We start from the raw sequence: 57,671 nt of genomic DNA, 5'->3' as shown, positions 1-57,671 counted from the left end.
GCCGTGGCGTTGAGCAAACACTTGATAGTAGGGGCGAGGCGAAAACAGTGGGTCGGGAGGTGCATTTTTGGGCACAATCACCTCGCGAAAGTCGGGTAGGGCTGTGTTTATATCCCCTTGTTCGTGAGCAAAGTCAGGCGGAAGCGTTGCCCCCGAGGCCAATTGCGATGCCGTTGGCACAAACGAAGGCGTGCGAAGGATGTTGGGTGTGATGTCGAGAAGCGTGCAAATGGTGTGTGTTAGTTCCAGGTTGAAGTCGAAAAGAAATGCATAACGTTGTTGGAAAAAAGGTAGGAAGTCGTCGGCATAATACTCAAAAAACGGACTATCATTGTAGGCCGACACGATGGCTTGCCAGTGGATGTGTCGCCAATTGCCATGGTCGCTAATGCGAATATCTTTCATAGCCATGCGCGAAGCCTGTTCGCCCGTTGGTCTTTCGATGGGTATTGTGAGGGCTTGTGTACCGTTGGCTGTGGCAATGATGCATCGGTTGCGATAAGTTTGTTTCTGAAAATGGTCGTGTTGTTCAATCCAACAGCCGTTGCTGTGAAATAGTTTTGCATACCATTGTATGGGGGCGAGATAGGCCGAAGTGAGCAAAGGGAGCATGGCGCGAGGGTGTTTTTAGTTTTTTTCTAGGCTGCCTAGGGGCTTTGTTTAACCGAGGAGTTCTAGATAATACAAATAAGACTGATGGGCGGTGTGCAAACTTCCCTTCAGTCTTATTGTTTTAGTGTTGGTCATTGCGGTTGATGAGCCAGTAAAGGCGAGCGTTAAGTTCGCTTTATTACTTGATTTTGTCCACGCATGTGAACAAACGTTTCCATCTAATGCCCTTAAATCCTGGGTGATCTACATCGTGCGACCACCAGATGAATATGGGTTTGCCCACCACATGGTCTTCTGGCACAAAGCCCCAGTAACGCGAGTCGGCCGAGTTATGCCTGTTGTCGCCCATCATCCAATAGTAATCCATCTTAAAGGTATAGCTGTTGGCGGGTTTATCGTTGATGTAAATTTGTCCGTTTCGCACCTCCAGCTTGTTGTTTTCGTACACGCGTATGGGGCGTTCGTATAAGGGCAGGTTGGCCAACGAGAGTTTAACGGTGGCCCCTTTCTTAGGAATCCAAATCGGTCCGTAGTTATCTCTAGTCCATCCAGTGTTGGCATTGAGTGGATAGAGGTCGCCCGTGGGTGCGTCGGTGTTAAGTTTTACACTCTCAACCAGGTCTTTTCTAGCGGCCAAAGCTTTTGCAGCCTTTGCAGTAAGGGGCATAACGCCACTGGTGTTAAGGCTTTGAAGGTCTTCTTGTGTTATGCCTAACTCGGTAAGAAGCTCTTCGGGCAACATGTTTTTAAGCTTCACATAGTAAGTATATTGCACGTTGTCGGGTTCTTTATTGGGTTTACCGTCTAGATAGATGATGCGGTTTTTAATCTGTAGTGTTTGTCCAGGCAGACCCACACATCGCTTAACGTAATTCTCTCTTCGGTCGGTTGGACGAGAAATAATGTCGCCATACTCGTTGGGATTTTGCACAATGTAGGCGCGTCCCAAGGCATAGATGTATGCAAAGTAGTCGCGTTGTTGCAAAAGAGTCATGCTATCGAGGTTCACGGGCGGGTTAGCCTGGTCGTAAAGCTGCTTACCATACGAGTAAACCATTTGATAATAGTCGGCAGCGGCCCATCTTTGTTCGTTAACGAGGCTATCTCCCGAGGGATAATTAAACACCACGATATCGTTAAGTTGCACATTTCCCAATCCCTTTACTCGTCGATAATCCCAGTGAGGCACTTCGATATACGACTTAATATTGAGCACAGGCATCGTATGTTGGGTTAGTGGCATGGTAAGTGGCGTTTGCGGAATGCGCGGACCATAGCTAAGCTTGCTAACAAAGAGGTAGTCACCCGTGAGCAAACTCTTTTCTAGCGAGCTAGAAGGAATCACAAAGTTCTGGAAAAAGAATAAGTTGATGAAGTAAACCGCCACTAATGCGAATACGATAGCATCCACCCAGCCCATGATAAAGCGTGTAGGGCCTTCGGCATCTTTCCACCATTGCCAATTTATTTTTTTAGAAATATAAACGTCGTAGATGAAAGGAAGCACGAGCAATCCCCACCAACTGCCCACCCAATAGAGGAAAGCCAGGTAGAGAAGTGTAACGATGACAAACTTAGTCCATTGTACACGAGGGTTTATTCCCTTTTGTTTTTTCTTAATCATTGCAAGTCTTAGTTATATGTTTTGCGCCTTACGCCCTGTGTTTTGTGTTAAGTTGGTGGCCAGTAGTAGGCTATTAGGGTTGTGGCGCATGTTGTTTTCAGAAGTTAAAGAGGTTATCCATAGAGAGCAAGCCGCTATGAGTGGCCGTATATTCGGCTGCTAGCACGGCACCTTCGGCAAATCCACGCCGTGAATGGGCGTTGTGAGAGATGCTAATGCTATCGGCCTCGCTGTTATAAATAATGGTGTGGATGCCAGGAACCTCGCCTTCGCGAAAGCTGTCGATGGCCAATTGGTTTTGATTTGATTGTTGGCTGGCAACGAATTGCTGGTTGGGCAGATGTTGTTCGCCTTTAATCCATGAGTCTTTGCGTTGCAATTGTGCCAAAATATCCTCGGCCAGGGTGATGGCAGTGCCCGAAGGAGCATCCTGTTTGTGCACATGATGTGTCTCTTCTATATGCACATCATATTGCGGGAAGCGGTTCATCAGTTCAGCCAATCGGCGGTTAAGTGCTCTAAAGATGGCCACTCCCACCGAGAAGTTGCTGGCCCAGAAAAGCGTTTTACCCTCTTCTTTGCACAGGTGTTTAATCTCTTCGCCGTGTTGTTCGAGCCATCCAGTAGACCCCGACACCACTTTAACGTTGTGTTTAAAAGCCTTTAGGTAGTTTTGGAAAGCCGCTTGAGGCGAGGTAAACTCGATGGCCACGTCGGCCGAAGCAAAGTTAGGGCTATCAAAGTCGGCTTGATTGTCTTGGTCGATGATGCAAACAATGTTGTGTCCGCGTTGTTTTGCAATCTCTTCAATCATTCTACCCATCTTGCCGTAGCCTATAATGGCGATGTTCATAAGCTGTATTTTAATCTAAAATGATGATGTTCAATGTTGTGGTTGTTAGCGCTACTGGTGCTAAGCAATGCCCATTGCCGTGAGCTACAACCCGATTAACAGCGCAAAGTTAGTGAAAAAAAGGGTAAAAGCCATCTCTTTGCGCTGTTCATTTTTTGATGTTTGGGCATTTATCACGTATAAAGGTGGTAGCATCCGCCAGCCAAAAGTTTGAGCATGCCTTTCATTTCTAGTTGGAAAAGCACCACGGTGAGTCTTGAAATGGGGATGTTGGCCGATAGTGATAGCTGGCTAATGGGTTGGTCGTTGAGGCTTTGCAGTGCCTCTATAACGGTTTGTTCCTCGGCAGAGAGTTCAGGAAAGAGTTGCCTTTCAATGCCTTGGCGTGTGGCTTGAACGCGTTTAAAGTCGGTTTCCCATCCCAAGGCCTGAATAAAGTCGGCTGCCGAGGTTATCAATTGCGCCTTATGGTCGCGAATAAGGTTGTTGCAGCCTTCGCTAAAGGGTGCTCCCACGGCACCAGGAAAGGCGAATACTTCTCTGCTATAGTCGCGTGCAATGGCCGTAGTGATAAGTCCTCCGCCGTGTGCAGCACTTTCAACCAGCACGCAAGCGTCTGACATACCAGCCACTATGCGGTTTCGCCTTACGAAATTAAGTTTGTCGGCATTGGTATTTGTTAAGAACTCGGTGAGCAATCCGCCGTGCTTTATCATCTCGTCTGCCGTTTGTTTATGGCGTGCGGGATAGAGATTGTCCAGCCCGTGAGCCAAAACGGCCACCGTATCTAGGTCGTTTGCCAACGCTTGTCGATGCGCATTGATGTCCACACCGTAAGCCAAACCGCTCACGATGAGCACTTCAGGACTAAGTTTTTTCAGTTCTGTAATAAACTTTCTTATCACATCTTGGCCGTAAGCCGTGCAATGACGTGTGCCAACAACATTGATAACGCGCGCCCTATTCAGGTCGGTGTTACCTTTAAAGAACAGCACGAGTGGGGCATCAGCGCAGTTTTTTAGGCGTTGGGGATAATCATTGTCGGCCAGACACAGCGTTTTGATGTTGTTGCGTGCGTTATATTCCATTTCGGCGTCGGCCACTCGGAGGTGCTGTTCGATGTTGTGCATGGCTTCAAGTAGCCTAGGCGAAGCATCAGGCAGCACTTCTTTAAGGTTGTTGCGGTGGGCAATAACCTCGGTGGCCGAGCCCAATTTGCGGTACAGCTGCGCCAACCCCGCGAGGTTAAAATAGTTCACTCGCGTGAGGGCGATGGCGTTTCGTGTTTCGTTGTGGTTCATGGTGTGTGGCATTATGCTGCAGGGGGGGGTGCTACGGCTTATGTTATTTGTCGTGCGCTTGTTTGATGAAGGGTGCGAACGCCTTATCAATATCTTCGCTTCGGCTCAATTTTCCATTCACGAGGCACACCAATTCGGCTGTTGCCCGAAAAGAAAGCCGTTCATCTCGTTTGCGAAAGATGTCGTGATGAAACACATATCGTATGCCCTCTTTTTCAATCCAGAGTTTCGACACCATCACATCATCGCATTGTAAGGGTGCTTTATATTGCAGAGTCATGCGTGCCACAACGGGGTCTACGCCCTTTTCGTGTAGCGAAGCAAAACTAAGTCCAGTGTGTTTTAAGAAAAGATGCCGTGTATGTTCAGTAAAATGAAGATAATTGGCATTGTTAACAATTCCTTGTATGTCGCATTCGTAGTCGCGAACTTCCATCTCTGTAGTGAATATGTACATATATATAACTATTTAAAAGACTCATCTTTAACCCTTCTCGGCCTTACCCCTGCCCCTCTTCAAGGGGAGAAAGGGGAGTGATATGCTTTATTAGTTATGGGTTGTTGAATTGAAAATATCTCCTCAATACTATCCTTTCTTCAAGTATTCGTACCCAATACGGCATCTCAAGCAATCTTTGCGGTCGCAATATTCGGTTTTAAGTTGAATAAGCGCCTGTGTGTCGCCTGCATTTTTCACCTCCAGTCCGCACGTTTGCCACATTCTCACGATGTGATTGTTTTCTGCGCGAAGCTCTTCGAGCAACTGGAAGGCTCGTTCGCACAATATATCGTTGTGGCGATGACGGCCATAGGCAAAGAGAATAGGCACCACAGTGTTGAGAATTAGCACGTCGCGCGACGCCACCGATAAAGCTTTATCGCTGCTTTTACTGCCTCCACCAAACACGAAATGCGTTTGCCAGTAGGCCGACACCTTTGTGAACAACGCCTTTCGAAGTTGCGCCAATCCCTCGCAAGCCACGATATTGGCCAGCGAAGCTGTACGCGAATGGTAGAGCATAGCCAGCTGCGACAATCGTATGTGTGGAAAATTCTGTGGCCTAAGTCTAAGAAACAACCACATGGCGGGGTCTAAAGGCTGCAAATTGAACTTGTGCGCTAGGTACGAATACTCCTTTTTCAGTTGTTCGAAATATTCGTCTTTCAGCGCCATCTGGTGTTGTCGGGGCGGTAAAGACTCGCTGGTTAGCAATCCCGCCTGTCCCATAAAGAGGGCTTCTATTTGGAAAACGTTGTCGCGATGATGGTCAACGCAGCGCAATGGCACGTTGGCGGCCCATCGTTCAAAGGCATCTCCATTAACGCCGAACCCAAAGTTGCGGGCTAAGGTGATGAAAAATGCATCCTCCCACGAACCATTTGCTAGTTCGGCGCGCCGTATCACGGCCTTTGTTTTGCTCTCCAAACGTTCTGTTTGCAAGGCTGCCAGCCAGCTATGCAAAGTAAGTGGCGCCAGTTGGTGCAGAATGTTGTGGCAGGGCGGGAACTTATCGGCAGCCAGCAACTCGTTATAATGGGTCAAAACGCTATTGGGCACCGCCAATTCCATTTGTGGCGGCATGTCGCCATCCAGTGTTAAGGCGTCCATGTCGGCCTTACCCACCACGTGCAGCACCACATTGTTGTATCGTGCATCAAGATGATGCCCGTGTTCAAACCATTGTGAGGCTTTCTCGTGTATCTCGACATTACCCACCCAGAGTGTATCTCCGAGCTTAATTTTGGCGTTAAAGAAGTCGGGACCAGCGTTCGTGTTATGCAATCCCGTATCAATCACCTCCACATCCACGCCTTCGGTTGTTTTCAAAGGTGCAGTTGCGAATAGCTTATGCTTCCAAACATAGTGCAACAGTTGTTCCATGGGCAGGTCGAAATTAGGGTTATGTGCCACAAAGCTATAAAGAAAATACGAAATTCTGTGTTTTTCTAACCAGAAAAATTCAAGCAAAGGTTTTTCCTTTGTGCATTATTAAAGCCTCGAGTTGTATGTTTTTGTTTATTGGTTAAGTCTTTGTACCTTTGCATTTATGAAAATAGGAAACATATCTTTCGATGCACATCCACTCTTCCTAGCCCCAATGGAAGACGTAACCGATATAGGATTTCGCTTGCTTTGCAAACGTTTTGGCGCAGCAATGGTTTACACCGAGTTTGTTAGTGCCGAGGCATTGGTGCGCTCGGTGAAGTCTACCGTAAGCAAACTAACCATCAGCGACGACGAACGCCCCGTGGGAATACAAATATATGGGCGCGATGTGGAGTCGATGGTTGAGGCTGCACGCATCGTTGAACAATGCCGCCCCGATGTGATTGACATCAATTTTGGTTGTCCTGTGAAAAAAGTGGCAGGCAAAGGGGCTGGTGCGGGCATGTTGAGAAACGTGCCCTTGATGTTGGAAATAACGCGCGAAGTGGTGCGTGCGGTGCGTACACCCGTAACGGTGAAAACACGATTGGGATGGGATTGCGAAGAAATTATTATCCCCACATTGGCCGAACAGCTGCAAGACTGTGGCATAGCGGCCCTTACTATTCATGGCCGAACGCGCTCGCAGATGTACACTGGCGAGGCCGATTGGCGTTATATCGGCGAGGTGAAGGCCAATCCGCGTATCCATATACCCATTATTGGCAACGGCGACATTTGCACGCCACAGCAAGCCAAAGAGGCTTTCGACCGCTATGGCGTTGATGCGGTGATGGTGGGGCGTGCTACTTTCGGTAGGCCTTGGGTGTTTAAGGAGATGAAAGACCATCTTGAAGGCTTGCCCCAAGACTCTTCGCTCACCATCGACAGAAAGATTGACTTGCTGGAAGAGCAACTACGCATCAACATTGAGCGTATTGACGAGTATCGTGGCATACTGCACACACGCCGCCACCTGGCAGCAAGTCCTATATTTAAGGGCATTCCCGATTTCAAACAGACGCGCATCGCCATGCTTCGTGCCGATAAACAAGAAGAACTAATCGCTATCTTGGAGAGCTGTCGCGAACGATTGCGGGGGTTGGAGTAGATAGCTGTTAGAAATATCAAATATACAAAAAACTACAAACATGAACGTAGAGATATAATCTTCGTGGGAAAAGCAGCTCGCCAATGAGTTTGAAAAGCCCTATTTTAAGGCGCTAACAAATTTTGTGCATGCCGAATATAAGCAATACCAATGCTTTCCGCCTGCACCGCTGGTGTTCAATGCCTTTAACCTATGCCCCTTTGATAAGGTGAAGGTGGTGATAATAGGGCAAGACCCCTATCATGGCGAGGGCCAAGCACATGGTCTTAGCTTCTCGGTTAACGACGGAGTGCCCTTCCCCCCATCGTTGCAAAATATCTTTAAGGAGATAAACAACGACCTCGGCTCGCCCATTCCCACCAGTGGGAACCTAACACGATGGGCCGAACAGGGTGTACTTTTGCTCAACTCTATACTCACTGTGCAGGCAAATAAGCCAGCAAGTCATCAGAGAAAAGGTTGGGAAAGGTTTACCAATGTTGTTATTAAGCGGTTGAATGATGAATGCGAAGGACTTGTTTTCATGCTTTGGGGTGTAAAGGCGCGCAAGAAAGGCAGGTGTATCGATTCTAACAAGCATCTCGTTTTGACATCGGCTCATCCCTCGCCGCGGGCAGTTAATTTTGGTTGTAGTTTTGGCAAAAAACACTTTTCGCAAGCTAACGAGTATCTTCGTGAGCGTGGGAAATCGCCCATCAATTGGTCAGTAATAACCCCAAATTGGGCATTAAGCCTTATGTAAACGCCCATTTTTTAATACCTTTGTATGTCAAAAACAATGTTTCTTACAAGCACAGGCAAACAGCGAGGTAGACAATCGGTCTTGTCTGTTTGTTAACTGGTTGACTTGTAGGTTGATAATACAAATCATAACCATGCATATTAAGATAGAATCTTCGTGGGAAAAGCAGCTCGCCAATGAGTTTGAAAAGCCCTATTTTAAGGCGCTAACAAATTTTGTGCATGCCGAATATAAGCAATACCAATGCTTTCCGCCTGCACCGCTGGTGTTCAATGCCTTTAACCTATGCCCCTTTGATAAGGTGAAGGTGGTGATAATAGGGCAAGACCCCTATCATGGCGAGGGCCAAGCACATGGTCTTAGCTTCTCGGTTAACGACGGAGTGCCCTTCCCACCATCGTTGCAAAACATCTTTAAGGAGATAAACAACGACCTTGGCACGCCCATTCCCACCAGTGGAAACCTAACGCGTTGGGCCGAACAAGGTGTGCTTTTGCTTAATGCCACACTCACCGTGCGTGCCCATCAGGCTGCTAGTCATCAACGACAGGGCTGGGAAACCTTCACCGATGCAGCCATTGCGCAACTGAATGCTGGGCGCGAAGGACTTGTCTTTATTCTCTGGGGTGGTTATGCACGCTCTAAGACGGCCCTTATTGATGCCTCCAAGCATTGCATCTTGCAATCGGTGCATCCCTCGCCACTATCGGCCAACCGAGGCGGATGGTTTGGAAATCATCATTTTTCGCAAGCTAATGCTTATCTCTCTGCTCACGGACAAACGCCCATCAACTGGTAAACAATGAACAACAACATACCGCCCATTATGCAAGTGGGCAACGTACTTATCTCTTCCGACCTCATCACCGAACGTTTTTGCTGCGACCTCGAGGCCTGTAAGGGAGCTTGTTGCATCGAAGGCGATGCGGGTGCGCCCGTTACGCTCGACGAAATAGCGGCCATGGAAGACGCAATAGACATCGTTTGGAATGAACTTTCTGCACAAGCACAGAGCGTTATCGACCTACAAGGAGTGGCCTGCACCGACCGCGAAGGCGACCTTGTGACTAGTATTGTGAATGGGAAAGATTGTGTTTTCACCTGTTACGACAAGGGGCTTTGCCTTTGCACCTTCGACCGCGCCCATCGTTCGGGGCGCTCTTCGTTTCGCAAACCCATTTCGTGTGCGCTTTATCCTATTCGCGAAAAACGTTTCGACGACGACCTCGTGGGCCTAAACTATCATCGTTGGGAGGTTTGTAGGCCTGCTGTTAAGAAGGGACGCGAACTAAATCTGCCTCTCTATCGCTTTTTAGAAGGTCCGCTAACCCAACGGTTCGGACCTGAATGGTACGCCGAACTGTGCGAGGTGGCCGAAAGCTTGATGGAGGAGGGAGGAGAAGAGGAGTAAGTAGTAAGGTAGTAAGTAGTAAGTAGTAAGTAGTAGGGAAAAAGCGTTAGAGTTGTAAGTGGTAAGAAAAAAGTATAAAACCATAAACTAATGAACTTATAATCCCCCAACTCTAAAAACTCATAAACTAATAAACTTATAAACTAATAAACTCAGAGAACTAATAAACTCACACAATGTTAAACAAACAACAACTTAGTATGCTCTATGGCATACTGCTTATAGTTCTTTTTTCACTTGTAGCCTTCTTCATTGGAGGCATGCATTGGGCGAAGAGCGTTTCAATTAGTCCGATGATTATCGGTATCGTTATTGGTATGATTTACGCCAACACACTTCGCAGTAATCTGCCACAAACATGGGTGCCAGGTATCACTTTTTGTGCCAAGCGCGTGCTTAGAGTGGGCATAGTGCTCTATGGCTTTCGCCTAACACTACAAGACGTCACTGCAGTGGGATTGCCAGCCATCGCTGTTGATGCCATCGTGGTGTGTGTAACCATTGTGGGCGGACTGCTCATAGGGCGAATTTTAAAGCTCGACCGCAGTATTGCGTTGCTCACTTCGGTGGGTGCGGGCATCTGTGGAGCGGCTGCCGTGCTTGGAACCGAAGGCGCCATCAATGCAAAACCCTATAAAACGGCGGTGGCTGTGTCTACGGTTGTTATCTTCGGCACACTCTCCATGTTTCTCTATCCTGTGCTCTATCGCAATGGTTTACTCCACCTCACGCCCCAGTCGATGGGCATTATGACGGGTAGCACCGTGCACGAAGTGGCCCATGTGGTGGGGGCAGGCAACGCCATGGGTAAAGACGTGTCTAACATTGCCATCATTGTAAAGATGATAAGGGTGATGATGCTTGTGCCCGTGTTGCTCGTTGTGAGCTGGTTTGCTGCTAAGGGAAAGATGGGCGATGCCGAAGCACCAGCCCAACGCAAGGGTATAACCATCCCTTGGTTTGCTGTTTTCTTTTTGCTTGTTATTGGTTTTAATTCGCTTAACCTGCTGTCTCACTCCATTAGGGATGGCATCAACACCTTCGACACTTTTCTGCTTACGATGGCGATGACTGCTCTAGGTGCCGAAACCAGTATCGACAAGTTTAAAAAGGCTGGCGCCAAACCCTTCCTTTTGGCTGCGTTGCTTTACTGTTGGTTGCTGGGTGGTGGCTATCTCATTGCGCGAGCACTCTAATCAATGGCATCAACTGTGTGCTGTTGGCTTTTGACTGCTTGGCATTGGGCGGTAATGGCAGGGTGTTTATGCGCTACAAGAGCGAGAATGGCACTTCGTAGACAGCTTGGCGATAGACTTGTGCATCCTACAGCTAAAAGACAACTCTACAATATATTTACTTTTTGTAAAATAAAACGCTGGAATTTTAACAAAAATCCCAGCGTTTTTTTCGTTCATCTGTGCACTTACCTGCATAAAATGGAGTATTTCGTGGGGTTTATTGCATAACTATTACGTTTGCTAGCCACTTCCTTGTTTTCTTTATGGCATCTTTTGTGGCATTGGTGCATGCCAATCGCGGGTAATACGATGTTTGTTTTAGCCAACTAAAGGTTTGATTTCGGCCATTTTTCACTGTTTTTTCTGCTATTTGTAGCAAAACACTCTGCGTTTAGCACGAGTTAGCCTTGCGTTTAGCACGAGTTAGCAGTGCATTTAGCACGAGTTAGCAGTGCGTTTTGCAGCAAATAGCACACCCAAATGGTGGTTTTTAGCCAATGAGGGGTGGAGAGATGCGATGCTTTTTGAAGATTTTTGGGGTGGCATTGGGTGTAATGTGGATGCAAAAATATAAAAATGAAAGGCGCTTTATGCGTTTTTATACCGCTTGCAAGTGCGCAAAAAATTGGCTAGAAATGGGTGAAATGGTTTTAAAAACGCGATTTTGTGGTATAAAAGTAGTAAAAACAACGAACAATGGCGTTGAGATGTGTGAGGAAAGAATGGGGGTTGCATATCTGTGTAAGTGTCTTTTAGTAAGCCGTTTGCGTGATTTTGTGTTGAGAAATTCTAAACCAACCTGTTTTTTAACATAACAATCAACATCAAAATTCTGCGCTAGAAGGGGTTATAGTTGGAGTGGTATTTTGTAAAGAACCGAGAAAACAAATGCTCCGTGTTGGTAGCTTTTATCTCTTAACGATGAAAAGTAGTTTTCAAAACATGCTGTTAGTCTTTTCGTCGTTTGTAGTTCTCTTGCCCAGCGTATAGCCACGTATAGCTAAGCGCCACTGTTGCATCACCAAAATCCAAGTACACAGCAATAAACCCAAACTAAACGGCGCTACGTGCTGATTTGGGCCAGCGCAAAAAGCAGCTTATGTGCCCCCAATCAGAGGTTAACCATGCACAAGTACCACACCACGAAGATAAAAAAAGAGGGCGGTGCCAAGACAAAAAGTTGTCTGCACCGCCCACAAGCGTAATATTTGTTGAAGCCTCACGGCCAGCTATTAGCCCAGCAAACGCTTAACGATGGCCGAGATGGCCCCACCATCGGCCAAGCCAGCCAATTGTTTGCTAGCCAGACCCATCACGCGGCCCATGTCTTTCATTGTTGAAGCCCCTGTTTGGGCGATAATCTCTTTCACTTTCACTTCAATCTCGGCCTCAGAGAGCGCCTTGGGTAGATATTCTTCGATAACCTTAACCTGCGCCAATTCAGCATCGGCCAAGTCTTGGCGTGCCTTTTGAGTAAAGGTAGCAGCAGCTTCTTTACCCTGTTTGGCCAACTTTTGCAATATTTTTAGTGCGTCGGCATCTTCCAATACGTCGTTAGCTCCAGGAGCAGTAACAGCCTCTAGGAATACTTTCTTGATGTTGCGAAGCGTTTCGAGGCGCACTTTGTCGCGCGCTTTCATTGCCTCTTTGATGTCGTTGCTTATTTGTTCGAATAATTGAGCCATAATTTTTATCGTTTAATTGGTATGCAATTTTGGTTTTAAAGCGGATGTGGGCAAGTGTGCCACTATTGATTGGCAGACCTGTTGTGCACACTTTCCCACGACCAGTGTTAAGCCGTGGCCTGTGTTTTAGTTTAGAGAAGCCCATCGATGAGGGCAGAAACACAAGCCCAAGCAACCCCCTCTCGCCTTAAGCAAAGCTAATAGTGCCCTGCGTTGGAGTGGGTGTGTCTTGCTCTTCAACAGGTTTTCTCTGTAACATTGTGCCCAGTTGGCGAATTTCTTCCAGCTTTTGTTGCGAGCGAGCGTAAGTAGGCGATTCGTCAACAGCGATGATTACATCCTCGTTATCGAGGTCTTCGGGGCGGAAGAAGTAGATGTTGGTGTGCTTCTTAGCGCGCCCACCAGGGATGCTAGAGCCATAGTAAATATTGATACGCCTACCTCGTTCCAACTCGTTTTGCGCCCTTTCAGCAGCCTCTTCGGCCTCCCTGATGGTACGCAGTTGTGTGCGTTGAGGCGTATCGGTGATGTCTTCCACGCCGAAACCAGTGGCCAGCACAGTAACTTTCACTTTTTCGCCGAGATTTTCGTCGAAGGTAACACCCCACTTAAACACAAAGTCGGGCGAGAACTTGGCCATAAACTCGTCTACATAGTTTATTTCCTCCATCATGAGGTTAGAGCCAGGCACGTTTTTATTGCTAAACGAGATGTTGAGCAACAGTTTTTTGGCATGGAACACATCGTTATCGTTGAGCAATGGCGAATTAAGCGCATCAAAGATAGCTTGTTGCAAGCGTCCTTCGCCCTCGCCATAACCCGAGCTCATGATAGCCACGCCACCATCTTCGAGCACCATTTTCACATCGTTAAAGTCGAGGTTCATAAAGCCATGCAGTGTGATAATTTCTGCAATGCTTTTAGCAGCCACGCTCAAAGTGTCGTCGGCTCGTTTGAAAGCCTCGATAAGCGACAGCTCGGGGTAAACCTGTCTCAGGCGTTCGTTATTGATAACGAGCAGCGCATCCACATGTTTAGCCATCTCTTCAACGCCATCAAGCGCTTGGTCAATCTTTTTAAGACCCTCGAAACGGAAAGGAATGGTGACGATACCCACCGTGAGTATGCCCATCTCTTTAGATACACGAGCGATGACAGGCGCCGCACCCGTACCCGTTCCACCGCCCATACCAGCAGTGATGAAGGCCATTTTGGTGCCGTCGTTGAACATCGCTTTAATGTCTTCGATGCTTTCTTCGGCTGCCGCTTTAGCCTTTAAGGGTCGGTTACCAGCACCCAATCCCTCCTTACCCAGTTGCAAATGCATGGGTACGGGCGAATCGTCAAGTGCCTGTTTGTCTGTGTTGCACAGCACAAACGACACCTTATGGATACCTTCTTTGAACATGTGGTTTACGGCATTGCCACCGCCACCACCAACACCAACAACCTTGATGATGCTTTTGTCGTTGTCTACTTCTCCGAAGTCTACAATTCCTGTGTTTCTATTGTTGTCTGCCATAGAATAATGTATCAATTTTGGGTTCACATCTCATCAGTGGTAAAGGCAAGGATGAAGAAATTAGCCTCGCCCTAGGCCCTCTTAAAGAGGAAGATGTTAAACAAAAAGTCACACCCTTGCTCACTCTTGAGAGAAGAAAGAAGCGATGGACCTTGGTTTTCTTTAATGTTTCTGTGTGCTAAAGAGCATGATGAAAGCGTAGCGAAGTAAGCAGCTGATATGGCCATTGGCCGTTGGGCTACTTGTATTCTTTAGAAAGCGTGTTGCCTTTAAGATTAGTTGGGCCAACATGCACCATTCTTCGCGCGCTAGATGCACATCGTGCAAAGCATTAAGTGAGGTTATTCCTCTTCGGTCATTTGTTTAATGAAACTGCTAATTTTGTTTTTCCAGTTTTTTATCCTCGTAGGAGTGTCGGAGGTTTCCTTAGAATTTTCTTCGGTATGCTCCTCGTGTTTCGACGCTTCAATGTGCTTAGGCTCGGTTTTAGGCTCGTTATTAGGCACATGAAGCGTGTTGTCAGTGTGTCTCACCTCTTGTTTATGAGCATCCTCAGAAGGCAAAGAGGTGTGTCGTTCCTCGTCGTCGGCAAAGAGATTATCCGATATTTCGCGACCGGCACAATTGAGATTGCCCTTTAAGAGCAGTCCCAAAAGCGTATTCATGCTACCATCTTGGGCAGTAATTTCAGGATGCTTAGAATGGATATCGTGGTTTACAAACTTAGCAGTACGAATTTTGGTGAAGGAGGTTTTGCGTCGGAAAGCCTCCTCAATGTTGTTGAGTTGAGCGCCACCACCAGTAAGAATAAGCCCAGCAAGCAGTTTTCCGTCGTAGATTTCGGGAATTTGGAACTTCACATTGCCAATAATCTCTTCGATACGCGCTTCCACCACATTGATAAGCGTTTCGCTTTGAATGGTTCTAGCTTCGTCGATGGTGTAACTCAGTCCGGTGCAATCCTCTTCAGGGTCGGTGTAAGCCGAGGCATATTTCAGTTTAATACGTTCGGCATCCTCCTCTTCCATTTGCAGAGTAGTGAGGTCTTTGGTGATGTTAGCGCTTCCCAAAGGAATAACGGCGAGGTGTCTGAGAAGGTTTTTGCTATATACGGCCACCGTAGTGGTTTGTGCGCCGAGGTCAACCAGCACGCAACCGCTACGCTTTTCGGAGTCGGTGAGCACGCTATCGGCCAATGCCATGGGCGAGATAAACACGTCGGCTATGGCGATACCAGCAGTGGAGAAGCATTTTTTGAGATTTCTGTAGTTGTTGTTTCTCCACAGAATATTGAGGAAATGCCCTTCGAGGTGTGTGCATTGCACGCCAACGGGGTCGAGTTGGAACTGTTGGTCCAGTTTATATTCGTGTGTAATAGCCTCGATAATTTCGGTATCAGGGTAGAGCATGCTTCGGTTAGCGTCCATCAGAGAGTCAACCATGTCTTGCGACACGATAGAATCAGCGGGAAGTTCTTTGATGATAACATTTCTAACGCTGCGTGTAGACTGCCCACCCACACCCACATAAGCGTAGGCAATTTCGGTTTTGAGGGCTGTCTTAAGCTTTGTGATAATAGAGGAGAGGCACTGCACAGTGCGGTCGAGGTTGTACACCACGCCCTTTTTTACACACGATGAGGGTGTTTCTTTAGCCAGGGCCAAAATAGAAACACTGCCATCGCTGTTTTTCTTTCCTGCGATACCGGTGATTTTAGACGAACCGATTTCGATAGCCACTATAAAATCCTTTGCCATAACACTTATGTCTATTCGGGTTTATTCTTGTTTTCTTTCTTCTTTTTACAGATAATCTGGTTGTCGAACTCGAGGTTGATGTAGCTGTACTTGTTCCATCCCACCTGCGAGAGACCATACTTATAAAATTTTTCGAGCCTGTTAAGTTTAGTCTCAACGAAGCTTGCTATTCGCTCATAGCGTTCTTTATTGTTGGCCACTTGTGGCAGATAGCCTAGCATTACCACATGTTGACCCACTCGTGGAACGATTTCCACGCCCTTATCGGGTAGCACATTGATTTGTTCCACTTGGTTTTCCCACAGTTCGTTTCCCATTAGCAGTTTGGCCAATGGTGCGATATAGTTTTGCGCGAAGGCCTTCGAGATGTGGCCTGTTGCGATGATAAGGTCGGCCGAGTAGTGCGAATTGGGCATCACCTGATTGTTGTCGTCCAGGTAATAATCGTCGCCATTGGCTGCTTTTATTCTCACAATGGGCATGCGTTGTGTAACATTGATGTTCACACAGCCGTCTTGTGTTTTATAGCAATCAACCGTTTTTACGAACGGACTGCGTTTTAAGGTCTCTTCAATGAGCCTTCCTTGCACGCCCATCATGGGCTTGTTAAGGGGATAGAGCTGGTTAGCATCCAGTCGGGCGCGTATGTCGGCAGCAGAAATAAATCCGTTGGTGTTTTCGTCTTGGATGTCAATCTGCACTTTTTGGCACATGGCAGCCTTGGCGTCGGGCTTATTAAAGGCCGTGAACGCCAGCACGAGGTACACGGCTAAGAGCACGTCTACCACCATGGTTACAGTTTTTTTCCAATTCACTTTCATACGTCAGTGCCTAGCGTGGAATGCTTTTATTTTGCTTTTTGTTCTAAAATTTTAGCCACCTGTGGCGCATAGCTATCTAGGTCGCCTGCTCCGAGGAACACCAGCACATCGAACGAGCGGTCTTCGGCCAGTTTAAGCACCTGCTCTTTCGATATCATGAGCTTCTCAACACCATCGGCGAGGTTGTCGTAAATCAGTTTACTGGTTACGCCAGGTATGGGAAGTTCGCGTGCGGGATAGATATCGCAGAGTATAACCTCATCGAGAAGGCTCAATGCTTGGGCAAACTCCTTATAGAAATCGCGTGTGCGTGTGTAGAGATGGGGTTGAAACACAGCCGTAATCTTTCTGTCTTTGTACAGTTGGCGAATGCTTCGTACGCTTTGCAGGATTTCTTGAGGATGGTGAGCATAATCGCTAAGGAACACCAGTTGTGGAGTTTTAATCTTAAAATCGAATCGGCGGTCGACACCATGATAGGTTTTGATGCCGTAACGCAGTTCTTCGGCGTTGCATCCATTGAGTTGAGCCATGGCCATAGCCGCAACAGCGTTTTCGATATTGATGGGCACAGGATGTCCGAGCGACACGTTGGGCACGTTGGCTACGGGCGAGATGAAGTCGAAGGTGATGTTTCCGTTGTCTATTTTCACGTTTTCGGCATGGAAATCGCCTTCATCGAGAGCATATTCGTACACTTTTACGCTGGGTTTAACCTGGGGTTTAAGTGCCAATCCCTTTTTGATAATGAGTGCGCCTCCCTCTTGTATCAAGGTGGTGTAGTGTTGGAAGCTTTCCATATAGGCCTCTTCGGTGCCGTAGATGTCGAGGTGGTCGGGGTCGGTAGAGGTGATAACGCTCATCCAGGGGTGCAACCAGTGGAACGAACGGTCGAACTCGTCGGCCTCGATAACCACAAACTCGCTTTGCGAACTGAGGATGTAGTTGGTGCCATAGTTTTTGGAAATGCCGCCCAAGAATGCATTACAGTCGGGATGACTTTGGTGCATGATGTGCGCACACATGCAAGAAGTGGTGGTTTTGCCATGCGTTCCAGCAAAGCAAAGACCCTTAAGCGACTGGGTTAGTGTACCCAGCAGCTGAGCGCGCTTTTGTATTTCGAAGCCGTTTTGTTGGAAGAAAACCAGCTCTTGGTGGTCGCTCGGTATGGCTGGTGTATAGACCACGAGGCACGATTTGGGGTTTTTGCAGGCCTGCGGTATCTCTTTCACGTCTTCTTCGTAGTGAAGGAGCATGCCCTCTTTCTCCAACTGCTGGGTGAGTGGGGTAGGAGTTTTGTCGTAACCAGCCACCACATATCCCTTTTTGATGAAGTAACGGGCGATGGCGCTCATGCCAATGCCACCAGCTCCGATGAAATATACTGCTTTAATATTTTTTATATCCATAATGATGTCGTAATTATTGCGAACGTGCGGCTGCTGGTTCGTGTAGTCAACGTTTTTTGTTTGCTTGCTTTTCGGCAAGAGCAAATACTTCGTTGGCAATTGTTTCGGCCGAGTTTCTTAGTGCCATAAGCTTGATATTGTGGCTTAACTGGCCCAGAATTTGGTCGTCTTTAACTGTAGAGAGTGCCAAGGGGATGAGTTTTTGTGGGGCTTCGGCATCGCTAACAAATTGCGCTGCTTGCCTATTCACTAAGGCCATGGCGTTTTTTGTTTGGTGGTCTTCGGCCACATTGGGGCTAGGCACCAGTATTACGGGTTTGCCAATGAGGCAAAATTCGGATATGCTGCTAGCTCCAGCCCGACTAATCACGAGGTCGGCTGCGCGATATGCAGCTCCCATGTCGGCAATAAAGTCGGTGGGTTTGAGTGCAGGCATGGGCGATTTTTCGGCCAACTGTTGTTTAATGTTTTCGAAATAGTTTTTCCCTGTTTGCCAAATCACCTGCACGCCGCTGTTTTGCAGTTCGTCGAGATGCGCCATAACGCTGTCGTTGATGGTGCGTGCGCCCAAGCTTCCGCCCACGATGAGGATGGTTTTTTTAGATGGTTCTAGGCCAAAGGTGCGCAAAGCCTCGGCTTTAGTGAGCTGGGTATCGAGCAATTGTTGGCGAACGGGGTTGCCAGTCAGCACGATTTTGTCTTTAGGGAAGAAGCGTTCCATGCCCTCGTAGGCCACGCAAATCTTGCTAGCCTTCTTAGCTAGCAGCTTATTTGTTACGCCAGCATAGGAGTTTTGCTCTTGGATGAGGCATGGTATACCCATCGAAGCACATTGGTTGAGTGTGGGTCCGCTGGCATAACCGCCTACGCCGACGGCTACCATAGGTTTAAAATCCTTGATAATCTTCTTGGCTATGCGTTGACTCTTCCAGAGTTTGAACAGCACAGCGAAGTTTTTTAGCAGGTTTTTTCGGTTAAATCCGCAGATTGGTAATCCCTTGATGTTGTATCCAGCAGCAGGAACACGCTGCATCTCCATCCTTCCAAGCGCTCCGACGAACAGTATTTCTGTGTCGGGGCGTTTAGCTTTTAAGGCGTTGGCAATGGCCACGGCTGGGAAAATATGTCCTCCCGTTCCGCCGCCGCTGATAATTATTCTCAAATTATGTTCCATTCTTTGTTTGTTAGAATTGGTGTGGGGTGTACAAGTTGTTATGCTTTAGCTGTTGGTTTGCACCCTTGTTCCGAGTCTTCACTTGGTTTTCTCCCTCCCTGATTCTGCATATAGTGCGAGCCTATATTACAAACCCCCGCAAGGAGGCTTGCCATTTAGTGCTCGCTTCTTACTGCAAAAGTACTCATTTTTTTTCTGTCTCACCACTTTTTGCCACATTTTCAGCTTTCTTTGCTGTTCGGCTCACACTTATTATTGCACCTATGAAGATGCAATTGATGATGGTTGATGTTCCGCCTTTGCTGATGAGGGGCAACGGTTGTCCTGTTACGGGCACCAAACCAACGGCCACGCACATATTAAACAAGGCTTGTGTGACGAGCAGAAGGGCTAAGCCCATGGCCAAGAATGGCGGGAAATTGTTTTCGCAACGCTTAGCTATCTTGCCCGTTCGGAAGAGCAGCACCACATAAAGTAGTGCAACGAAGATGGCACCGAAGATGCCCATCTCTTCGATTATCACTGCATAGATGAAGTCGGAGAAGGCTTGCGAGAGGAAATCTCGCTGCACGGAGTTGCCCGGTCCTTGCCCAATGATGTTAGACGAGGCGATGGCGATGTTGGCATGGCCCACTTGTGCGTCTTTATCTAGGTCGAATTTCTCGGGTGGAACCTCTTCGTGCTTTACGAATTTGAATATACGCGACTTCCATGTGTCGGCTCGGTGGAATATTTTTGCAAAGGAACTCTTGTCTGTTTTCTCTTCGGTTACGGTTTCGGTAAAGCCTTGTTCTTGTGTGTTGGTGGGTTTTGTGTGTCCGAATATCAGCACAAAGGCCAAGAGTGAGCCTGCGAGCACCACCACTACGCCTAGTATTTTGCCTAGTTGTGCAACGGGCACTCGGCCCAAAATCATCATCATATAAACCACCACGCACAGCAGAACGGCGGTAGAGAGGTTTTCAATGAAGATGAACGGCACGATAAAGGCACTGGCTATGGCAATGATTTTCAATGCTTTTTTGTCGGCACCGTTTCCGGTTTGTGTGGCACTTAATATCTGTGCCACGGCCAAAACCAAGGTTCCCTTTCCCAGTTCTGACGGCTGAAACTGTAGGCCTAGCAAGCTAATCCATCGTTGTGCGCCGTTGGTAGTGGGACCAGCTAAGGATACCCAAGCCAATGTTAGGCTGGATATCAGCATCAAGATGGGCGTCAACACTTTGAAGTATCGGCAGGGAATGTTAACCGTGAACACCATGAAGACAATGCCCAGGAAGAGAATTCCCAAGTGTTTGACGATGGGCGCAAGGTAACTTCCGCCCTTATAGGTGAGGGAGGAAGAAGCCGAGAACACCTCAATGGCGCTGATGAGGCATAGGAAGAAGAACACCATCCATATTACCTTATCGCCTTTAAAGAGGTTGCCTAACGTTTTGTTGATTGCCATTTACGATGTGTGGTTATAGATTTCGTACCAGGGTTTTGAATTGTTCGCCTCGGTCTTCCATATTTTTGAAGAGGTCGAAGCTTGCACAACAGGGGCTGAGCAGCACGGTGTAGCCTTCTTTTGCCATGTTGGCGCAGGCTTCAACGCATTGTTTCATGCTGTTGGTGTCGGCTACAGGCAGGCCCAGGTGGTCAAAATTCTGATGTAGTTTAGTGTTGTCGGCACCCAGATACACCAGCGCAGCACATTTCTCTTTCACCAATTGCTTGATGGGTTCGTAGTCGTTGCCTTTGTCTTTACCGCCAATAATGAGAACTGTTGGGGTGGTCATGGCCTCGAGTGCATAGCGGCAAGCGTCAACATTGGTGGCTTTAGAGTCGTTGATATAGTTCACACCGTGCATGGTGGCTACGCGTTCCATGCGGTGTTCCACACCAGGGAAGTCGCTTAGTCCTTGTTGCACCACGTTTTGGGGTATGCCTGCAGCGCGCGCAGCCAAGGCGGCAGCAAGCGAGTTATAGAGATTGTGTTTGCCTGGAAGGCTCAATTGTGCTTGTGGCATATTGAAATTGAGCGATTCGGGCAGTTTAATAACGCCATTCTCTACGTATGCTTCAGCGCCTGTTTCAGGATGTTCGGCAAAGGCAAACACCTTAGCAGGCACGTTATACTTTTGCAATTCGGGCTTCACCACGGGGTCGTCGGCCCAGTAGATAAAGTAGTCCTGTGGTGTAAGGTTTTGCAAGATGCGCATTTTTGCATCCACATAGCCCTGCATCTGATAGTTATAGCGGTCGAGGTGGTCGGGTGTGATATTGAGCAACACGGCGATGTGCGCTTTAAATTGGAACATATCTTCAAGTTGGAAGCTGCTCAATTCGATGACATACCAATCGTGTGCGCCTTCGGCCACCTGCAAAGCCAAGCTTCGTCCGATGTTTCCACCCAGTCCTACGTTGTATCCAGCCGTTTTAAAGATGTGGTAGATGAGCGAAGTTGTTGTTGTTTTGCCGTTGCTACCCGTGATGCATACCATCTTTGCGTTGGTGTAACGGGCGGCGAACTCAATCTCACTCACCACGCCAATGCCGTGGTTCATGGCCTTTTGCACCATAGGCGCCTCGCGTGGGATGCCAGGGCTCTTAATGATTTCTTTAGCATTGAGGATTTTTTCCTCGGTATGTTGCCCTTCTTCCCAGGCAATGCCGTGAGCATCTAGTTGGGTTTTATATTTATCTTTAATGGCACCCATGTCCGAAACAAATACGTCGAAGCCCTTTTGTTTGGCCAAGATGGCTGCTCCCACGCCGCTTTCGGCTGCGCCTAATATCACAATTCTGTCCATATCTGCTCTATATCGTTAATTGTTTTTTGTTACCTAATCTTCAAGGTGATGATGGTAAGGGCTGCCAAGATAATGGTGATAATCCAAAATCTGATGGTAATTTTCGACTCGTGCACAGCTCCTTTAGGCTTTCTGAACACATATCGGCATTCAGGATCGAGCTGCGAGTCTTGCGTTCTGAAGTTATCGTGTATGGGTGTGCGTTTGAAAATGCGTTGTTTCACGCCTTTGCGTTTACCCAATTTGTAATAATACACCTGTAACATCACGCTTAAGCTTTCTACAAAGAAGATGCCACAGAGTATTGGCAGTAGCAATTCTTTGTGGATAATGATTGCTCCAACGGCGATAATGCCACCAATGGTGAGCGAACCCGTATCGCCCATGAACACTTGTGCGGGGTAAGCATTGTACCAAAGGAAGCCAATGAGCGCGCCAATAAAGGCACAGAAGAACACCACCAGTTCTTGCGAATCGGGGATGTACATGATGTTGAGGTAAGCCGCATATTCTAGGTGCGAACTAACGTAGGCCAAGATGCCCAGTACCACACCGATGATAGCACTGTTGCCAGCACACATTCCGTCCATGCCGTCGTTGAGATTGGCTCCGTTGCTCACAGCTGTTACAACGAAGATGGTCATTATCACGAAGAGAATCCATCCTGCTGCCGTTTTGTATTTGCCCATAAAAGCCATCACTCTAGAATAATCCAGGTTGTGACCTTTAACAAAGGGAATGGTGGTTTTTAGCGATTTGCGCGCCTCGGTGCGATGTTTCACCACCATTTCGGTGTTGTCTTTCTGTGGCACAGCAAGGTTTTCGTTCATCTTCACATCGGGCGAAGCCCAGAGCACAAGGCCCACAATGAGTCCTATTCCCACCTGTCCCACAATCTTATACTTACCTTTCAGTCCTTCTTTATTATGGCGGAAGATTTTAATAAAGTCGTCCATGCCACCCAAGAAACCTAACCAAACGGTGGTTATAATCATGAGTATGAGGTAGATGTTGCGCAAACGTCCCAGTAAGAGCACGGGAATAAGGATGGCAACGATGATGATGATGCCCCCCATACTGGGTACACCTATCTTATTTATACCAAAGGGGTCGATGCTTGCATCGCGTTGCACCTCGGTTATTTGTTTTCGCTTGAGGTATTTAATGAACTTCTCGCCGAACCATGCCGATATAACGAGCGAGAAAATCAAGGCCAACAGCGACCTAAACGAGATATATCCCCAAATGTGTGCTCCCGAAATGCCGAACTGTTCTAAGAAGCGGAAGAGATAATATAACATGTTTTGAATTTATGAGAGTTATAAATTGGGTGGAGTTAATGGCTAAAATAACCAGGTAATCTTGATAATCTAGTGCATCTAGGATGGTTATAGTGTCTAAGATGCCTAGGATGTTTAAGATGTCTAAGACAACTAGAACACCTAGTAAAATCAGATAACCCAGAAATTCTTAAGTAGCCACTCCAGCTATCAGGTCTAGCAAAGCACCTTTATTCAAAGTTCTCCTTCACCACCTCTTTGTCGTCGAAGTGATGTTTAACGCCTTTAATCTCTTGATAGTCTTCGTGTCCCTTACCTGCAATGAGCACCACGTCGCCTTTTTGAGCCATCATACAGGCTGTGCGTATAGCTTCGCGGCGGTCAACGATAGACACCACCTTTTTCATTTGTTGGGCATTCAGGCCAGCAAGCATGTCGTCGATAATGGCTTGCGGCTCTTCAAAGCGAGGATTGTCGCTGGTGATAATCACGCGATCGCTTTGTTTCACTGCCTCTATAGCCATTAGTGGCCGTTTGCCTTTGTCTCTATTTCCACCAGCACCGCACACAGTGATAACCTGTCCCTTGCCATTAAGCACCTCGTGAATGGCATTAAGCACATTTTCTAGTGCGTCTGGCGTGTGCGCGTAGTCAACAATAGCCGTGTAACCTTGGGGCGAATGCAACGGTTGAAGTCTGCCGTTCACGCTATGTAATGTGCTCATCACCACTAAAATATCTTCTGGACGCTTGCCCAGCATTACAGCTGTGCCAAAGACAGCCAGTAAGTTGCTTACATTAAACTTGCCAATGAATTGCACGCCCACCTCGGCACCGTTTATTTCGAGGTACATACCTTCGAAATGGCATTCTAAAATCTTTGCCTTAAAGTCGGCCATGCTACGTGTAGAGTAGGTTTTCACAGTGGCGCGAGTGTTCTGCACCATCACCATTCCGTTTTTATCGTCGGCGTTGGTGAGTGCGAAAGCTTGCTTAGGCAACATGTCGAAGAAGGCTTTTTTAGCATTTCGATAGTTCTCGAACGTCTTATGATAGTCTAGATGGTCGCGTGTAAGGTTAGAGAACACACCTCCTGCGAAGGTCAACCCCCCAATACGTTTCTGTGCAATGGCATGCGAACTACACTCCATAAATACATATTCGCATCCCGCTTGCACCATTCGGTGCAGTAAAGCGTTGAGTGCAATGGGGTCGGGAGTGGTGTGGTCGGCGGGAACTGCCTCGTCTTCGATGTAGTTACACACTGTAGAAAGCAGTCCGCAACGATGTCCGAACTTCCTAAACATATCATATAACAAGGTGGCGATGGTGGTTTTTCCGTTCGTACCCGTAACGCCCACCAGTTTTAAGTGTTTAGAAGGCTCTCCGTAGAACATCGTAGCCACGGGGCCAACAGCATCTTCTGTGCTTTCCACCTGCACGAACGTAACGCCTTGTGGCATCTCTGTGGGCAGTGTTTCGCACAGCACTGCGCTTGCACCTTGCGCCACAGCCTTGTCGATAAACGTGTGTCCGTCTACCTGTGTGCCCTTGATGGCCACGAAGAGATGGCCCTCTGCCACCTTTCGCGAGTCGATGTCAACGCCCTTAATCTCCACTTCGGCGTTTCCAATCACGTTCAGTGGCTTCACGTTTTTTAAAATACAGCTAAGTGTCATTGTTGTTTTATTTTGTTTCAACCACCGAACGGAATGCGCACCGCTTGTGTGTCGCGTTCCTCCCTGTGGCAATATTTGTTGTTTTAACTTTCCAATATCAGTTCGCAATGCATGCCTAGTTTCACTGCAGTGCCTGGTTCGATGCTTTGTTTCACCACTCGTCCTCGGCCCACAACCCTCACTTTCACGCCTCGGCTTTCGATGAGATACACGGCATCGCGTGCTCCCATGCCGTGCACGTCGGGCATTTGCGAGCGTGCATATTGCTTTGTTCTTCTCAATGCCACAGCCTTTCCGTCTTTAATGGTGGCGTGTCCCCATAAGCTTGAGCCTTTAACGTTGTTGGCCGACCAGTCGGCGAAGGTTTTAATGCCCAAATGCGACAGCACATAGTCGGCTGCTAGCACGTTACCTGCTTTTACATCGGGACACAACACGGACGATGTGTCTTTGGCATCGCGTACATCCAGTTTGATGTCTTTAGCCATAATGCCTTCGGCGATGTTGCGAAAAACGGGTCCGCACATTTGTCCGCCCGAAGCGGGGATACCTGTTTTCTGTATGCAAACAATGCAACTGTATCGTGGAGCATCGGCAGGGAAGTAGCCAGCGAAGCTCAAAAGATAGTCCACGCTTCCACTTTTGTATCCAGCTGCTCCCTTAGACATCTGTGCAGTGCCTGTTTTTCCTGCCACTTGAAAGAGGTCTGAGCCTGCTTTTTTAGCCAAACCCTGGCTCACCACCTTGCGCAGCACGTCTTGCATGAGCTTAATGGTACGGGGTTTAGCAATTTGTTCGTAGCCTTTCATTACTTCGGGCGGGAACTCCATAATGGTAACTCCATCTTTCATCACCTTTTTCACAAACCTAGGTCGCATCATCTTGCCGTTGTTGGCAATGGCATTGTAGTAGGCCAGCATAGAGATGGGAGGCACCTGTGTTTCGTAGCCGATGCTCATCCACGGCAAAGCCGTGTTGCTCCAGTTGAGCCATTGTCCGTTAGGCGCTTTCTTGGGCATGCGAATTTTGGCTGGCGACGAGCCAACGAGGGGTATTTGGAAGTCCAAAGCCAGGCCTAGGCGATAAATGCCACGAACAAACTTCTCTGGATTGTTGTGATAATACTGGTCGATTACGCGACTAATGCCGATGTTTGAACTCACTTCGAGCGAGCGCGACACCGATAGCACGCCATAACCACCACGTCGCCAGTTGTGGTCGCGCATCTCTCGTCCATACATGGGCCATGTTCCGCCACCCGTATTCACCTTATATGCTGTGTCAACCACGCCATCGTCTATGGCAGTCATGATGCTTGCAACTTTGAAAACCGAGCCTGGCTCAAGCAAGTCGCTTACTGCATGGTTCTTCACTTCGCGATATTGTCCGTCCGAACAGCGTTCCATGTTAACAATAGCCTTAACATCTCCTGTTGCCACTTCCATCACCAACACCACGCCCACATGGGCATTAATCTCCTTCATCTCGTCGAGTAGCGACCTCTCTGCTAGGTCTTGCATGTTCACGTCGATGGTTGTAACGATGTCGGCACCGTCAATAGGTGGGGTATCCATGATGTCGAGGAACTTGTTTAGCACCTTGCGACGGTGAATAATGCCGTTAGAACCGCGCAGAATAGAGTCGTATGATAGTTCCAAACCAAAGCGAGCTGTGTCTTTGGCACCATACATATCGCCCACGGTTCGGCCTGCTAGCGACCCATAGGGGCGTTGTCGGGCATTGTATTCCTCGGTATGAAATCCGCTTTTAAACTTGGGTAGCCTGAAAACAGGAAGCGCGCGAACCTCGGTAAAAGTGTTGTAGTCAACACGTTTGTCCCACAATAACCAATGTCGGCTCAACTTATTGCGTCCCTCTTCGAGGTGTCTTCTAAAACTTGCAGCCGACTTTTCGGGGAAGATATTGTGCAGTCCGTTGCAGATAGAGTCGAGTTTGGCCGTCCAAAGCGAATCGTTTTTAGCCTCGTACAAGGCGTTAAAGTCCATGTAGAGTTTATATTCGGGCAAGGTAGAAGCCATCAGTTGTTCATCGCAGCTTAAGATATTTCCGCGCATAGGCTTAACACTCACGCTGTCTTTCTTTTGTCTGTCGGCCACCGCCATCCAATAATCGCGCTTGGCAGTCATTATATATAATGTCTTGCCAATCACCGCAACGGCCACCAAAGTCATCAATATAGTGATGAAAGTGTAGCGCGGCATTATTTTGGGGGAGTCGAACTTGCTCATTCTTCGGGTACGTTTATTATATATGGTGGTTGCTCTGGCATGTGTAGGGTGGTGTCGTTGCTAGCTTTAAGCAGCTGCAACACCTGGCTTTCTCTACTTTTTTCGGTTATCTGACTGTTACTAGAGAGCGATTTATATTTAGCGTCTTGCAACTCTTTGGTAAGCTGGTCTATCTCGATGAGATATTGTTGGCAGCTGTATCTATTGGCGATGTACACGAAAATAAATAACGTAATGAGCAAAAACAGCCACACTTGCTTGCGTATAGTAGAGGTGTTGAAGATGTCGCCACCGATAATCTTCATGAATGTTAGATTGGCCGTTAGTGGCGCATCGGTTTCAGTGGCTTGCTCCATGATGGCCTCTTTCAGCGTTGGCAGGTCGTCATCGTCGTCCTCTTCGCTGTTTTGAGGTTCGTTGGTTTCGTTTGTTTTGTTATCGTTTTTTAATTTTTCGTCTTCATTGGGGCGTTTTTCACCCTCCGCGACAGCCTTTTTTGCTGCCTCGCTCTCTCTCTTAGCGATGCTTTTCAGCGTTTCCACGGGGTCAATCCCATTGTTTTCCTCATCTTTCTGTGATTGCCAATTGGTTTCGCTCGTGTCTTTATCTTTATCGTTCATCTCTTTTCTGCAATTCTAAGTTTAGCGCTTCTGCTTCGTGGATTGCGTAGTTGTTCATCGTCTGATGGCACAATCACCTTATTGTTCACCAGTGTGAAGGGTGTTTGTGCTCGTCCGAAGAAGTCTTGTGTTAGTTTTCCCTCCACATTTCCTGCCTTCATAAAGTTTTTCACCATACGGTCTTCCAGGCTGTGGTAGGTAATAACGCTCAGTCGTCCGCCTTTTCCTAGCCATAGGGCGGCAGCTTGTAGCATTTCTTTTAGAGCGTTCATCTCGTTGTTCACCTCTATTCGAAGTGCTTGGAAGAGTTTGGCCATCTCCTTTTTTTCGCGTTCGCGTTTAAAAAAAGGTTCCACAATGGTAGCAAACTCTTGTGTTGTTTGCACGTTGGCTTTGGCTCGCGCTTTTACGATGGCCGATGCAATGCGTCGTGATTGTCTAATCTCTCCGTAGAGAAAAAACACGTCGGCCAATCGCTCTTCGTCGTAAGTGTTGAGTACTTGAGCCGCTGTTAGTGTGGCACTCTTGTTCATGCGCATGTCTAGCGGTGCATCAAAACGGAAAGAAAAACCTCGTTCTTGGTCGTCGAAGTGGTGTGACGACACGCCTAAGTCGGCCAAAATGCCGTCTACATGGTCAACATCATAATAGCGCATCCAGTTATCAAGAAACCTAAAGTTGCTTCGCACAAAGGTGAAACGCTTATCGTTGGCTAGTGGTTCGTGTCCTTCGGGCGATTGGCGATGCGTGTTTTCTTCGGCATCGGCATCTTGGTCGAAGCTGAACAAACGGGCGTTGCCATCCATTTTGGATAAGATGTGGCGCGTGTGTCCGCCTCCGCCGAAGGTTACGTCAACGTAAGTTCCGCCCTCAACGATGTTCAAGGCGTCTACGCTTTCGTTAAGAAGCACCGGCACATGATAGCCTTGGGCTGTAATGATGTTGTCGTTGTTCATTGGTTTTCTCCTTCCGGCATAGCCATTAAGGCCTCTATGGCAGGCCCGAAATCGTTGGGAGCCACAAAGGGTTGTTGTGTATTGGCCTCGCTCCATATCTCGATGGTGTCGCCCATGCCCAAGAAACGGATGCTTTGACTTATCTGTGCCATGGCCATATAACGCTTGGGGATGAGAAAACGACCGTTCCCATCCAGCGTTACAAGCTCCACGTCTGAGACATATTGCCTGAATAGTTGTTGGTGCGTGGCATTCCAGCGCGACAAACGATTGCGCAATGCGTCCATCTGTTCGTTCCAAACGCTTTCGGGATAAAGCACCAAACAGGGTTGGTGCAGGTCTTTACAGAGCACAATATTTTCTTCGCCCGATGCTTGTAGCACCTTGCGGAAAGCGGCAGGTAAGAAAACCCTACCCTTCGCATCAGTCTTTGCTTCTGTGTTACCCAAAAATCGCATTCTTTACTATTAGATGGAAACTACCGCCAAAGTTAATCATTTTTCCCCATCTTCCCCCACTTTTCACCACAAAACTTATTAATTGGATGTTAAGATTTTGTTTTGGGGGTTGTTGTTTGTTGCGTTTTGGGTATGTCTTTACAAGTCTTCCAGTTCGTCGAGCGTGTTTATAGAGGTGTTTTTCGCGTCTTTATAGTCGATGTTTACGTAAAAGGTGTCGTGGTCGGTGTATCCCGATGAGGTTACGAACAAATCTATTTCGCCGTCGGCCAGTGTGTAAGCGCTTTGTTCGAATTTATGACCATACTCATCGGTAAAGTCTTGCGAGCGTCTTTTTGTTCCTCCATATTTGATGTCTAGCTTGGCTTTCATCTCGTTAAGCAGGGAGGTTGCGTGGTCGCGCCCTTCAAGGTCGATCATTACTTTGGCGCGATACACCAGTCGTGTGCGCGAATTAAAGAACACCACTACTTGTGCGGGGTAGCCCGAAAACCTACCATCATACACGCGTTCGCCTTCGGGTAGGCCTTTCGATACATACGAAACGCGCATGCCCTTGGTGAGCAGTTGTTGTTGAAACTCGGTGATAGAGCCTTTCAGCTCTATGCCCATAAACTTGAGATGTTCGCCTTGCGCCTGTGCGACGATGGCAACGGTAAGTGTGATAAGGATTAAAACCAGTTTTCTCATGATAAGTTGAATGTTTGTGTCACGGTTTTTTGCATGGCAAAGGTAGCAATAATTCTTGGTATGGCGTTGTTTGTTGTGGTGTTTTTGTTTACGCAAAGGTTAGTGTGCAATCTTTGTTGAGGCATAATATTTGGGTGTTATGCGGTTTGTGTTGCTGCTTTGGGGTAAGAAAGTTTTTGGGAAAACAGTGCCCTTGGGCGCGTTTGTTCGTTGGATGTGTTTGTAAGAAAAATGCTCGTTGCGTAGAATATATAAATAAGGATAAAGTATAGCACATTCTTCCCCCTCAAGATGTTAGGAGAGGGGAGCGAACCACTATGTAAAGCATGGGTTAGCTCGATAAAGATTAAGCCCATCTCTAATATAAATTGCTGCATATGAACAAAGCAGCGAGGAAACACATTGGTTTCATCGCTGCTTTGCAATGCCTTGAGGCTGTGGTAAGCCGAGGCTTATTTTCCGTGATGCTCGTCAGAAACAGTGAGTTTTTTACGACCGTGTGCGCGGCGAGAAGCCAAAACGCGACGACCATTCTTCGTTGACATCCTTTCACGGAAGCCGTGCTTATTTACCCTTCTACGGTTGTGGGGCTGAAATGTTCTTTTCATTGCTTTATCTTAATTTATTGTTATATTCTCACTTTGAGGTGCAAAATTACTTATTTATTCTCAAACAACCAAAGGATAATAAGGATTTAAGTGTTTAAAGGGGTGAGTTTGTGGTGTCTTGGCTTAATAAATGTGTATAGGCGAGCAATTTTGCGCCGCTCCACAGTTGAGTGCAAGGCGTAGAATATAAAGCCACATGACTTAGTTTTGTAAAAAGCCATGTTGCTTTTATGTTTGAAAACACGCGACGTTGTACGCTTGCCGAGCGTCATAGGCAATGCCCAGCAAGTTAAGGCCACATTAAATGCGAGCCTAGGCGTTAGATTTTACGCAGGTAGAGGAAGAGAGGAACACCAGCTAGGGGTGTGCATAGTGCGCAAAGCACACAAAAATAAACTTTCACCTTCCAATCTTCACGGCGTGTAAATAGAGGCATTAGCACAGGTGCAATGATGCACGAGAGTATCTGTGTAACCGTCATTATGAGTAGAATTTAAGATTTATTCAAGTGTAGAGAAGTCTTTATTGCACAGCTTTTTGTGGTTCACGGTATGTTGAGCTTTTCAGTGGCAACGACTTTCTCGTTATGTCGGCTGCTAAGTTACGTATATTATTTTACATTGTGCCAACTTTTCGAACATTTTTTTGCTTTACCTTTTAAATTTAACATTTCAACAAGGTCATCAACGTCAGACTTATAGCCTTTGATGGTGCGCGTTTTGGGCATGGTGTGCAGTTTTTTATGGGTATGATTATGCGCTGTGGCTATTGGGTTTTATGTGTTTTTTGTAGGAATGTTTACGGCGAAGAATGTTTATTGGGCATTGTTGTTGCTTTGCAGGCTATTCATAACCATTGCTGTAGGATATACTTTTTTGTGTAAAAAGGGTTTCTTGATTGGCAGTATATACCATATAGAGGTAGACTTAAATGCGTAAAGGGTGGTTGTGTTTTTGTTAAATAGGGTAATAACATTTTACAAACGGTACTCTTCAGAACGACTCATTCTAGCGAAAAAACATGTTGAAAAGCAGTGTTTTCCTCTGTTTTTCGCTCACTCTGCGTTTGTTCTTACATTGTTTTGGGGTCTCAAATCTGCGTTTTGCACCATTTTACCTTTCTAGAAGGTCGCCAACTCGCATTTTTTCACCGCCCTAAAAGCCGCTTTTTATGTTCAAAAAGTGCTATTTTATGTTGTATTTTGCCTTTAAATGGGGCGGTTTTTATTTTCTTACTCCACTGTGATGTTCTCAAAATAGTGCAATAAGTACCTTTTAATCCTGCGTTTTGCTGCATTTTGCCTTGCGTTTAGTAGGAGTTAGCACTGCGTTTTGCTGCATTTAGCACTGCGTTTTGTAGGAGATAGCAGTGTGTTTTGTATGAGTTAGCACTGCGTTTTGCTGCAAATAGCCTATTTTTTAGCAAAAAGCACGGAAAATTTCAACGAAAATTCGGTTTGTAGGCTTTCGCAATTCATGATCATTTTCACTCAAACAAACCTTCGCGAGAATCGATTATTTGCGAACGAATGGCAGTTGGTGAGCAAAAAAGGCAGCCATAATGTTAAATTTTGCGCTGAAAATTTTACACATTCCCCAATGGCGCGAAGTGAAATCTATCCCGAATTGGTAGTTAGACTGCTTATCACTGGTTGTTTATTGTTTTCATTGCTTCTTGTTCGTCTTTCGTTTGCTTGTTGACACCTTGCTTGCCTTATTCTTTTGGCGCAATGCACAGCACCTTCACAAATAATACAGGGCATGTGCTCAACAAAACATACATACAAAACGGTACAAACCACAACCGTGGGTTTAAGTTTCACTGCACAGCAATCAAGGAATGATGTGAGAGAGGTGTTGTGTTTTGGAGGTGTAGAGAAGAAAAAAAGCGGACCGTCTTTAGCACAAAGACGGCCCGCATTACATGAATTTAATAACGATATTAAAAGCTAGACTTTTGTTAGTACTGCTCAAGGCAGTGTCAATGTTTGTTAGCAGAGGTTTTGTTATTCTTGATCACGACGCTCGCGACGTTCGCGACGTTCGCCCCTTTCGGGTCTGTCGCCACGAGGACGGCGTTCGCGCTCAACCCATCCTTCGGGTTTGTCCATCAAGACGCGGCGCGACAGTTTGTATTTGCCAGTTTTTGGGTCGATGTCGAGCAGTTTAACCTGCAGTTTGTCGCCCTCTTTAATACCAGCATCTTCAACAGTTTCGAGGCGTTTCCAGTCGATTTCCGAGATGTGCAGCAAGCCATCTTTGCCAGGCATAATCTCTACGAAGCAGCCATAAGGCATGATAGAGCGTACTGTTCCCTCGTAGATTTCGCCCACTTCGGGCACGGCCACGATGGCGCGAATTTTCGATAGGGCAGCGTCGATGCTAGCTTTGTCGGGCGCACTAACTTGAACTTTACCCTTGCCATCCACTTCGTCGATGGTGATTGTTGCGCCAGTGTCTTCTTGCATCTGCTGTATAATCTTGCCACCAGGGCCAATAACAGCACCGATAAACTCTTTAGGAATTTCGATTTGAACGATGCGAGGAACTTGAGGTTTGAGTTCGGGACGAGGTTCTGCGATGGTTTCGGTGAGCTTTTCAAGGATGTGCTCACGACCAGCCTTAGCCTGCATCAGCGCCTTTTCAAGTATTTCGAAGCTCAAACCGTCGCACTTGATATCCATCTGTGTAGCGGTAAGTCCGTCTTTCGTACCCGTAGTCTTGAAGTCCATGTCGCCCAAGTGGTCCTCGTCTCCAAGGATATCGCTAAGGATAGCATATTTTTCTTCGCCTGGGTTTTTGATAAGACCCATGGCAATACCGCTAACGGGTTTCTTCAGAGGCACGCCAGCATCCATCAGTGCAAGCGTTCCGGCACATACGGTGGCCATAGACGACGAACCGTTGCTCTCCAAAATTTGGCTAACCACACGCACGGTGTAAGGATAGTCGGCAGGGATTTGGCCCTTCAAGCCGCGCCATGCCAAGTGTCCGTGGCCAATTTCGCGGCGTCCAACGCCACGTTGCGCTTTGGCTTCGCCAGTAGAGAATGGAGGGAAGTTGTAGTGAAGTAAGAAGCGCATGTAGCTCTTATCTAGCACATCGTCAACCATTTTCTCGTCGAGTTTGGTGCCAAGCGTACAGGTAGAGAGACTTTGAGTTTCGCCACGCGTAAAGATGGCGCTTCCATGAGGCATAGGCAGCGAGTCTACTTCGCACCAGATGGGGCGAATTTCGTCGGTTTTACGACCGTCGAGGCGTTTTCCTTCGTCGAGGATGCAACGGCGCATGGCATCGCGCAACACATCGTCGTAGTAGCGTGCAGCCAATGCGTGCTTCTCTTCCAACTCTTCGGTGGTAAGCTTTTCGGTGTTTTCGGCATCGTATTTTTCCAAGAAGTCGGAAACGATTTTGTCGAAAGCATCGTGGCGTTCTTGTTTAGCTAGTGCTTGTTTCGTAACATTGTACACGGGTTGATACAATTCGTCGTTCATTTGCTTGCGCAAATCTTCGTCGTTCACCTCGTGTTCGTATTCGCGTTTAACATCTTTGCCCAGTTCTTTAGCCAGTTCTTCTTGCATGATGCACATAGGCTTAATGGCTTCGTGAGCCACCTTGAGGGCTTGGATAAGGTCTTGTTCGCTCACCTCGTCCATTTCTCCTTCCACCATCATGATGTTGTCTTTTGTTGCGCCAACCATGATATCCATGTCGGCTTCCTTCATTTGTTCGAAGGTGGGGTTAACAACATACTCGCCATTAACGCGAGCAACACGAACTTCGCTGATGTAGAAATCGAAGGGAATATCTGAACATGCCATTGCCGAAGAGGCAGCCAAACCGGCCAAAGCGTCGGGTTGGTCAACACCATCAGCCGACAAGAGCATGACGTTTACATAAACTTCTGCGTGGTAGTTTGAGGGGAAAAGGGGTCGCAGCACGCGGTCAACGAGTCGCGAAGTAAGGATTTCGTTGTCTCCGGGCTTTCCTTCACGTTTGGTGAAGCCACCTGGAAATCGTCCTGCGGCAGAATACTGCTCTTTGTAATCCACTTGCAAAGGCATGAAATCGGTACCGGGAACTGCATCTTTTGCGGCACAAACAGTAGCAAGGAGCACAGTGTTACCCATGCGAACTACAGCCGAACCATCGGCTTGTTTTGCCACTTTCCCGGTCTCAATGCTGATGGTTCTTCCATCAGGCAATGAAATTGTTTTCGTTATTACGTTCATCTAAAAACTTATTGTTTTAAAACATCTAAAATTAAATTGGCACAAAGGTAGGTAATAAAAAAGGAAATGACGAATAATCAAATCGTTATTTTCGTTTCATACCTCATTTTTTGTGTGTTGTATGCTTGTTAAGATGCCACGCCATGTATGGCGTTGTGTTTAAGCCTACTGACGTTTTGTTGGCGTTTGGCTATGATAGGACATCTTTTGTTTTATTTTTCGGTGAGCTATTGGCGTGCCGTTTTTGGGGCGTGCGTGTTGTAGCCGTTGAAAAATCAAACTTTAGGGTGTTGTTTTTACCCTTTTGGTCGGCGTCTAGCCCATCCCTCTTCCGAGAAGTCGGGTTCTTCGCCTTTAAGTTTGCGTGCGGGTTGTTGGAAAAATTGTCTCCAGTCGCCCGTTTCGTTATCGTCGTTAAAGTTGCGTTGCGCCTTTTTGCTGCGTCGTGGGCCTGTGTTTGCTGGTGCATCGGCATAGCGTTGGCCTTTTCTTCCGCCTTTGTTGGTGGCCGATTTGCCGTGTCCGCCTTCGTCGGCATCGTTACAACGCACGTCGCGCCCTTTATAAGTAGCCCCCGATAGTCCTTGCATCACTCGGTTGGCGTCGGCTTCGGGTACTTCGATATACGATATTTTGCCCAGTAGGTCGATATGTCCAACGGCCACTCGTCCTTGCACGTTGCGGTTGATAAACTGCATTACTTCGCCTGGATAGAAACCATCGTCTTTGCCAAGATTAACAAACAATCGGCGATAACCAGCCTCTGGTTTTCGTGGCGCACGTGTGCCGCGTTCGTTTCGTTTGCCTCTAGGGCCTCGTTGTGCTTCGCGTGCGTTGCCCCATTCCCCTCTTTTTCCTTCGTGGTCGTTGCGTTTGGTAGAAGGTTTTTCAATTTCGGGCGCATTGGCATAATAGTCGAGGAAGCGTCCAAAGGTCATGCTCACAATCTTTTTGATGATGTCTTCCTTGTCGATATATTCAAAGTGTCGATATATTTCATCGAGGAAGGGAGCAATTTCTTCTTCGTTCACATCAAACTTAGAGATGGTGTCCATGGCCTTATACAGCTGTTTGCTACAAATTTCTTTAGCAGTGGGCAGCGTTCCGTCGACAAATTCTTTCTGAATAATCTTCTCAATGGCGCGCACTTTAGAACGTTCGCGTGTGTGAATGATGCTGATAGACGTACCTTTTTTGCCAGCTCGGCCCGTTCGTCCGCTTCGGTGAGTGTAGCTTTCGATGTCGTCGGGTAGTCCATAGTTAATAACATGAGTAAGGTCGTCAACGTCAAGTCCGCGCGCCGCCACGTCTGTTGCCACAAGGAATTGCACGTTGTGGTTGCGAAATTTCTGCATGGTGAGGTCGCGTTGTTGCTGACTTAGGTCGCCGTGCAGTGCTTCAGCGTTATATCCATCGCGAATAAGTTTATCAGCAATCTCTTGCGTTTCGAGTTTTGTGCGACAGAAAATGATGGCGAAAATGCGCGGATAGAAGTCAACCAAGCGTTTTAAGGCCAGGTATTTGTCTTTGGCATTCACCATATAATAGATGTGGTTCACCTTCTCGGCGCCTTCGTTTCTGCTTCCCACCACAATCTCTTTGTAGTTGTTGAGATAGTTTTTGGCAATCTTTTCAATCTCGCGACTCATCGTAGCAGAGAAAAGAAGCGTGTTGCGGTTGGTGGGTACGCCTTCGAAAATGGCGTTAATGCTTTCGGTAAAGCCCATGTTGAGCATCTCGTCGGCCTCGTCGAGCACCACGTTGTTAACGGCATCAAGTTGTGCCACGCCACGCTTCATCAAGTCGATGAGTCGTCCAGGAGTAGCAACAATAATCTGTGCGCCCTTTCTAAGCTGTCGAATTTGCATTTCGATAGATGCGCCACCATATACAGGCACAACGTGTAGGCCCGACACATATTTGCTAAAGTCGGCCAGGTCGTCGGCGATTTGCAAGCAAAGTTCGCGCGTAGGACTAAGTATAAGTGCTTGTGTGTGTTTCTCTTCGGGGTTTACTTTCTGCAATACGGGTATGCCATAGGCAGCCGTTTTTCCTGTACCCGTTTGGGCCAATGCAATAACATCATTTCCATTACCCAGCAAATAGGGTATTACTTCTTCTTGTACAGGCATGGGTTGTTCAAATCCCAGCTCTTGGATGGCGCGGCATATAGGTTCGCTCACGCCTAATTCTTCAAATGTCTTCAAATTTTTTTGTTGTTAAAAGGGCTTCTTGGTAGGGGTGGTGGTTCGAAAATGGATGGTGGCAAGCGGGTTTTCGGCCAACGAACAATGCCCAAGAGGGGCATGCCGTTTAAGCAGATGCAGGCCATGGCAAGCCTAATAGCGCACCACAAGAGGCTTTCTCACTAAACGAAACCTTGATTGTTGATGACTTCACCGTTGCTAACTGTTATCCAAATATCATGAATTCATCAACCCACGAACCTAGAAACCTTGTCTATTATTACTAGTTCAACCAACCGTTGCCTCCAAGCCATAATAGACAACATTCGTGTTTGAACGCTGCAAAGGTAATGAAAATAAATGGGTTATGAAAACAATTAACGTTAATTGTTTGGTTTGCGTTGTTGTTGAGGGGTGGTTTTGTAGCCGAAAAAAGGCCATTGTGCAGCCTTAAAAGAGCATGAGCGGGGGCATTTTTAATCGTTACTTCGCCCCTGTGTGTGCCATTGTGTGCCCCAATCAGTCTGCAATGATTGTGCGCTAAGCCAAAAAGAACATCACCATGATTTGCACAATAATCACCCGAACGAACATACCGAGAGGGTAAACCGTGGCATACGACACGGCTGGCGTGTCGCCTTCGAGGGTTTCGCTGGCATAAGTAAGAGCCATGGGGTTGGCCATCGAACCGCATAGGATGCCACAAATAGACCCAAAGTCGAGTTGCTTGGTACGCAAGGCAATGAAACCAACGACCAAAACTGGCACAACGGTGAGCACAAAACCCAATCCTACCCAGAGCAATCCCTCGGGACGTACAACCGTTTGAAAAAAGTCTTGACCAGCATCTAAACCCAAACAGGCTAGATAAAGCGATAAACCCAACTGTCGAAGCATGAGCGAGGCGCTGCGCGTGGTGTAAGAAACCAGGCGGAAACGCGGACCAATGCTTCCCACAAGTATGCCCATCACGATGGGTCCACCCGCCAATCCCATGCGCACAGGGGCGCTCATGCCAGGTAACATAATAGGTATTGTGCCAATGGCAAGACCCAAAAGCATGCCTAGGAAGATGGCGCCGAGATTGGGTTCTTTAAGAGTTTGCACGGCATTACCAAAGTAATGTTCCACACTTTCCAATGCATCGTGTTCGCCAACCACTGTAACGCGGTCGCCGTATTGCAGTCTAAGATTGTTTGTTCCCAGCAGTTTGGTGTCGCCACGAGTAACACGACTAACGTTTACACCGAATGTACTACGCAGTCTAAGCGAACCCAATTTTTTGCCATTGAGCATAGGACGCGTGATAACCACCACCTTCGACTCTACTTTTTTGTCGATGTGATTCCAGTCAATCTTCTCTTCGTTCCAGTCTTTATCTACCTTTTTCCCCATTAAGAGTTCCATTCCGCCCACCTCATCGTCGGTAGTAACCACCAAAACATTGTCGCCAAGTTTAAGTTTAGTGGTGGAAAGGGGTACGATAACTTGCTCGTTGCGCCATATGCGCGACACAATAAATTGGATATGCGCCATTTGTGCAATCTCGGCCAGTGTTTTTCCGTGTATGGCTTGGTTCACAATCTCGTATTGGGCAACGTAAGTATGGTCTTCGTCTTGCGGTGAATGCGGTACAAGGTCTTCGGGTTTTACAAAGAATTTGCGCAAAACAATCATGGCGAAGATTACGCCAAGCACACCTAAGGGATAAGCAACGGCACAACCAAGGGCTGCGCTTCGGGTGGAAAATCCAAAGTTTTCGAGTGCTTGTTGGGCTGCTCCAAGGGCAGGTGTGTTGGTAACTGCACCGCAAAGAATGCCCACCATGGTTTGCAAAGGCACACTACAAAGTTTGGCAAGCACCAATGCAAGGATTGTTCCAAGGGCAATAACGGCAAGTCCCCAAAGGTTTAGGCGGATGCCTTCTTGGCGCAACGAGCCAAAGAAGTTGGGGCCAACGTGCAGTCCTAGGGTATAAACAAAGAGCACTAGCCCAAATGTTTGAGTGTATTCGAGCACTTTGGCGTCGATGTTTAGCCCTAAGTGTCCGGCAATAATGCCAATAAAAAACACGAAAGCCACGCCAAGAGAAATTCCCTTGACATGAATTTTGCCTAATACCAAACCCAAATAACATATCAGCGACAGCACAACCACGGTCTGAAGGGCTGAATGTACAGAGAACAGGCCGTTAATCCAATCCATTGTTTTTATTCATTTCAATATCCTTTGCAAAGATAGTGCAAAGGCGGGGATTGGCAAAATGTTAGGTGAAAATAAAAAAGTAAGGTGTCAGTATCTGCCTTTTGGGTGAGCAGGGAAGGGGAGGGCGGTGTTTATTGCTCAATAAATGCGCTCTGAGTTGTAGGTTTACAGCTTTGAAGACGAAGAGTGTGCGCCGTTTTGCTTACTGAAAACCCTCCTCGGTGAGTATGCTTTCAAGTTCTTCGGCCGACAAGCGCAGACGGAACTTACCATTAACGGCCACCGATATGTTGCCCGTTTCTTCGGATACGATAACCGCCATGGCGTCGCTGCTTTGACTTATGCCCATGGCAGCGCGGTGACGAAGGCCCAAAGAGCGTGGAATGTCTTGGTTGTGCGATACAGGGAGGATGCAGCCCGCCGCCTTAATACGCTTTTTAGAGATAACCATAGCACCATCGTGAAGCGGAGAATTTTTAAAGAAAATATTTTCAATGAGTCGCTGATTGATGCGCGCATCGATATAGTCGCCCGTGTCTACGATGTCGTCGAGTGGTTCGTTGCGTTCGATTACTATGAGTGCGCCCACCTTTCCGCGAGCCATCGACATGCAGGCCATCACGATGGGGATGATGGTTTCTTTGTCTTCTTTCGCCTTGTTGTCGTTTTTATAAAAGAAGTTCATCACGCCTCGCACCCGTTGATGTGCTCCCATAGAATAGAGAAACTTGCGAATTTCTTCTTGAAAGAGGATGATGAGGGCGATGACACCCACGCTAACCAACTTGTCGAGGATGCCGCCAAGCAGGCGCATTTCGAACACTTGGCTCACCAGCAGCCACACCAGCACAAAGAACATGATGCCGATGAAGATGTTAAGTGAGCGCGACTCTTTCATCAGTCGGTAGAGATAATAGAGCATCAGTGCCACTAGCACGATGTCGATGATGTCTTTTATTCCGAAATCGAAGAACATATTGGCTTGTTATGTAAGGCCGAAGGCTGGCAAAGAGCGCGTTCGGGCAGGTGGTGAATGGGTTTTATGGCGTTGTTGCCGACATCGTTCGGTTGAAGAGTGTTATCACTTCTACCGCCTCTTTCACATCGTGCACGCGCAGAATGTTTGCCCCTTTCATCAGGGCGATGGTGTGTAGCACGGTGGTTCCGTTAAGGGCAGTGTCGGCATCGCCGCCCACTGTTTTGTATATCATCGACTTTCTAGAAACGCCAACCAGCGTGGGAAGGTCGAGCACTTGCATCTTCTCCATTTCGTTAAGCAGCAGGTAATTGTCTTCTACCGTCTTTCCGAAGCAGAACCCTGGGTCTAAAATGATGTCCTTAACGCCCAAAGTGCGCAGTTGCGACACCTTTCGGGCAAACCCCAACAGCACATCGCGCAATGTAGGTTGCACAGACATCAGAATGTAAGGCACGCCTAAGCGGGCCACGGTGTGGAACATTTGGGGCAGTTCGCCAGGTTCGGGTTTCAGAGGAACATTTGCAATGCCCGTCAATCCACCGTCAGACACGTCGTTAATGATATCGGCTCCGTATTCTTCCACGCACATCTGTGCCACTTCAGGGCGGAAAGTGTCTACCGAAATCACTGCATCGGGTTGTTCTTTTCGCACCACTGCCAAGGCTCTTCGCAGACGGATAATCTCTTCTTCTTGGCTCACTTGGTCGGCTCCTGGCCTAGTAGAAAATGCGCCAACGTCTATCATTGTTCCACCTTCTTCCACGATTTGGTTAGCGCGTTGTGCGATTTCTTTTTCGGTTTGCATCCTACTACCAGAGAAAAACGAGTCGGGTGTGGCGTTAAGAATACCCATCACGCGGGGCGAAGACAGGTCGAAGAGTTGCTGTTTTACTGTTATTGAAAACGACATGTGATAAGAGTTTATGCTTGTTTTAAGCGTGTGGAACTAGCCGTTAGCTATTGGGCATGAGCCAGCAGCTGTGGTTTGTTCGTTCGTCTAACGCGTTAGGGGCTTTAGTCGCTGTGTTACGACTATTCTAAAGCGCGTTGTTATGCGCTATGGAGCAAGCATTGGGTGCGCTGTTGTTGCCCTTTTGGGGCGTGCGGGCCTCGATGCTTGCTCCGTGCGCTATGATATAAGGTGAGGAAAGGGATTATTTACCTTTTCCAAAAAGCTCGTCGAGCAGGGTGTAGAACGCAGGATCTTCGCCAACAACCGTCTTAACGATTTTTCCATCGGGGCCAACAACAATCTTTGTTGGGAAACCTTGGATGGCATAGTCGGCCAAAACCTTGCTTTCGCGTGGGCAAAACACGTGCTTCCAGGGCAGTTCGTGTTTAGCAACAGCGGTCTTCCACTTCTCGGGAGTGTCGTTGCAGTCGATGCCAAGGATTTCGAATTTGCCTTTATATTTTTGGTAATACTCCTTCATCTTTGGGAAACCCTTGATGCACCATCCGCACCACGAGCCCCAGAAGTCGAGCACCACGTACTTTCCTTTAAGGCTAGACATTTTGAAAGGCTTACCATTGAGGTCGTTCAGCGTGAAGTCGGGAGCTACAACGCCAGCAGCTTGCATTTTAGCGGCGTGCTCTTCGGCTTCTTTTTGAGCCTTTAGTTGGTTGATACTAGCCATGTAGTAATCTTTCATTCGACCTTCTCTTACGCCTTCCGACATCATTTTGGCAGCCTCTTCCATCTCTTCCAGCGTTTCAAGACTGTTTACGATGATGGCGTTAGCCTCGTAGTTGGGGTGCGCTTTGATAAAATCTTTGTAAGCCACGCTGGCTTTAGCTTGCAAGGCGGGAGCCTTTTCTTGATATTCTTTCATCAAGTCTTCTTGCTTTTCGCCTTTTTCCATGCGTGCATTAAGCGATTGTATGTAGGCTTCCAGTTCGGTTTGGCCTTTTTCAAGCGCTTCTTTCATCTCTGCGAACTCTTTGTAGAACTTTGTTCCAGCGTAGGTGAATTTGTTTTGTTCGTTGGCGCTTAGTTCGAGCGTTTCACCAGGAACGCCCACGAAAGCCACGTATTGGCGCGACTGCCCTCTGGCGGCTTCGGGTGTTGCAAGTGTCACTTCAGACACCTTATCGAGCTTAACGCTAAAGTCGAATGCACCGTTTTTCAACACGAGCGTATCGCGAACAACGGGGCGTTTGCCTGGGTCGGCAACATAAACTAGTATTGAGTCGCCGAAACTTTTCAGCGAACCCTTCACTTTGAGCACTCCTTCTGTGGCATTAGCGGCGTTGGCAGATAACATTGCAGTCGCTGCCAAGACTGTAAATAGTATTCTTCTCATTGTTTTAATGTGTGTATTTGATGTCTATTTAATACGCAAAAATACATCAAGAAAATCGTTTTTCACCGCATTTTACATTTTTTATCGCTTTAAGAGAGCTTTTTTAATATCGTGCAATATGCCAAACGCGTAATTTTTCGCTATCTACATCAGTTAAATTCCGTATTAATGGGCTGGAATTTTCTACGAAATGGCTAACTTTGCACATTATTATAATAATATAAACGAACAAAAATGATTAATTCGCAAGAAATCAAGATCGGAACATGTATCCGTCTTGACAACCAAATTTTCACTTGTATCGACTTCCAACACGTAAAACCCGGTAAGGGAAACACTGTGATGCGCACCAAGCTGAAGAACGTAACTACAGGTCGCGTGCTTGACCGTACGTTCCAAGTGGGCTTCAAATTGGAAGACGTTCGCATTGAGCGTCGCCCCTATCAATATCTTTATCAAGATGGTGGCGAATACATCTTCATGAACCAAGAAACCTTCGAACAAGCTCCTATTCCTAAAGAGGCTATCACTGGTGTTGAGTATATGAAAGAGAACGACGTGGTGGAAGTTGTTACAGACACTACAGATGGTACTGTGCTATTTGCCGAAATGCCTGTTAAAACTGTGCTGCGTATTACCCACAGCGAACCTGGTATTAAGGGTGATACCGCTACCAACGCCACCAAACCCGCTACACTTGAAACGGGTGTTGTGGTACGCGTACCCCTCTTTATCAACGAAGGCGAACTGATTCAGGTTGATACCCGCGATGGTTCGTACCTCCAAAGAGTGAAAGAATAATTCAACAAGGGCCGAGCTGCCTATCTAACCCCTGGTTGGAGACAGCTCGGCCCTTGCGCCTAATGCCCATTGCTACCAACAAACCTATTTCGCACATCGCCTAAACCTTGCTACTAAATGAAATACTCGTTTATAGTTCCTGTTTATAACCGCCCTGATGAGGTGGACGAACTGCTCGAAAGTCTTACTAAGCAAACCATAACCGACTTTGAAGTGATTGTGGTGGAAGACGGTTCGGCCATTCCTTGTCGCGATGTTTGCGAAAAATACCAAGACTTACTCAACTTACATTATTTTAATAAAGATAACTCTGGACCTGGACAAAGTCGTAATTACGGCGTGGAAAGGGCGCAAGGCGACTATGTTTTGATTTTGGATAGCGACGTGGTGGTGCCTGCGGGCTATCTGCAAGCCGTGGAAAACGAACTAAATACGAACGATGCCGACGCCTTTGGCGGTCCTGATGCGGCTCATCCTTCGTTTACGCCTAAACAAAAGGCCATTTCTTACTCTATGACTGCTTTTCTTACCACGGGCGGAATACGTGGGGGAAAGAAGAAAATGGATAAGTTCTATCCGCGTTCGTTTAACATGGGCGTGCGCCGTAGTGCTTATCTGGAGCTTGGTGGCTTCTCTAAAATGCGCTTTGGCGAAGACATCGACTTTTCTATCCGTATATTTAAGGCGCAATTACGCTGCCGTTTGTTCCCCGAAGCATGGGTATGGCATAAACGAAGAACGGATTTCCGCAAGTTTTTCCGTCAGGTTTACAACAGTGGTATTGCCAGAATAAATCTTTATAAGAAGTATCCCGAATCGTTAAAGCTAGTTCATCTGCTGCCAATGGTGTTCACTGTGGGCGTTCTATTGCTGGGGGCTGTGTCTTTATTGGGTGTTGTGTTCATGCTTATGGGCTGTATGGCTTTGGGTCAATGGCTTGTTGTTGCAGGTCTTTCGCCTTTAGTGCTCTATTCATTGGCTTTGTTTGTCGATGCGTTTTGCTTCTATCGCAGTTTGCACATCGCCTTTTTAAGTGTTGCTGCTGCCTTTACTCAACTGATGGGGTACGGTTTTGGCTTCCTTCAAGCATGGTGGCGACGCTGTGTTAAGGGCAAAGACGAGTTTAGTGCATTCGAGAAAACATTTTATAAGTAAGGAGTAAGGAGTAAAGTAGTAAGTAGTAAGTAGTAAAGTAGTAAGTAGTAGAGTAGTAAGGAGTAATGTAGTAAGGAGTAATGTAGTAAGGAGTAATGTAGTAATGTAGTAAGGAGTAATGTAGCAAAGTAGTTAGTACTTCATCCAAATACTTTTCACCTTTCACTTTTTCACCCTTAAAATCCTTAATCATGAAAATCAATGACCTAGCAACGGAAGACCGTCCGCGAGAAAAAATGATGCGTATTGGTGCCGAGAACTTAACCAATTCTGAGTTGTTGGCTATTCTTATTGGCTCTGGTTCAACAGAAGAATCGGCAGTCGACCTCATGACGCGTGTGCTCAACGATTGCCAAAACAGCCTTAAACGCCTTGGCCGATTATCATATAACGAACTAATCACTTATCATGGCATTGGCGAAGCTAAAGCCATCACACTCATGGCCGCTTGCGAACTGGGAAAACGCCGACAGCAAGAACAGGCCGAAGAACGCAAAGACCTTGGCTCGGCTACGGCCATATACAATTTTATGCACGCACGTATGCAAGACCTTGACGTGGAAGAGGCGTGGGCCTTGCTGATGAATCAAAACTATAAACTCATTAAAGCCTTTCGTGTTTCGCATGGCGGACTGAGCGAAACGGCTGTTGATGTGCGCATTATTATGCGCGAAGCTTTGCTCAATAACGCCACAATCGTTGCACTTTGCCATAACCATCCCAGTAATAACGCCTCGCCTAGTGGGGCCGACGACCGACTAACGCAAATCGTTAAGAGTGCTTGCGAAACCATGCGCATCTATTTTCTAGACCATCTCATCATTACAGATGGCCGATATTATAGCTATCGCGAGGAGGGCAGAGTGATTTAGTTCGTTTACAAAGGGGCTAGGTCTGCCTATAACATTCATGTTGGGTTCGCTTTCTTGGCTCATTCTAAGCGGGCTGGTGAGAATTAATGCATTGCAATTACAGTGCAAAATGTTATCGCCACGTTGTTACTGCCCAACAATTAAAATAAACACTCCCCGACACCTGCCTAAAGGCGCCAGAGAGCTATAAAACCTTACTCGATTACTTTGAGGTTAAACCCTTTTTCTCGAGGGCTGACCATCTTTACAGGTCGGTCGTTGCAGCATTATACTATTTTTTTTCGCTTTACTTTCGTCATCGTTCAATATTTTTCATTATCTTTGTTGCAACAACATTAAAGCAAATAGCTATGACGCAAGAAGAAAAATTGAAGATAGAAGAACGGATTATTGATGTGCTAAAAACAGTGTACGACCCCGAAATACCCGTTAATATATACGACCTCGGATTGATTTATAAGGTTGATTTGCAAGAAGACGGCACGTTAGACCTTGATATGACCTTCACCGCACCTGCTTGTCCGGCAGCCGATTTCATCCTCGAGGATGTGCGCACAAAGGTGGAAAGCATCGAGGGGGTTACTGCTTCGAATATCGAACTGGTGTTCGAACCCGCTTGGGATCAAAGCATGATGAGCTACGAAGCACGCGTGGAACTGGGGTTTGAATAATCGCGACCCCTTAAAACCCTTGGTTATGAAGAATGTTTATTTTCTTTCAGACGCCCACCTTGGCTCGCTGGCCATCGAACATGGCCGTATGCACGAGCGAAGAATTGTGCGTTTCCTAGACAGTATCAAGCATAAGGCCGAGGCTATTTATTTGCTGGGCGACTTGTTCGACTTCTGGAACGAATACAAAATGGTGGTGCCAAAGGGGTATACGCGCTTCTTAGGCAAACTCTCCGAACTCACTGATATGGGCGTGGAGGTGCATTTCTTTGTGGGAAATCACGACCTTTGGACCTATGGTTACCTAGAAGAGGAATGCGGACTAATAGTGCATAAGAAACCCCTAACCACCGAAATATACGGCAAAGTGTTTTATCTGGCGCATGGCGATGGCTTGGGCGACCCCGACAATTCGTTTAAATTTCTGCGCCGGGTGTTTCATAATCGCTTCTGTCAAGTGCTTTTTAATGCGCTTCACCCACGTTGGGGCATGGCCTTTGGGCTTAATTGGGCTAAGCATAGCCGCATGAAACGCGCCGAAGGCAAAGAACCTCCATACATGGGCGAGGATAAAGAGTATCTGGTGCAATACACTAAGGAGTATATGAAAGACCACGATGATATTGATTTCTTTCTCTATGGTCACCGACATATTGAACTAGACTTGATGCTCTCTAAGAAAACCCGCATGATGATATTGGGCGATTGGATATGGCAGTTTACTTATGCCGTGTTTGATGGTGAGCATATGTTTATGGAACAATATGTTGAGGGCGAGTCGCAGCCCTAATCTGTTTATTATTACTTATGGCCCTCGTCCCGTTTCGTGCCCTACACTGCATGAAACGGGGCGAGGGCTTTGGCTTTTCACCCTCAATGGCTTCTTCATTGGGAATGAAATAAGCCACAAATTTCAACACGCGAGATGTGTTGTTGTGGAAAATGTAAAATATTCAGTGCATTTTGTCGTGCCAAAAGTGGCTTTATTATTCATCAACTGTTCTTTGGGTGGCAAATATTTAATTCTCGCTAGGGGTTGTTTCGGCGCAATTGTACTTAATTGGAGTATGCAGAAGATGGTGTCTACTTTGTATAAATACACAAAATAATTGTTTTTACCTGCGTTTTGGTGCATTTCACCTTGCGTTTTGCTACAAAACGCACTACTAAGTGGTGCTAAACGCAAGGCTAAGTGGTGCTAAACGCAAGGCAAAATGCACCAAAACGCATGGCAAAATGGTGCTAAAAACATGCTTAAATGCTGCTTGATGCATATTATGCACAATGGATATGCAATATTGTTGATAGGCTATTTGTGTTATTAAGGGGCGAAAAGTGCCTAAAAAGTGGTGTTTTAGGGTATAAAAACGGGTTTTTCGCGCGATGAAAAATTGAGGTTTCCAACTAAAATAGAAAGCCTAAATGGTGCAAATTGCACGGTTGACTCCTCTTGGCGACGAAAAAATAAATTTTGAAAGTGCAAAAACGTGGCTTTTTTTATGCTTTTGAGCGCTTTTTTTCGCTAGAATGAGTCTGCCGTAAATGTTAATATGTAAAAGTTTTGTACTAAAAATATAGGGCTTGTTAACCCCAATCGGTAATTAGACCACAATGTTTCCAGAATTCTTGTTTTTGTGTTGTTTCCTAATATATTTTATTTTCTTGTTGGCATCTTTACTGTCTTTGCAACTTAACGTGGCCCGTTACGCCTGCGTTACAAAGATAGGCAATCTGCTCGACAATAAAACAAAAACTGTTTAGACTCAATTCACCGCATTGGGGTGGAAGTGTTTGCGCGAAGAACAAATGTGGTAGACCACTAAAACAAAGCCACGCCCCATCTTTTGCGCTGCTAGGCGTAAGATGGGGCGTGGCGATGGGCAAGCATTAGGCTCGCTAGTGTGGGCGAAAACGGGTCGATGCAGGCTAGCATTAGACTTTCATTGCACGCAGGGTGGAGTAGAAAGGCTATAGCAGAACATTATCTGCCCAACCATGTTTCGGGGTTTAGTTTGGCTGTCTCTTTGCGCAACTGGAACTGGAGGATGTTGTCGTCCCCCACAGTGCCTAGCGTTTGGCGTGTGGTTACTCGCTGTCCGCGCGTTACACTGGCCGAACGAAGGTTGGCATACACCGAGATATAGGCGCCGTGGCGCACCATAACCACCATCGAGCCGCCATAACCAAACACAGCGCTAACCTCTCCATCGTAGATGCTTCTTGCCTGACAGCCGTCGCCACCCATGATGTTAATACCCTTGTTGTCGAGTTTCACATTCTTAAGTCCTTCCACATTATATTGTCCAAAGTGGCTCACAATGCGATACGAACCAGTGATGGGCATGGGCAACCTACCTTTATTGGCTTCAAAACCACCGCTAACCATGCGGTCCACGGTGCTAAGCTTGTGTGTTTCCTCCACTTCCTTCTTGCTTTCGGCAATGGCTTTTTCGCTTCTTTCGCGTTCGGCAGCAGCTTTTCGTTCGGCAGCCACGCGTGCAGCTTCAGCTTCTCGCGCTGCTTGTTGTGCTCTAGCCTGCTTATCGGCCGACTCACGTGCCGCTTGGTCGGCCTTAGCTTTGCGTTCGGCAGCCTCTCTAGCTTCTCGTTCAGCTTGAGCTTTCTTGTCGGCCGTTTCTTTTTCGGCTTTCGCTCTGCGTTGTTCGGCCTCTCTAGCAGCCTTTTCAGCCTCCAGTCTTCTAGCCCTTTCGGCCTCTTCGGCCACACGCGCTTCGGCTCTTAAGCGTTCTTCTCTAGCTTTAGCTTCAGCAATACGGCGTTGGTTTTCACGCTCAGCTGCTTCGGCCGCCGCCTTTTTTCTAGCCAATTCTTCGGCCTTACGCTTAGCCGCTTCGGCTGCTTCGGCCTTTCGTTTAGCCTCGGCAATGGCCCTTTGGCGAGCTTTTTCCACCTCGATAGCAATGAGTCGGTCAATCTCAGCGTTCAAAACAGCATCTTTCTTTTGCTGTTCGGCGATGATAGATTGTATGGTTTTTTGTTCGCGTTGCAGTCCGTCAACCGCCTTTTGTTGCTCTCCTTGTTTGGCTTGTAAGGCAGCATGCTCTTTGCGACCCTTGTTAAGCAGCGAGCTTTTTTGTCCTTTCACCTCCTCCAATTGGATGTGTTTATCGGTTACTTGTTGCTGTTTAGCCTTCACCAGTTCGCCTTGCGCCTTTTGATAGGATGCATATTCGCGCACAAAACGCATTCTGCGATACACCTGCGCTAGGCTTTTGGCCGAGAAAGCAAACATCAAGTTGTCTTGAACCGAACGATGTCGGGCCATATATCTCAGTGAGCGGATGTATTTAGCCTTGCGGTCGGCCAGCTGTTGTTCGAGCGTTGTGAGCTGCGAATTAAGAATGCCGATGTTGCCATTGATGTGAGTGATGTCTTTTTGTATGTCGTTGATGTTCTTTTGGCGTTCATCAATCTCGCTGTTAATCACCATCAGCTCTTGCAACTTCTTCTTCACGTCGGCCTGATTGGCTCTCAATGCTGCCTCTTGTTGTTGAATTTTCTTCTTTATCGCCTCTCTTTGGCCTTGCAAACCCTTGATGGCCTTGTCGGTAGCCGACTGGGTGTTTTTGCTTATAGCTACATTCCCACGTTTGTTAGAGGTTTTATTACCCTTTTGCGGAACAGGCTTAGCAGGTTTTTTAGCAGGCGTTTTCGTTGTTTTGACGCCTTTTTTAGCCGGTTGCACGGCTTTAGCCTTATTGCCAGGTTTAGTTTTAGAGGATGTTTTTTTATGTGTAGTGGCAGCAGGGTGCGCATTTTTAGCGTTGCGTTTTTTTTGCGCACCGATAGGAAGAGCCACGAAGAGGGCAAGGAGTATGGTGAGAAGCTGTTTCATTTACATGCTGAGTATTTTGCTGAAGACGTCTTGAGCCTTCACGCGCTTGTATTTGGGCGACACAGTTGTTTGTGTTTCCCATTTGTCGTCGGTCTTAATTTCGTTCATGTTGATGCTCACTTGTAGCGTCTGTCCGCCTTTTACGGCCGAAGAACTCATTGTGAATACTTGCGAAGCAGGGAACATCTTCACGCCAAGCGCTCTAAAATCGGTATATTTCCACACCAGTTTTGATGCGCCATGATTGGGTGCTTGGTAATTAATATCGGTTTGTTGTATGCGTCCGTTGTTAGCATCGGCCAGCCAGGCATAATTAAAATTGCCTGTTTGGTAGGTGATGGGGTTGTTTTGTCCACCACTAAATGTAACGCTAAACTGGTTAAGGTCGGCCTCGGTGATGCGTGGGCGGTCGGGCAATAGCAGTTGATTCCAGAACAAAGCTTGCAGACTATAGAAGTTAAGTCCGTTCTTTTTTAAGAAATCCATCTGATTATAATCGGCCTTGATATACTCTTTGTGTATGCGGTCTACAATCAAAACATACTCGGGTGTGAACTCAATACGCCCCACTTCGGTGCCAAGCAGAGGCACAAAGGCTTGCAAGCGTATCACTTCGTCTTTGCGCATGCGCAGTTGTCCAGGCACAGTGATGTCTTTTCCAGCACCTTTCACGTTGAGCGAGATGCTCCCCACGATGTTAGTGGCATATACTTGGTTGCTGTGCACGCGCTGCATGAAATTCATTTGGTTGTTGGCCAGCACCTCTCGGTCGCGTGCTGCTTTTGGTACAGTGGTGGTTGGCGTTGTAGTCACTACTGTTTTTGTTTTGCACGAGGTCCAAATTAGTGGTGTAAGTATCACTGCAAGGGCCATGCTCGCCATCCTTTTCGTCGATTTCGAACAGGTTATGCGCTGCAGTCCGTTAAGGGCGCGCGTTGTTATTGTTGTTTTCTTTTCCATCATACAAAATGTTTTAAAGGTGAAAAGGCTTTTTAAAGGTGAAAAAGTGAAAGGTGAAAGGGTGAAAAAGTGAAAGGGCCAAAGCCCTAAAACCACTAGGTTTGCCACCTATTTGTTTCTCCGGAAATTTGTTAACCCTCCAACTCGTCAACTTAAACCAGTGTTGTAAGCCTGTCAATCCATGAACAAAGCTGCTGAATTAATCTTGTAAGTCAGTCAAATCCCTGAGCATGGTCACTTCACGTTCCACACTTCTCCTTGTTTAAGGCTTTTTCATTTTAATTTTTCTATTGATAACAGCCTTGTCGGCTCCTAGTTTTAGAGCCATGTTCCAATATTCGATAGCTTTTTTAGTGTCGCCATTCATTGCGTAAATATCGCCAGCGTGCTCCAACACCACCTTGCTTTTAAGCGATGTAGAGTCGTTTTTTAGAGCCTGTTCGATATAGACCTGAGCTTCGGCATAGCGCTTTTTGAGGAACAACAGCCATGCATAAGTATCTAGATACGTGCCATTATTGGGCTCGTTTTTGATGGCTTTATAGCTCATTGCTTCGGCTTTGTCGAGGTCTTTACCTTGTTCGCCTAGATAATAAGCGTAGTTATTGAGGCAGCTAGCCTTATCGGGTTTCCATTGCAAACAGCTATCGTAGGCGGCGAAAGCCTCTTTATGCTGTTTCTTTTGGTAGAGAATTTCTCCCATTAGTTCGTAAAGTTCAGCCACAATCTCTTTATCGCTTTTGGGGTTAATCTGTGAAACGCCCCTTTTGAAAGCGTCTAGGGCCTGGTCTTTCTTATCAATCTGATAGTTGGCCATGCCTTCGAAGTAGTAGAACACCATTTCTTCGGGCGTGTAAGCTTGCGCTTGCTTGCTTAGTGTTAAGATTTCGTCCCAGCGTTGTTTCTTCCAAAGGCTTTGAATGAGTTGCAAACGAGCGCCTGTGTTCTCTGGAGCAACGGCCACAACCTGTCTTAGAGCATTGTTAACCAAACTATCGGGCATGTTCTTCACCGACATGTAGGCAGCTTTCAGTTCGGCCATGTTGCCATCGTTGGGGTTAGCGGAGGTGATTTTGTCGAACAAAGCCAGCACAGCCGTGCTATCACCGCCAGTGCGTTCGCTCTCTTGCACCACTTGTTTCATGATAGACAACTTTGTTTCGTTATCTGTTTTGGGGCTGATGAGCATCTTGTCGCGTAGCTGAGTGGCCATAGCATCGTTGTTTTGGGCCCGATAATAGTCGTATAGCGATGCTTGTGCGAAGGTATTATCAGGGTCTTCGGCCAGCACAGCAGTGAAAATTTTGTGTGCATCGGCCTCTTTTTGGTTTTGCATTAGCCAGTTTCCCAACATCAGTTTATAGTTTACATCGTTGGGGTGGTCGTCGCAAAGCTGCTTTAAGGCTTTAAAGGCCGATGTTTTATCGTCGAGCATTTCGTAAGCGCGCACCTTTTGCAATGTGGTTTCTTCGGTTATGCCGTTCACAAGCTCAATTTTATTGAGTGTTTTCAGCACGCCAGCGAAGTCTTTTTGGCGTCCATATAATTGCATGAGTACGTTCAGCGCATCGCTGTTGCCTGTTTCTTTGGTGTTAGCCGTTAGTTTCTCGTAGGTTTGGATGGCCTTATCAAAGTTGCCACTATTGATGTAGAACTGTCCCAATCGTTCGGTAAACGTAGAATTATTGGGGCGAAGAGTAGCCGCTTTTTCAAGACAAGCCAGTGCCAAGCTGTCTTTTTTGAGTTGTACATAATAAGGAGCTTGCATGAAATACACCTCTGCCGCGTTGGGATTAATGGCTAGACAATGATTCATGAGGTCGAGAGCCGAGGCATAATTGCCAATGTTCTCTTGTTTCACTGCTTCGAGAAAGAAGTAGTCGAAGCGTCGTTTGTCGTTGTACGACAATGTTTTGACTGGCGCAACTTTAGTGGGTTGTACCTTCTTTTTGGCCCAAGCTTTGGGCGTGGCCATGGCAAGCGCCACGACGCAAGTGGCTGTTGCGGCCGCGATGTGTATCAGATTTCGTTTCATCAGTTGTGTTATTTCAGTCCAGTGTGTCCGTATCCGCCAGTTCCTCTTTCTGTATCGTCGAGTGTATCAACCACTTCGAAGCACACATTTTCGTGTTTGGCGATAACCATTTGTGCGATGCGTTCGCCGTCTTTTACGGTGAAAGGCTCGTTAGAGAAGTTCACCAGCAGCACCATTAGCTCTCCGCGATAGTCGGCATCCACCGTTCCAGGTGTATTAAGTACGGTAATTCCATGTTTAAGAGCCAATCCGCTGCGAGGTCTAATCTGTGCTTCATACCCTTCGGGCAGTGCAATATGCAATCCTGTTGGCACCAGTTGGCGTTGCAAGGGCATAAGGGTGATGTCGGCATCAATATTTGCTCGCAGGTCCATTCCTGCACTCAGGGCTGTGGCGTATGTGGGTAGCGGTTGCCTTCCGCGGTTGTTTATCTTTACTTTCAGCATGGTTTCGTGTTTTAAATGCATTGGCGCATCACTTGCAAAAATACAGAATTATCTTGATATAAGGGCATATAGCCGGCTTAAAATACACAAAAATGGACAAAGAGGATGTAATATGGGTATAAAATCACCTATCAAGTCAAGCGCAAGGGCTGGGGTAGGGGTTGGTGTTTTAATGTTTTGGAGTTTTCCAAGTGGGTTTTTGTGCCCCATATTCGTCTAGTTTTTTAAAGAGCATTTTCTTGAGTTTGCTGGTGAGTTTGGGCATTTTGTGTGCCAGATTGTTGCTCTCGCCAATATCGTTTGTTACGTTATACAGTTCGCAAGTGTTTGTTCGCCAATAATATATCAGGTGATAAGGGCCGTGCATCAGTGCCGAAGAGGGTCCGTAGCCATCGCGTTCGCTGATGTTTGTGGTCCAGAAATGTGGGTAATGCCACACAATTTGGCGTTTGCGATGCAGCTTTGGGTTGCGCAAGAGTGGCACAAAGCTACGCCCATCCACCACTTGTGATGTGCGATATTGGCTTATTTGTGCCATATCGAGCAGCGAAGGGAAGAAGTCTTCTATCATCACGCGGTTGTGATTTTCTGTACCGCCACACGTCACTCCTGGCCAATACACCAGCATTGGCTCGTGAATGCCGCCCTCAAGTGCCGAACCTTTGCCTCCACGAGCTGGGTAATTCTGGTCGTAATTATGTCTACCTTGGCGCACATCAATGGCTTGACCACCATTGTCTGACATGAAAATCACGATGGTGTTTCGAGCAACTTCGGGTTTACTATCGATAAAGCGCAGCAAGTCGCCAAGACTTTTGTCCATGCCTTCAATCAAAGCGGCGTGGTTAATTTCGTTTTCGTTGAGCGGTTGTTGCAGCATTGGGTCGAACATTCCTTGTCCGTTAGCCTGTCGATAGTTGGGTGTAAACCGCTCGTCGGCTTCGTATGGCACGTGTATGGCATAGTGCGACATGTAGAGGAAAAAGGGTTTGCCCTCGGTTATGGGCTTGTTTAAAGCCTTAATTGCTTCGATGGTAAGCGCTTCGGTAAGAAAAGTATCGGTATTGTAATACTGTTCCAGTCCGTAAACATGAAAACGATTGCTACCAAATTCCTTTCTTGCGAGGTAACTAGCTGGTCCGCCGTTGGCTCCACCAGCAATATTCACCATAAAACCAAAGCTTCGCGGGTCTTCTCCTGCTGTTGTGCGTGCTCCGAAGTGCGCTTTTCCGCAGTGTATGGTGTAATACCCCGCATCTTTAAGCAGTTGTGGCAGGGGAGTTATCAATGTTGTGCGATGCCGATTGTGAGCCGATGTCACTGTGTCGGGCTGTATGCCGTTGCAATTCCATGTGGGTGGCATCATTTCAGGGTCGTCCATGTCGGTTTCTACGTTATAGTCGAAGGTCCAATTGGTAACCTTATGGCGTGCCGCATTCATGCCCGAGAGCAACGAACAGCGCGAAGGCGACGAAATAGCCGAAGCATAAGCCTGTGTGAACTTCACCCCTCTGCTAGCCAATTGCTCCATGTTGGGTGTGCGATAACGACTGTTGAGCAAAGTTTTTTCTTTATAGAAAGGCACCGAAGTCTCTTGCCAACCCATGTCGTCAACAAGAAATAACACAATGTTGGGTCTGTTTTGTGTTTGCGCTAGTGCGTTTGTAGGAAGCAAAAATGTCGTTGGCAGTAGTGCCAGAGGGGATGCTGTCATTGCGAAGAAGGATGTATAGTGTTGTGGTTTGTGGCTTGTTGATGTATGGTTGCAAGCCTTTTGCAGGAGTTGTTGCTCGTTGGCCTCACCTTATATATAAGGAGGCGTGTGGCGAAGGGTTGTTTCACCATTAGTATATTGCACGCTTTGGCTTTAGGTGTTAACACATTTTGGGGGCGCAAGGCCATTTGCCCGCGCCCCCAACAGCGTTTAGTATGCGTTTATTTTTTAGTTTTTGCGGGTGTAGCCTTAGGTTGAGGCTTTAGCAAACTGGCGTATCTCTTCGAGTCGGCCAGTACTTCAAGTGCGGCTTTCATCTGCTTATCGTCAACCAGCGAATGCCTAATGCGTCCCTTTTGGAAGTAGTACGAGGGGATAATACCATCGGCAATGAGTTTTTTAACAGCCTCTTTATTGATGTCGAGGTCTTTAGCGATGTTATGACTCAATTTCTTTTCCAGAGCATTAAACTCGTTTTTGGCATCGTCGTAATAGCCTTCGAACTTAGCCAGCTTAACAAGTTCCTTCAAAAACTTCTCACTTTCGCGGTCGTAAGTGAACTTAGAGTTGAGTACGCGTTGCTTAAACTCATCGTATTCGGCATCGGTTATCACGAATTTTTCGGGTTGTGCGATAGTGGGATGCTTTGCGATGTAATCTAATTGATAGTTAAGCAGCACTTCGTTAGAGTCTTTAATGCCAGCCAAGTAGAACGCAATATTGGGTAGCGTGTCGGCTTTAACCTCCACATCGGGCATAATACCGCCACCATCTCGCACGGGTCGGCCGTTAGCTGTGTAGAAAACTTTGGTAAGCGAGTCGGGTACATGCTCCTTCGTTCCACCATTATTATGTTTATAGTTGATGGCTTGGATGCATCGCCCGCTTGGAATATAGTATTTGGCAGTTGTTAGTTTAAGGGCCGAGTTATAAGGAAGGTCCATTGTCATTTGCACCAAACCTTTGCCAAACGTTCTTGTTCCCAGCACCACAGCTCTGTCAAGGTCTTGCAAAGAGCCACAAGTAATCTCGCTGGCGCTAGCCGAATTGCCGTCTACCAGCACCACAACAGGCATCAATGTGTCGAGAGGTTCCACCTGAGTGCGGTATTCATAGTTAGAGCGTTGCATCTTTCCGCGGTTCGAGACGATGAGTTTTCCTTTAGGAACAAACATGTTGACGATGTTCACCGCTTCAGATTCCGAGCCACCGCCATTGCCGCGGAGGTCGAACACCAAGCTTTTCATGCCCTGTTGCTTAAGATCGATGAACGCTCTGCGCACTTCTCGCGAGCAGTTTTCGGTGAAACCTGAAAGGTTGATGTAGCCCACGCCATTGGCTTGCATACCATAATAAGGAACCGCAGGCGACTGGATGGCTTTTCTCACCACCTTAAATTTCATAACCTTACCCGTAGAGGGTCGTTTTATTTGTAGGATAAAGCTAGTTCCGGGGTCGCCTCTAAGGTGGTCGCTAACATAACCTTGGTCCTTTTTTGTCATGTCCTCGTTGTCGATACTCAATATGATATCGCCCTTTTTTAATCCAACTTCAGCTGCAGGCATATTCTCATAGGGTTCGTCGATGGTTACCCGCTTGAGCTGACTGTTGTATTTGATAAGTGCGCCAATACCTCCATACTTTCCTGTAATCATGAATTTAAGGTCTTTCACCTTGTCTTCAGGGTAATACACGGTGTAGGGGTCCAATGCTTTGAGCATGGCATTCACGCCAGTACCAACGGTTAGGTCGGCGTCTAGCGTGTCTACGTACATCATGTCGAGGTTCTTGTAGATAGCGTTAAAAATGTTAAGGTTCTTGGCCACATTAAAATTGTGGTCTTGTTCTTTTTGAGCCGCAGCCGAAGATGCGAAAGCGGCAACGCATAATGCGATGAATGTCTTCCTCATTGTAAATAGGTTTGTTCTGTAACGCAAAATTACGATATTAAGATTAGCTAGCGTAAACTTTGTCATTATTTTATTATAAAATCACTCAAAATCAATTTTTTTTGCGAAAATGTTTGGAGGTTTCAAATAAACGTTGTACCTTTGCAACCGCAAACAAGCAAAAAGCTTCAATAGCTCAGTTGGTTAGAGCACCTGACTGTTAATCAGGGGGTCGTTGGTTCAAGCCCATCTTGAAGCGCAAAAAGGGATTACTTCGGTAGTCCCTTTTTTGTTTTATGCCGCTGAAGGTCTCTTTTTCAGAGGTTTACACGATGCTGGTTGCCGATTGAGATTGTGTTTTTGCACTGGTTGTTGATTGTTTTTGAAGGGTTTAGCGCGATGGTTTTAGCAAGTTTGAGTTGAAAATTGATAGCGCATTACCAGTATCTTGTGGTTTAATTTATGCCATGTTGAGGTTAAAAAGAACTATTTGCAGGGCGAACAATGAGGTGCGCATTTGTTTTTTCTCCGAAATCTGATAAGAGATAAGGCCAATAGACTAGCGTTTTTTGATTTCGATGCACGATGTTTGAGACTTTATTAGTTGTTCATGCAATAATATGGTAATGGCACAAACAATAATAACGGGGTGTTTCTATAATAAGTAATGTACTACGCTAACAGTATTAGACGGACAAATGTTGATAAACCCAAGAGAAATGAACTCGAAGGAATGAGTACAATATAAAAATGTGGGGTAAGTCGCATAACAATCAATTACGCCAGTTCGGGATAAGGATTTGCTTAGAAAAGTTCCAATTGCCTAGTCTTTTCAATGCGCACGGG

General features: G+C 46.9%; 44 protein-coding genes, 1 tRNA gene and 1 pseudogene (1 of these 46 running past the window's edge). 11 read left to right on the top strand and 35 right to left on the bottom strand.

Annotation, left to right across the window (positions count from 1 at the left end; genetic code table 11):
* The 6 genes from QME03_RS06460 to QME03_RS06435 all read right to left on the bottom strand — a co-directional run.
* Window positions 1–612 carry the 5' portion of a WbqC family protein gene (locus QME03_RS06460; RefSeq protein WP_281723829.1) on the bottom strand. The gene continues 69 nt to the left of window position 1, outside the view, so 612 of the gene's 681 nt are visible here — the first part of the coding sequence; the start codon lies at window positions 610–612; the stop codon falls past the left edge of the window.
* Between the two features lie 178 nt (window positions 613–790).
* Window positions 791–2,236 (bottom strand): signal peptidase I, encoded by a 1,446-nt coding sequence (lepB, locus tag QME03_RS06455; RefSeq protein ID WP_273115306.1) that lies wholly within the window; start codon window positions 2,234–2,236, stop codon window positions 791–793.
* Window positions 2,237–2,333: 97 nt separating this feature from the next.
* Window positions 2,334–3,089, bottom strand: coding sequence for a 4-hydroxy-tetrahydrodipicolinate reductase (dapB, locus tag QME03_RS06450; protein ID WP_273115303.1), 756 nt, complete (start codon window positions 3,087–3,089; stop codon window positions 2,334–2,336).
* 173 nt (window positions 3,090–3,262) lie between these two features.
* Complete coding sequence (dprA, locus tag QME03_RS06445; RefSeq protein ID WP_281723828.1) at window positions 3,263–4,390, bottom strand: DNA-processing protein DprA; 1,128 nt, start codon at window positions 4,388–4,390, stop codon at window positions 3,263–3,265.
* A 43-nt stretch (window positions 4,391–4,433) separates the two neighbouring features.
* The gene (locus QME03_RS06440) at window positions 4,434–4,847 is read right to left on the bottom strand and encodes an acyl-CoA thioesterase (protein ID WP_410521758.1); all 414 of its coding nucleotides are present in this window, start codon (window positions 4,845–4,847) and stop codon (window positions 4,434–4,436) included.
* 129 nt (window positions 4,848–4,976) lie between these two features.
* Complete coding sequence (locus QME03_RS06435; protein ID WP_025817253.1) at window positions 4,977–6,272, bottom strand: DUF2851 family protein; 1,296 nt, start codon at window positions 6,270–6,272, stop codon at window positions 4,977–4,979.
* Window positions 6,273–6,438: 166 nt separating this feature from the next.
* Between QME03_RS06435 and dusB the strand changes: the two genes are divergently transcribed.
* The 5 genes and pseudogenes from dusB to QME03_RS06410 all read left to right on the top strand — a co-directional run bounded on the left by dusB (window position 6,439) and on the right by QME03_RS06410 (window position 10,777).
* On the top strand, window positions 6,439–7,428 hold the full coding sequence (gene dusB, locus QME03_RS06430; RefSeq protein WP_025817251.1) for a tRNA dihydrouridine synthase DusB: 990 nt from the start codon (window positions 6,439–6,441) through the stop codon (window positions 7,426–7,428).
* 40 nt (window positions 7,429–7,468) lie between these two features.
* Window positions 7,469–8,170: pseudogene (gene ung, locus QME03_RS06425) on the top strand (uracil-DNA glycosylase).
* Window positions 8,171–8,303: 133 nt separating this feature from the next.
* Window positions 8,304–8,969, top strand: coding sequence for a uracil-DNA glycosylase (ung, locus tag QME03_RS06420; protein ID WP_025817250.1), 666 nt, complete (start codon window positions 8,304–8,306; stop codon window positions 8,967–8,969).
* 3 nt (window positions 8,970–8,972) lie between these two features.
* Window positions 8,973–9,581, top strand: a complete 609-nt coding sequence (locus QME03_RS06415) for a DUF3109 family protein (RefSeq protein WP_281723827.1) — start codon at window positions 8,973–8,975, stop codon at window positions 9,579–9,581.
* 176 nt (window positions 9,582–9,757) lie between these two features.
* The gene (locus QME03_RS06410; RefSeq protein WP_025815626.1) at window positions 9,758–10,777 is read left to right on the top strand and encodes a YeiH family protein; all 1,020 of its coding nucleotides are present in this window, start codon (window positions 9,758–9,760) and stop codon (window positions 10,775–10,777) included.
* A 1,274-nt stretch (window positions 10,778–12,051) separates the two neighbouring features.
* Here QME03_RS06410 and QME03_RS06405 read toward each other — a convergent pair.
* From QME03_RS06405 to QME03_RS06295, 23 genes are all read right to left on the bottom strand, one after another.
* Window positions 12,052–12,504, bottom strand: a complete 453-nt coding sequence (locus tag QME03_RS06405) for a GatB/YqeY domain-containing protein (RefSeq protein WP_281723826.1) — start codon at window positions 12,502–12,504, stop codon at window positions 12,052–12,054.
* Window positions 12,505–12,691: 187 nt separating this feature from the next.
* Window positions 12,692–14,026: a cell division protein FtsZ gene (ftsZ, locus tag QME03_RS06400; RefSeq protein ID WP_281723825.1), complete on the bottom strand. Its 1,335-nt coding sequence runs from the start codon at window positions 14,024–14,026 to the stop codon at window positions 12,692–12,694.
* A gap of 341 nt (window positions 14,027–14,367) precedes the next feature.
* On the bottom strand, window positions 14,368–15,783 hold the full coding sequence (gene ftsA, locus QME03_RS06395; protein ID WP_281723824.1) for a cell division protein FtsA: 1,416 nt from the start codon (window positions 15,781–15,783) through the stop codon (window positions 14,368–14,370).
* Between the two features lie 11 nt (window positions 15,784–15,794).
* Window positions 15,795–16,604, bottom strand: coding sequence for a cell division protein FtsQ/DivIB (locus tag QME03_RS06390; protein WP_025815623.1), 810 nt, complete (start codon window positions 16,602–16,604; stop codon window positions 15,795–15,797).
* 26 nt (window positions 16,605–16,630) lie between these two features.
* Window positions 16,631–18,013 carry a UDP-N-acetylmuramate--L-alanine ligase gene (murC, locus tag QME03_RS06385; RefSeq protein WP_025815622.1) on the bottom strand — a complete coding sequence of 461 codons (1,383 nt, stop codon included), beginning with the start codon at window positions 18,011–18,013 and terminating at the stop codon, window positions 16,631–16,633.
* 46 nt (window positions 18,014–18,059) lie between these two features.
* Window positions 18,060–19,187 (bottom strand): undecaprenyldiphospho-muramoylpentapeptide beta-N-acetylglucosaminyltransferase, encoded by a 1,128-nt coding sequence (gene murG / locus QME03_RS06380; protein ID WP_110370067.1) that lies wholly within the window; start codon window positions 19,185–19,187, stop codon window positions 18,060–18,062.
* Between the two features lie 184 nt (window positions 19,188–19,371).
* Window positions 19,372–20,637, bottom strand: a complete 1,266-nt coding sequence (locus tag QME03_RS06375; protein ID WP_025815621.1) for an FtsW/RodA/SpoVE family cell cycle protein — start codon at window positions 20,635–20,637, stop codon at window positions 19,372–19,374.
* Window positions 20,638–20,650: 13 nt separating this feature from the next.
* Window positions 20,651–21,982: a UDP-N-acetylmuramoyl-L-alanine--D-glutamate ligase gene (gene murD, locus QME03_RS06370; RefSeq protein ID WP_273112787.1), complete on the bottom strand. Its 1,332-nt coding sequence runs from the start codon at window positions 21,980–21,982 to the stop codon at window positions 20,651–20,653.
* 29 nt (window positions 21,983–22,011) lie between these two features.
* Window positions 22,012–23,283, bottom strand: a complete 1,272-nt coding sequence (locus tag QME03_RS06365) for a phospho-N-acetylmuramoyl-pentapeptide-transferase (protein ID WP_110370068.1) — start codon at window positions 23,281–23,283, stop codon at window positions 22,012–22,014.
* A 209-nt stretch (window positions 23,284–23,492) separates the two neighbouring features.
* Window positions 23,493–24,941, bottom strand: coding sequence for a UDP-N-acetylmuramoyl-L-alanyl-D-glutamate--2,6-diaminopimelate ligase (locus QME03_RS06360; RefSeq protein WP_273112785.1), 1,449 nt, complete (start codon window positions 24,939–24,941; stop codon window positions 23,493–23,495).
* Between the two features lie 83 nt (window positions 24,942–25,024).
* Window positions 25,025–27,190, bottom strand: coding sequence for a penicillin-binding transpeptidase domain-containing protein (locus QME03_RS06355; RefSeq protein ID WP_274947179.1), 2,166 nt, complete (start codon window positions 27,188–27,190; stop codon window positions 25,025–25,027).
* Complete coding sequence (locus QME03_RS06350) at window positions 27,187–27,810, bottom strand: FtsL-like putative cell division protein (protein WP_281723823.1); 624 nt, start codon at window positions 27,808–27,810, stop codon at window positions 27,187–27,189. The genes QME03_RS06355 and QME03_RS06350 overlap by 4 nt, the downstream gene beginning before the upstream one ends.
* Complete coding sequence (gene rsmH / locus QME03_RS06345; RefSeq protein ID WP_273112778.1) at window positions 27,807–28,766, bottom strand: 16S rRNA (cytosine(1402)-N(4))-methyltransferase RsmH; 960 nt, start codon at window positions 28,764–28,766, stop codon at window positions 27,807–27,809. The genes QME03_RS06350 and rsmH overlap by 4 nt, the downstream gene beginning before the upstream one ends.
* Window positions 28,763–29,224: a division/cell wall cluster transcriptional repressor MraZ gene (gene mraZ, locus QME03_RS06340; protein ID WP_110370069.1), complete on the bottom strand. Its 462-nt coding sequence runs from the start codon at window positions 29,222–29,224 to the stop codon at window positions 28,763–28,765. Before mraZ ends, rsmH begins: the two co-directional genes overlap by 4 nt.
* A 138-nt stretch (window positions 29,225–29,362) precedes the next feature.
* Complete coding sequence (locus tag QME03_RS06335; RefSeq protein ID WP_281723822.1) at window positions 29,363–29,914, bottom strand: hypothetical protein; 552 nt, start codon at window positions 29,912–29,914, stop codon at window positions 29,363–29,365.
* 452 nt (window positions 29,915–30,366) lie between these two features.
* Window positions 30,367–30,522 (bottom strand): 50S ribosomal protein L34, encoded by a 156-nt coding sequence (gene rpmH / locus QME03_RS06330; protein ID WP_021994181.1) that lies wholly within the window; start codon window positions 30,520–30,522, stop codon window positions 30,367–30,369.
* A gap of 319 nt (window positions 30,523–30,841) precedes the next feature.
* Window positions 30,842–31,003: a hypothetical protein gene (locus tag QME03_RS06325; RefSeq protein WP_281723821.1), complete on the bottom strand. Its 162-nt coding sequence runs from the start codon at window positions 31,001–31,003 to the stop codon at window positions 30,842–30,844.
* A gap of 1,524 nt (window positions 31,004–32,527) precedes the next feature.
* Window positions 32,528–34,753, bottom strand: coding sequence for a polyribonucleotide nucleotidyltransferase (pnp, locus tag QME03_RS06320; RefSeq protein WP_281723820.1), 2,226 nt, complete (start codon window positions 34,751–34,753; stop codon window positions 32,528–32,530).
* A gap of 296 nt (window positions 34,754–35,049) precedes the next feature.
* Window positions 35,050–36,960, bottom strand: coding sequence for a DEAD/DEAH box helicase (locus QME03_RS06315; protein WP_281723819.1), 1,911 nt, complete (start codon window positions 36,958–36,960; stop codon window positions 35,050–35,052).
* A gap of 519 nt (window positions 36,961–37,479) precedes the next feature.
* Window positions 37,480–39,144 (bottom strand): putative transporter, encoded by a 1,665-nt coding sequence (locus tag QME03_RS06310; protein ID WP_281723818.1) that lies wholly within the window; start codon window positions 39,142–39,144, stop codon window positions 37,480–37,482.
* Window positions 39,145–39,346: 202 nt separating this feature from the next.
* The gene (cdaA, locus tag QME03_RS06305) at window positions 39,347–40,120 is read right to left on the bottom strand and encodes a diadenylate cyclase CdaA (protein ID WP_281723817.1); all 774 of its coding nucleotides are present in this window, start codon (window positions 40,118–40,120) and stop codon (window positions 39,347–39,349) included.
* Between the two features lie 64 nt (window positions 40,121–40,184).
* Window positions 40,185–41,033: a dihydropteroate synthase gene (gene folP / locus QME03_RS06300; RefSeq protein WP_281723816.1), complete on the bottom strand. Its 849-nt coding sequence runs from the start codon at window positions 41,031–41,033 to the stop codon at window positions 40,185–40,187.
* A 244-nt stretch (window positions 41,034–41,277) separates the two neighbouring features.
* Window positions 41,278–42,426 carry a TlpA disulfide reductase family protein gene (locus tag QME03_RS06295; RefSeq protein WP_281723815.1) on the bottom strand — a complete coding sequence of 383 codons (1,149 nt, stop codon included), beginning with the start codon at window positions 42,424–42,426 and terminating at the stop codon, window positions 41,278–41,280.
* A 234-nt stretch (window positions 42,427–42,660) separates the two neighbouring features.
* On the opposite strand from QME03_RS06295, the gene efp reads away from it, so the two are divergent.
* From efp to QME03_RS06270, 5 genes are all read left to right on the top strand, one after another.
* The gene (gene efp, locus QME03_RS06290; protein WP_281723814.1) at window positions 42,661–43,227 is read left to right on the top strand and encodes an elongation factor P; all 567 of its coding nucleotides are present in this window, start codon (window positions 42,661–42,663) and stop codon (window positions 43,225–43,227) included.
* A gap of 117 nt (window positions 43,228–43,344) precedes the next feature.
* Complete coding sequence (locus QME03_RS06285; RefSeq protein ID WP_281723813.1) at window positions 43,345–44,382, top strand: glycosyltransferase family 2 protein; 1,038 nt, start codon at window positions 43,345–43,347, stop codon at window positions 44,380–44,382.
* 191 nt (window positions 44,383–44,573) lie between these two features.
* Window positions 44,574–45,254 carry a RadC family protein gene (radC, locus tag QME03_RS06280; RefSeq protein ID WP_281723812.1) on the top strand — a complete coding sequence of 227 codons (681 nt, stop codon included), beginning with the start codon at window positions 44,574–44,576 and terminating at the stop codon, window positions 45,252–45,254.
* Window positions 45,255–45,604: 350 nt separating this feature from the next.
* Window positions 45,605–45,925: a metal-sulfur cluster assembly factor gene (locus QME03_RS06275; protein WP_110370073.1), complete on the top strand. Its 321-nt coding sequence runs from the start codon at window positions 45,605–45,607 to the stop codon at window positions 45,923–45,925.
* Between the two features lie 25 nt (window positions 45,926–45,950).
* On the top strand, window positions 45,951–46,715 hold the full coding sequence (locus tag QME03_RS06270; RefSeq protein WP_281723811.1) for a UDP-2,3-diacylglucosamine diphosphatase: 765 nt from the start codon (window positions 45,951–45,953) through the stop codon (window positions 46,713–46,715).
* Window positions 46,716–47,906: 1,191 nt separating this feature from the next.
* Here QME03_RS06270 and QME03_RS06265 read toward each other — a convergent pair.
* From QME03_RS06265 to QME03_RS06240, 6 genes are all read right to left on the bottom strand, one after another.
* Entirely contained in the window at window positions 47,907–49,781 is a 1,875-nt protein-coding gene (locus QME03_RS06265; RefSeq protein WP_281723810.1) for a peptidoglycan DD-metalloendopeptidase family protein, read from the bottom strand.
* Window positions 49,782–50,744, bottom strand: a complete 963-nt coding sequence (lolB1, locus tag QME03_RS06260) for a lipoprotein insertase outer membrane protein LolB1 (RefSeq protein WP_281723809.1) — start codon at window positions 50,742–50,744, stop codon at window positions 49,782–49,784.
* 259 nt (window positions 50,745–51,003) lie between these two features.
* A complete protein-coding gene (locus QME03_RS06255) occupies window positions 51,004–52,776 on the bottom strand; it encodes a tetratricopeptide repeat protein (protein WP_281723808.1) in 1,773 nt (590 codons plus the stop codon).
* 8 nt (window positions 52,777–52,784) lie between these two features.
* The gene (gene dut, locus QME03_RS06250; RefSeq protein ID WP_281723807.1) at window positions 52,785–53,222 is read right to left on the bottom strand and encodes a dUTP diphosphatase; all 438 of its coding nucleotides are present in this window, start codon (window positions 53,220–53,222) and stop codon (window positions 52,785–52,787) included.
* Between the two features lie 169 nt (window positions 53,223–53,391).
* Window positions 53,392–54,936, bottom strand: a complete 1,545-nt coding sequence (locus QME03_RS06245; protein ID WP_281723806.1) for a sulfatase — start codon at window positions 54,934–54,936, stop codon at window positions 53,392–53,394.
* 221 nt (window positions 54,937–55,157) lie between these two features.
* On the bottom strand, window positions 55,158–56,846 hold the full coding sequence (locus QME03_RS06240) for a S41 family peptidase (protein ID WP_281723805.1): 1,689 nt from the start codon (window positions 56,844–56,846) through the stop codon (window positions 55,158–55,160).
* 164 nt (window positions 56,847–57,010) lie between these two features.
* Between QME03_RS06240 and QME03_RS06235 the strand changes: the two genes are divergently transcribed.
* Window positions 57,011–57,084, top strand: a tRNA-Asn gene (locus QME03_RS06235).
* Window positions 57,085–57,671: the final 587 nt, after the last annotated feature.

This window comes from Hoylesella shahii, from assembly GCF_937990675.1.
In the GTDB taxonomy this organism is placed as follows: Bacteria; Bacteroidota; Bacteroidia; order Bacteroidales; family Bacteroidaceae; genus Prevotella; species Prevotella shahii.
The sequence above is the reverse complement of the archived record's forward strand: the minus strand, read 5'-3'. Positions and strand labels throughout refer to the sequence as shown.

Bases quoted from the DNA above. Each gene is read 5' to 3' on its own strand.
- dapB (WP_273115303.1), bottom strand. From the start codon at position 3,089: ATGAACATCGCCATTATAGGCTACGGCAAGATGGGTAGAATGATTGAA.
- QME03_RS06440 (WP_410521758.1), bottom strand. From the start codon at position 4,847: ATGTACATATTCACTACAGAGATGGAAGTTCGCGACTACGAATGCGAC.
- radC (WP_281723812.1), top strand. From the start codon at position 44,574: ATGAAAATCAATGACCTAGCAACGGAAGACCGTCCGCGAGAAAAAATG.
- QME03_RS06325 (WP_281723821.1), bottom strand. From the start codon at position 31,003: ATGACGGTTACACAGATACTCTCGTGCATCATTGCACCTGTGCTAATG.
- cdaA (WP_281723817.1), bottom strand. From the start codon at position 40,120: ATGTTCTTCGATTTCGGAATAAAAGACATCATCGACATCGTGCTAGTG.
- murC (WP_025815622.1), bottom strand. From the start codon at position 18,013: ATGGATATAAAAAATATTAAAGCAGTATATTTCATCGGAGCTGGTGGC.
- QME03_RS06405 (WP_281723826.1), bottom strand. From the start codon at position 12,504: ATGGCTCAATTATTCGAACAAATAAGCAACGACATCAAAGAGGCAATG.
- dut (WP_281723807.1), bottom strand. From the start codon at position 53,222: ATGCTGAAAGTAAAGATAAACAACCGCGGAAGGCAACCGCTACCCACA.
- lepB (WP_273115306.1), bottom strand. From the start codon at position 2,236: ATGATTAAGAAAAAACAAAAGGGAATAAACCCTCGTGTACAATGGACT.
- QME03_RS06285 (WP_281723813.1), top strand. From the start codon at position 43,345: ATGAAATACTCGTTTATAGTTCCTGTTTATAACCGCCCTGATGAGGTG.
- dusB (WP_025817251.1), top strand. From the start codon at position 6,439: ATGAAAATAGGAAACATATCTTTCGATGCACATCCACTCTTCCTAGCC.
- QME03_RS06415 (WP_281723827.1), top strand. From the start codon at position 8,973: ATGAACAACAACATACCGCCCATTATGCAAGTGGGCAACGTACTTATC.
- QME03_RS06245 (WP_281723806.1), bottom strand. From the start codon at position 54,936: ATGACAGCATCCCCTCTGGCACTACTGCCAACGACATTTTTGCTTCCT.
- pnp (WP_281723820.1), bottom strand. From the start codon at position 34,753: ATGAACGTAATAACGAAAACAATTTCATTGCCTGATGGAAGAACCATC.
- ung (WP_025817250.1), top strand. From the start codon at position 8,304: ATGCATATTAAGATAGAATCTTCGTGGGAAAAGCAGCTCGCCAATGAG.
- QME03_RS06335 (WP_281723822.1), bottom strand. From the start codon at position 29,914: ATGAGAAAACTGGTTTTAATCCTTATCACACTTACCGTTGCCATCGTC.
- QME03_RS06355 (WP_274947179.1), bottom strand. From the start codon at position 27,190: ATGAGCAAGTTCGACTCCCCCAAAATAATGCCGCGCTACACTTTCATC.
- rpmH (WP_021994181.1), bottom strand. From the start codon at position 30,522: ATGAAAAGAACATTTCAGCCCCACAACCGTAGAAGGGTAAATAAGCAC.
- QME03_RS06265 (WP_281723810.1), bottom strand. From the start codon at position 49,781: ATGAAACAGCTTCTCACCATACTCCTTGCCCTCTTCGTGGCTCTTCCT.
- murD (WP_273112787.1), bottom strand. From the start codon at position 21,982: ATGGACAGAATTGTGATATTAGGCGCAGCCGAAAGCGGCGTGGGAGCA.
- QME03_RS06310 (WP_281723818.1), bottom strand. From the start codon at position 39,144: ATGGATTGGATTAACGGCCTGTTCTCTGTACATTCAGCCCTTCAGACC.
- rsmH (WP_273112778.1), bottom strand. From the start codon at position 28,766: ATGAACAACGACAACATCATTACAGCCCAAGGCTATCATGTGCCGGTG.
- QME03_RS06295 (WP_281723815.1), bottom strand. From the start codon at position 42,426: ATGAGAAGAATACTATTTACAGTCTTGGCAGCGACTGCAATGTTATCT.
- QME03_RS06240 (WP_281723805.1), bottom strand. From the start codon at position 56,846: ATGAGGAAGACATTCATCGCATTATGCGTTGCCGCTTTCGCATCTTCG.
- efp (WP_281723814.1), top strand. From the start codon at position 42,661: ATGATTAATTCGCAAGAAATCAAGATCGGAACATGTATCCGTCTTGAC.
- mraZ (WP_110370069.1), bottom strand. From the start codon at position 29,224: ATGCGATTTTTGGGTAACACAGAAGCAAAGACTGATGCGAAGGGTAGG.
- QME03_RS06390 (WP_025815623.1), bottom strand. From the start codon at position 16,604: ATGAAAGTGAATTGGAAAAAAACTGTAACCATGGTGGTAGACGTGCTC.
- QME03_RS06350 (WP_281723823.1), bottom strand. From the start codon at position 27,810: ATGAACGATAAAGATAAAGACACGAGCGAAACCAATTGGCAATCACAG.
- QME03_RS06255 (WP_281723808.1), bottom strand. From the start codon at position 52,776: ATGAAACGAAATCTGATACACATCGCGGCCGCAACAGCCACTTGCGTC.
- folP (WP_281723816.1), bottom strand. From the start codon at position 41,033: ATGTCGTTTTCAATAACAGTAAAACAGCAACTCTTCGACCTGTCTTCG.
- QME03_RS06270 (WP_281723811.1), top strand. From the start codon at position 45,951: ATGAAGAATGTTTATTTTCTTTCAGACGCCCACCTTGGCTCGCTGGCC.
- QME03_RS06275 (WP_110370073.1), top strand. From the start codon at position 45,605: ATGACGCAAGAAGAAAAATTGAAGATAGAAGAACGGATTATTGATGTG.
- QME03_RS06410 (WP_025815626.1), top strand. From the start codon at position 9,758: ATGTTAAACAAACAACAACTTAGTATGCTCTATGGCATACTGCTTATA.
- murG (WP_110370067.1), bottom strand. From the start codon at position 19,187: ATGGAACATAATTTGAGAATAATTATCAGCGGCGGCGGAACGGGAGGA.
- ftsZ (WP_281723825.1), bottom strand. From the start codon at position 14,026: ATGGCAGACAACAATAGAAACACAGGAATTGTAGACTTCGGAGAAGTA.
- QME03_RS06435 (WP_025817253.1), bottom strand. From the start codon at position 6,272: ATGGAACAACTGTTGCACTATGTTTGGAAGCATAAGCTATTCGCAACT.
- ftsA (WP_281723824.1), bottom strand. From the start codon at position 15,783: ATGGCAAAGGATTTTATAGTGGCTATCGAAATCGGTTCGTCTAAAATC.
- dprA (WP_281723828.1), bottom strand. From the start codon at position 4,390: ATGAACCACAACGAAACACGAAACGCCATCGCCCTCACGCGAGTGAAC.
- QME03_RS06360 (WP_273112785.1), bottom strand. From the start codon at position 24,941: ATGACACTTAGCTGTATTTTAAAAAACGTGAAGCCACTGAACGTGATT.
- QME03_RS06375 (WP_025815621.1), bottom strand. From the start codon at position 20,637: ATGGCAATCAACAAAACGTTAGGCAACCTCTTTAAAGGCGATAAGGTA.
- QME03_RS06365 (WP_110370068.1), bottom strand. From the start codon at position 23,283: ATGTTATATTATCTCTTCCGCTTCTTAGAACAGTTCGGCATTTCGGGA.
- lolB1 (WP_281723809.1), bottom strand. From the start codon at position 50,744: ATGATGGAAAAGAAAACAACAATAACAACGCGCGCCCTTAACGGACTG.